Here is a 57225-nt window from a genome sequence, read left to right as displayed (position 1 = left end):
GCGAACTTGCATTAGGCCAAAACGTGCTTGTAGGATTTATGACCTGGGAAGGTTATAACTACGAGGATGCGATTATTATGAGTGAACGCCTTGTAAAAGATGACGTTTATACTTCCATTCATATCGAAGAATTTGAATCAGAATCCCGTGATACCAAGCTTGGGCCGGAAGAAATCACAAGAGATATTCCGAACGTCGGGGAAGATGCACTGAAAAACCTTGACGAACATGGGATTATCCGTGTCGGTGCAGAAGTAACGGACAGTGATATTCTTGTCGGTAAAGTAACACCGAAAGGAATGACAGAGCTTTCCGCAGAAGAACGTCTGTTACATGCCATTTTCGGCGAGAAAGCACGTGAAGTAAGAGATACTTCCTTGCGTGTTCCTCACGGCGGCGATGGAATCGTCTTAGATGTAAAAATCTTTAACCGTGAAGATGGCGATGAGCTGCCGCCAGGTGTGAACCAACTTGTCCGTGTCTATATCGTTCAAAAACGTAAAATTCATGAAGGAGATAAAATGGCAGGTCGTCACGGTAACAAAGGGGTTATCTCCAAAATCTTACCGGAAGAGGATATGCCATTCATGCCGGACGGTACACCGATCGACATTATGTTGAACCCGTTAGGGGTGCCATCCCGTATGAATATCGGACAGGTGTTTGAATTGCATTTGGGAATGGCTGCAAGACAGCTTGGACTGCATGTAGCAAGTCCGGTATTTGATGGAGCGACAGAAGATGACGTTTGGGAAACACTTGAAGAGGCAGGCATGCCGCGGGATGCGAAGACAATCCTTTATGACGGGCGCACAGGAGAAGCCTTTGACAACCGTATATCTGTAGGTGTCTCGTATATGATCAAACTTGCGCATATGGTTGACGATAAATTGCACGCCCGTTCAACCGGACCATACTCTCTCGTTACGCAACAACCGCTCGGCGGTAAAGCACAGTTCGGCGGACAGCGTTTTGGTGAGATGGAGGTTTGGGCACTGGAAGCTTACGGTGCTGCATATACGCTTCAAGAAATCTTAACCGTGAAATCAGATGATACAGTTGGACGCGTGAAGACGTATGAATCTATCGTAAAAGGTGACAATGCTCCGGAAGCAGGTGTACCTGAATCATTTAAAGTACTCATCAAAGAGCTTCAAAGTCTTGGTATGGACGTGAAAATGCTCTCAAGTACAGAAGATGAAATCGATATGCGTGAGCTGGAAGAAGAAGAAGGTCAGACATCAACAAAGCTGAATGTTGAAGTGGAAGAAGAACCACTAAATCAATAATAAATATGTGCAGCGATGGTTCACTTTCCATGTGTCAGGGTAATCTGTGCCCGCAATACAACGGGCGCAGAGACGCCTTCTCCCTAGAATCATTCTGCACTTTCTATAAAACAAATCTTGATTCAGAGTCACATTTTCCGCTGAATGTAAGATGGGTTAAGCAGGAAATGAAGCGGCCGTTTTCTCCCGATACGTATTTTGTCTTATGAATCAGGAGAATTTACGGACATTCATGCTGTGATTAAAAGAAACTTCAATGAAAGAAATCCCAGACTTTCGTCAAAATTGGACGATAAGCCAGATTTTCTTAAACTTTCTTAACTTATAAAGGGAGGATTGCCCCTTGTTGGATGTAAATAATTTTGAGTACATGAAAATAGGGCTTGCTTCATCAGAAAAGATCCGTTCTTGGTCTCACGGTGAAGTAAAAAAACCAGAAACAATTAACTATCGTACTTTAAAACCGGAAAAAGACGGTTTGTTTTGCGAGCGTATCTTTGGACCAACAAAAGATTGGGAATGTCACTGCGGTAAGTATAAACGCGTCCGTTACAAAGGCGTTGTCTGTGACCGATGTGGTGTAGAAGTGACAAAAGCAAAAGTACGCCGCGAACGTATGGGGCATATTGAACTTGCTGCTCCTGTATCCCATATTTGGTACTTCAAAGGTATTCCAAGCCGCATGGGATTAGTATTAGATATGTCTCCTCGGGCGTTAGAGGAAGTCATCTATTTCGCAGCATATATCGTAACAGATCCGGGAAGCACACCGCTTGAAAAGAAACAATTGCTTTCCGAGAAAGAATACCGTTCTTATTATGATAAATACGGGAACACTTTTAAAGCACAAATGGGTGCAGAAGCTATTCGCAAATTATTGCAGGATCTTGACCTGGAAAAAGAAGTGGATGCATTGCGCGAAGAGTTGAAAACAGCTCATGGCCAGCGCCGTACCCGTGCGATTAAACGATTGGAAGTAATGGAAGCATTCCGTAATTCTGGAAACGAATCAAACTGGATGGTTTTAGATGTTCTTCCAGTCATCCCTCCAGAAATTCGGCCAATGGTTCAATTAGACGGCGGACGTTTCGCGACTTCCGATTTAAATGACCTTTACCGTCGTGTAATTAACCGTAATAACCGGTTAAAACGACTTCTTGATTTAGGCGCTCCGAGCATTATCGTTCAAAACGAAAAACGGATGCTCCAAGAAGCAGTAGATGCTTTGATTGATAATGGACGCCGCGGCCGTCCGGTAACAGGACCAGGTAATCGTCCATTAAAATCTCTTTCTCATATGCTGAAAGGGAAGCAAGGACGTTTCCGTCAGAACCTGCTAGGTAAACGTGTAGACTATTCCGGCCGTTCTGTTATCGTTGTTGGACCTCATTTGAAAATGTATCAGTGCGGTCTGCCGAGAGAAATGGCACTGGAACTGTTCAAACCATTTATTATGAAAGAATTAGTATCCAGAGGACTTGCACACAACATTAAATCAGCAAAAAGAAAAATTGAAAGAGTACACCCGGATGTATGGGATGTTCTGGAAGATGTTATTAAAGAACACCCGGTACTTCTTAACCGTGCACCGACTCTTCACAGATTGGGTATTCAAGCATTTGAACCTACGCTGGTTGATGGCCGTGCAATTCGTCTGCACCCGCTTGTATGTACAGCATACAACGCTGACTTTGACGGGGACCAAATGGCTGTACACGTTCCGCTTGGAGCAGAAGCACAGGCAGAAGCAAGAATCTTGATGTTGGCAGCACAAAACATTCTTAACCCGAAAGATGGCAAACCAGTTGTTACACCATCACAGGATATGGTACTTGGAAACTACTATCTTACACTGGAACGTGAAGATGCTATCGGAGAAGGTTCTTACTTCAAAGACACAAATGAAGCGTTAATTGCTTATCAAAACGGGTATGTGCATCTGCACACACGTGTGGCAGTGCAGGCATCCAGCTTAAACAATAAAACATTTACAGAAAAACAAAACAGCCAGTTGTTGTTAACAACAATCGGTAAGTTAATCTTTAATGAAATTCTTCCAGATTCTTTCCCTTATATGAACGAACCTACAAAAGGGAATTTAGAAGAAAAAACACCAGAAAATTACTTTGTTGAAGCTGGTACAGACATTAAAGAAGAGATAAAAGGCCGTGAAGTGGTTAAACCATTCAAAAAAGGCTTCTTGGGCGATATTATCGCTGAGGTGTTCAAACGGTTCAAAATCACGGAAACTTCTAAGATGCTTGACCGTATGAAAGATTTAGGATTCAATTACTCTACAAAGGCTGGTATGACAGTTGGTATCTCGGATATCGTTGTACTTGCTGAAAAACAAGGTATTTTAGACGATGCCCAAGGCAAAGTGGATAAAGTATTGAAACAATTCCGCCGTGGTCTGATTACAGAAGAAGAGCGTTATGACCGTGTGATTGCTACCTGGTCAGAAGCAAAAGATGTGATTCAAGATCGTCTGATGGGATCCTTGAGTAACCGAAATCCAATCTTTATGATGAGTGATTCTGGTGCCCGCGGTAACGCATCAAACTTTACCCAGCTAGCTGGTATGCGTGGTTTGATGGCCGACCCAGCTGGTAAGATCATTGAAATTCCAATCAAATCAAGCTTCCGTGAAGGCTTAACCGTAATGGAATACTTTATTTCTACGCACGGTGCACGTAAAGGTCTTGCCGATACTGCACTGAAAACAGCCGACTCAGGTTACTTGACCCGTCGTCTTGTGGATGTTGCACAAGATGTTATTATCCGTGAAGAAGATTGTGGCACAGACCGCGGCTTAAGCGTAACGGCTCTGGAAGATGGTTCTGAAGTGATTGAACCGCTGTTAGACCGCTTAATCGGAAGAACAGCATTCGAAAACGTGAAGCATCCGGAAACTGGTGAAGTACTTGTGAAGAAAAATGATCTTATTCATGAAGACCAGGCAAAAGCAATTGTTGAAGCCGGTATTGAAGAGGTTATTATCCGTTCTGCCTTTACTTGTAACACCAAACACGGCGTATGTCAGAAATGTTATGGCCGTAACTTAGCAACCGGTTCTAATGTGGAAGTAGGAGAAGCGGTAGGAATTATTGCCGCGCAATCCATCGGTGAGCCTGGTACACAGCTTACGATGCGTACTTTCCATACAGGCGGAGTTGCCGGAGATGACATTACACAAGGTCTGCCTCGTATCCAAGAGCTGTTTGAAGCCCGTAATCCGAAAGGGCAGGCTGTTATTACAGAGATTGCCGGTACTGTTCTTGAAATGAAAGAAGTGAAGGATAAACAAGAAGTTGTTATCCAGGGCAATGTTGAACAACGCAGCTATGCAGTTCCTTATAATGCACGTATGAAAGTGCAAGAAGGAGATCAAGTGGAAGCAGGACAGGAACTTACAGAAGGTTCCGTTGACCCGAAAGAACTACTTCGTGCCAAAGGTGTAGAAGGCGTTGAAAACTACTTGCTCAAAGAAGTGCAGCGTGTATATCGTATGCAAGGGGTAGAAATTGGAGATAAACACGTCGAAGTAATGGTTCGCCAAATGCTTCGCAAAATCCGTGTTGTATCCGCTGGAGATACAGAAGTATTGCCAGGATCCCTGCTTGAATTACACCAGTTCAGAGACGCGAACCATGAAGTATTTAAAGAAGGCGGAGATCCAGCAACAGGACGTCCAGTACTACTGGGTATTACCAAAGCATCTCTTGAAACGGATTCCTTCTTATCAGCTGCATCCTTCCAAGAAACAACCCGTGTCTTGACAGATGCTGCGATTAAAGGAAAACGAGACGAATTACTCGGCTTGAAAGAGAATGTTATTATCGGTAAACTTGTTCCAGCTGGTACAGGAATGCCGCAATACCGCACGTTAGAATCTGAGCTTGATGTACCTGAAACAGATGAAGAAGTAACTGATGAAGAGAGCACACAAAGAGTATAAATAACATGTTATTCGGAAGGGGTTCTTCTCCCCTTCTGGATACAATATGTTTTCACTTTGAGGTACTCTGAAAAAATACCATGAATATATTGACAAACTATTTAGAGGGTGGTACTATATTCAAGGTGCTTCTGATTATGCTTGCAAAAGTAATTTTCGGAGCAATCGATAATCGGAACTACGGTTTATTTTAAACGATATGAACAAAAGCAATCTGCGTATAAGATGAGGGGTTTTTCGCAAAAATTTTGTGAGAGATTTTTTTATCACTAAAAATGAACCACCTGGATGTGTGGTATTACAAATGGTTGTTATTTGATTATGAATTTATATTGAGAGGAGGAAAACACAATGCCAACTATTAATCAGCTGGTTCGTAAAGGTCGTGTGTCAAAGACTAAACAGTCTGACTCACCTGCATTGAACAAAGGCTACAATAGCTTTAAAAAGAAAATGACTGATGAGAATGCTCCGCAAAAACGCGGTGTATGTACTCGTGTAGGTACACTGACTCCTAAGAAGCCAAACTCTGCACTTCGTAAATATGCGCGTGTACGTTTGTCTAACAACATGGAGGTAACTGCATATATTCCCGGCATCGGGCATAACTTGCAGGAGCACAGTGTTGTTCTTATCCGCGGCGGCCGTGTAAAAGACTTGCCAGGGGTACGTTATCATATCGTACGCGGTGCACTTGATACTGCCGGCGTAGAAGGACGTAGACAGGGACGCTCTAAATACGGAACAAAAAAACCAAAACAAAAGAAATAAATGACATCAATTATCTGAAGGAAAGGAGGATGTACAATGCCTCGTAAAGGTCCAGTACCAAAGCGTGATGTGTTACCAGATCCGCTTTATAACTCAAAATTAGTTACGCGCCTGATCAACCAGATCATGATTGACGGGCAACGTGGTAAAGCACAAAAAATTCTTTATAATGCATTTGAATTAGTTTCTGAAAGAAGCGGTCAAAATGCAATGGAAGTTTTTGAACAGGCAATGAAAAATGTTATGCCTGTCCTTGAAGTTCGTGCCCGCCGTGTGGGTGGTTCAAACTATCAAGTACCAGTGGAGGTTCGTCCAGAACGTCGTCAAGCTTTAGGATTACGTTATATTGTTAATTACTCCCGCCTGCGCGGAGAAAAAACAATGGAAGAACGTCTTGCTAATGAAATTCTTGATGCTTCTAATAACACAGGAGCTGCTGTTAAAAGAAGAGAAGATATGCATAAAATGGCAGAAGCAAACAAAGCATTTGCCCACTATCGTTGGTAATTTAAATTTAAGCATTTGCTTACCTATAGGAAGGAGAAGAATACATGGCTAGAGAGTTCTCCTTGGAAAAGACACGTAATCTCGGTATTATGGCGCATATTGATGCAGGTAAGACAACCACTACCGAACGTATTCTTTTCTATACAGGACGTATTCATAAGATTGGTGAAACCCATGAAGGGGCATCCCAAATGGACTGGATGTCACAAGAGCAGGAGCGTGGAATTACAATCACTTCCGCTGCAACCACTGCTGCTTGGAGAGACCACCGCATTAACATCATTGATACACCGGGACACGTTGACTTCACAGTAGAAGTTGAACGTTCACTCCGCGTACTTGATGGTGCAGTAACTGTTCTGGATGCACAATCCGGGGTGGAACCACAAACGGAAACAGTATGGCGTCAAGCAACAACATACGGTGTTCCGCGTATCGTATTCATTAACAAAATGGATAAAGTAGGTGCGGATTTCTTGTATTCAACAAATACATTGAAAGAGCGCCTCGGTGCGAACGCACATCCTATCCAAATGCCTGTTGGGGCTGAGGATGAATTTAGCGGAATTATTGACTTAATCAAAATGGAAGCTCATAAATATTTAGATGATTTAGGTCAAAAATCCGAAACAACAGAAATTCCTGCTGAGTTGAAAGAGCAAGCAGAAGAATTGCGTGCAAGCTTAATTGAAGCTGTAGCTGAAACAGATGAAGAATTGATGATGAAGTATCTTGAAGGAGAAGAAATCACAAATGATGAACTCACAAGTGCTATTCGTCAAGCTACGTTGAATGTAGATTTTTACCCGGTTCTTTGCGGTTCCGCATTTAAAAACAAAGGTGTTCAGCTGATGCTGGATGCAGTTATTGACTATCTTCCTTCTCCAACGGATGTACCTCCGATTGAAGGTATTGTTCCTGAAACAGAAGAAGAAGTAACACGCCCGTCTACGGACGATGCGCCATTCTCTGCATTAGCCTTTAAAGTAATGTCGGATCCTTATGTTGGTAAACTGACATTCTTCCGTGTGTACTCTGGTACACTTAAATCTGGTTCTTACGTAAAGAACTCTGTGAAAGACAAACGGGAACGTATCGGACGTATCTTGCAAATGCACGCTAACTCCCGCGAAGAAATTTCAGTTGCTTATGCAGGTGAAATTGCAGCTGCGGTCGGTTTAAAAGATACTGCAACAGGTGATACTTTATGTGATGAAAAGAATCTTGTTATTCTTGAGTCCATGGACTTCCCTGAACCGGTTATTTCCGTTGCGATTGAACCGGAAACAAAAGCAGACCAGGATAAAATGGCTATTGCTCTGGCTAAACTTGCGGAAGAAGATCCAACTTTCCGTACAGAAACAAACGTAGAAACAGGGCAAACGCTTATTTCCGGTATGGGTGAGCTTCACCTGGATATCATCGTTGACCGTCTGAAACGTGAATTTAAAGTAGGCGCACAAGTAGGCGCTCCACAAGTTTCTTATAGAGAAACATTCCGTGCTGCTGCTGAAGTGGAAGGTAAATTCGTACGTCAATCTGGCGGACGCGGACAATTCGGTCACGTTTGGATTAAATTTGAACCAAATGAAGAAGGCGCCGGATTTGAATTTGAAAATAAAATCGTTGGTGGTGTCGTACCTCGTGAATATATCCCCGCTGTTCAACAAGGGGTTGAAGATGCGATGGAAAACGGTGTTATTGCTGGATACCCGCTCATCGATGTAAAAGCTACCCTATTTGATGGAAGCTATCACGATGTCGATTCCAACGAAATGGCATTTAAGGTTGCCGCTTCGATGGCACTTAAAGCTGCTAAAAACAAATGTAACCCGGTTCTGCTTGAGCCGATGATGAGAGTAGAAGTTGTTATCCCTGAAGAATACATGGGAGACATTATGGGTGATGTAACATCTCGTCGTGGACGTGTAGAAGGTATGGAAACGCGAGGAACTGCACAAGTAGTTAAAGCATTCGTACCGCTTGCGGAAATGTTCGGTTATGCAACAGTATTACGTTCAAACACGCAAGGTCGCGGAGTGTACACCATGCACTTTGACCACTATGAAGAAACACCAAAAAGCATTACTGAAGAAATTATCAAGAAAAATGGTGGCCAATAATTGATTTTTTCTTCAAAGTGACGTATAACATTTAGTAAAGGCTGGGTAATTCTTAATGAATTTCCCGGCATATATAAAAATTGCTATATATTTAAAGGAGGAACTATAAATGGCTAAAGAAAAATTCGACCGCTCGAAAAGTCACGTAAACATTGGAACAATTGGTCACGTTGACCATGGTAAAACAACTCTAACTGCTGCAATCACGACAGTACTTGCAAAAAGAGGCGACGGTACTGCAATGGCATATGACCAAATTGATGGTGCTCCAGAAGAGAAAGAACGCGGAATTACAATCGCAACTTCTCACGTAGAGTATGAAACAGAAACACGTCACTATGCACACGTTGACTGCCCAGGTCACGCTGACTATGTTAAAAATATGATCACTGGTGCTGCTCAAATGGACGGAGCTATCCTTGTTGTATCTGCTGCAGATGGCCCAATGCCGCAAACTCGTGAGCATATCCTGCTTTCCCGTAACGTTGGAGTACCTTCTATTGTTGTATTCCTTAACAAAACGGACATGGTAGACGATGAAGAGCTACTTGAATTAGTAGAAATGGAAGTTCGTGATCTATTAACTGAATATGACTTCCCTGGTGATGATATTCCAGTAATTAAAGGTTCTGCACTTAAAGCACTTGAAGGTGACGAAGAATACGAAGACAGAATCCTAGAATTAATGGCTGCAGTGGATGAATATGTTCCAACTCCAGACCGTGACACTGACAAACCATTCATGATGCCAGTAGAGGACGTATTCTCTATCACTGGCCGTGGTACAGTTGCTACAGGCCGTGTTGAGCGTGGACAAGTTCGCGTTGGAGATGACGTAGAAATCATCGGTATCAATGAAGAGTCTGCAAAAACTACTGTAACTGGTGTAGAAATGTTCCGTAAGCTTCTTGACTATGCTGAAGCTGGCGATAACATTGGTGCATTGTTGCGCGGTGTATCCCGTGATAATATCAACCGTGGTCAAGTATTGGCTAAACCAGGTTCAATCACACCACACACAAATTTTAAAGCGGAAGTTTATGTATTATCAAAAGATGAAGGCGGACGCCATACCCCTTTCTTCTCTAACTACCGTCCTCAGTTCTACTTCCGTACTACGGACGTAACTGGAGTAATCACGCTTCCAGAAGGAACTGAAATGGTAATGCCAGGAGACAACACAGAAATGGAAGTAGAACTTATCGCACCAATCGCGATTGAAGACGGAACTCGTTTCTCAATCCGTGAAGGTGGACGTACAGTTGGTTCTGGTGTTGTAACTACAATCAACAAATAATAAATGCTTTTCATAGTACAGGAAGTCAGCGTGACGACGTTGTCTTTCTGTCCCTAACCAAAAAAGAACCTTCGATAAATTATCAGCTGATTATCGAAGGTTCTTTTTATTGTTCTGTAACTGGTTAGAAGACTTTTGCTACAAAAAAGGAAGGATAAGTTTCATTTTAAATTATACTGATTTAGGGTGTTCTGTTGCGATGTGGCGAAAGCATCTATCTAAACCGTTCAAAACGATAGAATGAGTAGTAAAGATATCTTGATTATTTTCGATTCCTTGCGAAAGCATATTGCTGGTTATACTTGTAGCTATAAAAGCGCATTCATCTGTGTTGACTAACTGCTGATGAGAGAGTGCTTCATTCGGGCAGGCAAGTTCCATGGATACACATCGGTTCCATTGCTCATCCGTATTCGGAAGTAATCGCGCTTGCATTTCTCCGCCTAAGCTTTTTACTCCGACAGCTGCCAAAACGCCTTCAGGTGCACCGCCGATACCAATAAATAAATCTGCACTCCCTTGTCGGTGTATGCATGTTGAAATGGCAGGAATAATATCTCCCTCTTCAAACAATTCAGTTCGGACACCTAAAGCACGTGCCTCTTCTACCCAATGATTGTGCCTTTCTCTGTCCTGTGTAATCATTTTTAATTCTTCGAGCTTCTTTCCTTTTGCCTCTGCAATGATACGCAAGTTTTTCTCCAATGAGAAATCAATATTAATCTTACCGGCTGCTTCGGCTCCCGTTACAATCTTCTCCATATACATATCCGGAGCATGGAGCAGGGTACCTTTCTTTGCGATGGCAATGACCGCAATCGCATTATTTTTCCCTTTGGAAGTAGAGGTGGTCCCGTCAATTGGATCAACTGCCAAATCGACACCTTCCCCCAGCCCAGTACCCACTTTTTCGCCGATAAACAGCATAGGGGCTTCATCGATTTCTCCTTCCCCGATAACAATTTCCCCGTCCATGTGGATTTTATTTAGCTGGGCACGCATCGAATCTGTAGCTGCCTGATCAGCTTCTATTTTATTTCCGGTACCAATCCAAGGATATGTTGCAAGTGCTGCGGACTCTGTAACATGCAGAAATTCTTGAATGAACTGATTCATAACTGCCAACTCCTTTAGCAATTTTATCTATAAAATAAATAACGATTATGAAATACATCATTCTATCTGTGTTTTTAAAGTAACCTAATAAAATGAGTATTAAATTAATAGTAATACAGTTTTCGTTTTATATCAATATGTTTCATTATATTTCATTTATTATTTATTATTATTTTTAATTTTTGTTTTGTGGTTTGAGTGAATATCATAGGTTGCACTAAAGTAATCATGTTGTGGTTTCATCCCAATAAGCTGTAAAAAGATAAATGAAAAAACAGCTCCTCCAATAGATAGGATTTTGTTATGACTTAACTTTCGCACCTAAGAATAAGTATATATATCTTGTTATCTCAGGATGAACTTGATCTCCATTACCATGCTTGCTTTTGGTTAAATATCCGGCCATTTTGGAATTGGTGATTGTACGTCGGAAAGCAAAACGGTCCGCCGCAGCGGTAGCTTGACACCTCACCTTCTATTCTTTGCCAAGAGAGTTAACAAAGGAAAGATCAACTCTTGTTTCTCTGGAAATGAAGTTACTTTTTAAGGTGCGAAAGTTGAGTTATGATATAAGAGAAGTACATTGAAACATGTGTAATCGCACTGGAGATACAAATAGGGGCTGTGAACCTCTGCGTATGGAGAATGAATACCTTAGATATAAAGTGAAATGGTATTTAGCTTGTTTTTCATAGGCGGTTATATTGCGATAAAAGGAGGATCTTATATGGTGGAAGATAAAGTAGTTTTTATAACAGGTGCAGCAAGTGGTATCGGGTATGAAGTTGGCAATGCGTTTGCAAAAAACGGTGCAAAGGTAGCTTTGTCAGATGTGAATGCGGATAAAGTGATGGAAGCTTCGGAAGATTTAAGGAAGAAGGGTTATGACTGTATTGGGTTGAAATGTGATGTTACCAGTGAAGAGGGGCTCAAACAGGCATTGGATTACACGGAAGAAAAATATGGAAGAATAGATGTTTTAATTAATAATGCAGGGCTGCAGCATGTATCTGCTATAGAAGATTTTCCGACTGAAAAGTTCGAGTTGATGACCAAGGTCATGTTAGTTGCCCCATTTATGGCGACCAAGCTTATTTTCCCGCTGATGAAAAAGCAAGGTTTTGGAAGGATTATTAATATGGCTTCGATTAATGGACTGATTGGTTTTGCGGGCAAGGCAGCTTATAACAGCGCAAAGCATGGTGTGATCGGTCTAACTAAGGTGGCTGCTTTAGAAGGAGCAGCAGATGGAATTACAGTGAATGCGATTTGCCCTGGATATGTCGATACACCACTGGTGCGCGGCCAATTTGAGGATTTGGCAAAAAATCGTAACGTGCCGATTGAAAAAGTGCTGGAAGAAGTGTTATATCCATTAGTTCCGCAAAAAAGGCTTTTAGATGTTCAGGAGGTTGCTGATTACGTCATGTTTTTAGCCAGTGATAAGGCAAAAGGTATTACAGGACAGGCAGTTGTGTTAGATGGGGGATATACAGCTCAATAATATCACGGATACAGGGAGTATCACTTTATTTTATAGAAGTCGTGCTAAAAGAATAATATATCTGAACATATAATAATAGAAACGGAAAACAGCATTTTTGCTGGGGGAGCGTTTCGGGTTATGATATAGCAGCATACAAGGGGGAGTTGGATTGAAAGTTCTAACGAGATTTTTTGACAGGGTGGTACAGCGATATTTACCAGATGCTTTTTTATTTGCCATTATTTTAACCATCTTTGTTTACTTATTAGGTGTTTCTTTAACAGGGAGCGGTCCGATGGAAATGATAACCTATTGGGGCGATGGTTTTTGGGATCTGCTTGAATTTGGCATGCAAATGGCACTGGTGGTTGTCACGGGATATATTTTAGCAAGCACTCCAGTGGTGAAAGGTTTTTAGCAAAACTCAGCAGAGCAGCAAAAACACCGGGGCAAGCGGTGATGCTGGTAACATTGGTTGCTTTGCTTGCTTGTTTAATAAACTATGGCTTTGGACTTGTTGTCGGTGCACTGTTTGCTGTTCATGTGGCGAAGCGAGTTCCTGCAGTGGATTATCGAATATTAATTGCCAGTGCATACAGCGGTATGGTCATCTGGCATGGCGGTTTTTCCGGATCTGTTCCGTTGCTTATTGCCACCCCGGGCCATTTTTTAGAAGATGCTATCGGGTTAATTCCTGTAACGGAGACATTGTTCAGTTCATTTAATTTGTTTATTGTCATTACCTTATTGATTACACTGCCGCTTTTTAACCGATATCTATTAAAGGGGGCAGACCCTGTAGGTAAAATAGATCCTTCATTATGGAAGGAAGAAGCCAAAGAGGAAAAGGAAACGGAAATTCATCCACCAGCAACACCGGCAGAAAGGCTGGAGAACAGTCAGGCCTTGTCTCTTCTGATTGGTGTGATGGGGCTCCTTTTTATCGGCTATCATTTCGTTGCCAATGGATTTGACCTGAATATTAATATTGTTAATTTTATTTTTCTTTTCTTAGGAATTCTTTTTCATAGAACACCAAGACGTTTTCTGGAAACGGTAGGGAAAGGCGTGAAGAATGCTGGGGGAATTATTATACAGTTTCCATTCTACGCTGGAATAATGGGAATGATGGTATCATCTGGTTTATCAGATAAAATCTCTTTATGGTTTGTGAGTTTTGCAACAGATTATACACTGCCTATCTTTACATTTCTCAGTGCGGGCATTGTTAATGCGTTAGTGCCTTCCGGAGGCGGACAATGGGCTGTGCAAGGTCCAATCATGATACAGGCTGCTCTGGAAATAGGGGCAGATACAGCAAAAACAGCCATGGCAGTTGCTTGGGGAGATGCTTGGACAAACATGATTCAGCCATTCTGGGCGCTGCCCGTACTTGCAATTGCTGGATTAAAGATTCGGGATATTATGGGCTTTTGTGTTATGATTCTGCTGTTCACCTTTATTCCGATTGTTATCGGGTTTCTACTATTATAATAGAAGTGTTATATGTTAATGTGGAGCGGAACGGTATATCACCTGATTCCGCTTCTGCTTTTTATGAAAGGTATTTTTGAGCTAGAAAGAAGCGAATTTCTACTATTTGGTTACTATTCACAGCCACCAAATAAAAATAATATATTTTCAGAGCTCTTCACCAAAATTTATGGTAGACAAATTAAGTTTTAAGGGTAGCCACCGCTACGGCGGACCGTTTTGCTTTCCTAGGGGCACGCTCTTCAGCTAACTTTTGCCAAGGAGATCGCTTGGCAAAAGTGGATCTTCAGATGGTGCTGATCCCTCAGGAGTCAAAACGGTCCGCCTACGCTAACGGTGTGTTCTATCCTGTTTGATATAGCTGTGTTAAAAACGTTAAACCAGAAAAGAATCTATTTTTAGATCATAACCCCAGCACAGCTATTTTCTTTTCGCCAAAGCTATTCTTGATATGCATCATCTATGCTCCTTCAAACTGCTGAAGCAACCATTTGAAACACAGAATGACTTTGTTATCCGGCGTAAAATGATTCATTAATCACTTTATCAGATCATTTTGTATTGCATTCGCTGTAGAACGCTATATGAGCGAAGGAAAAACATGGAGACTCCTAGTCGGCTAAGACCGGTCACGTCCTGTGACCAACGGCCGACACTAGGACGTCCTGTCCGTCGTGGGAACAGGGCGAGCTGAAGATCCACTTGAAAAGCGGTCTTCTTTTCAAGTTAGCTGAAGCCGTCCCCATGGCAGACTAAGAACGCAACGTCCTGTTGCAACGTCTGCACTAGTACGTCCTGTACGTCGGAAAGCGGAATGTTTTTCCGTAGCGGTCATTATCCTCTAAATTTAGTTGATTTTGATGAGGAGCTCTGATGAAGCCAAATAAGTTGGCTGTGAATAGTAACACTATTTTATAAGGATATAAAAAAACTTTTAAAATATGCTTGCAATCAGACCGTATGCTATGTATAATATAAAAATGTGCAAACTTGTAGATAGCTATGTATAAGCTTGCTATGGTCAAAGATATTTGTTATACTAATGTAGTTGACCAGTTAATGCGACGATGCGGAAGGTTGTTGGCACACCCGGCCCCTTTGCCATGGCGGTGTGCTGAGGAATTTTCGCGGAGAATGTCTATTACGATATAGGCGAGAAGGAGGGAAAATGATGGCAAAAGAGAAAATCAGAATTCGTTTAAAAGCATACGATCACCGTATTTTAGATCAGTCTGCTGAAAAGATTGTGGATACTGCAAAACGTTCCGGAGCAAAAGTGTCTGGTCCAATTCCACTGCCGACTGAAAGATCTGTTTATACAGTTCTTCGTGCGGTTCACAAGTACAAAGATGCTCGTGAGCAGTTCGAAATGCGCACGCACAAGCGTTTGATCGATATTCTTGAGCCTACACCGAAGACGGTTGACGCATTGATGCGTTTAGATCTTCCATCTGGTGTAGACATTGAAATTAAATTATAATTCGTTTTAAATATAGGAGGTGTAACGGATGACGAAAGGAATCTTAGGTCGTAAAATCGGCATGACACAGCTTTTCTCAGAAAATGGAGAAGTTGTACCAGTAACAGTTGTTCAAGCTGAAGCGAATGTTGTGTTGCAAAAAAGAACTTTAGAAAATGATGGCTATGAAGCGTTGCAAATCGGTTTTGCTGATAAAAAGGAATCACGTACAAACAAAGCGGAAAAAGGTCATGCTGAGAAAGCAGGCACTGCCCCTAAGCGCTACGTTCGTGAAATCCGTGGCGCAGAAGTTGATGGCTATGAAGTAGGCCAGGAAATCAGCGTCGATATTTTTGGTGCCGGAGACAAAATTGATGTGACAGGAACCTCTAAAGGGAAAGGTTTCCAAGGTTCTATCAAGCGTCACAATCAACAGCGCGGACCTAAAACACACGGTTCTCATTTCCATCGTTCCACTGGTTCAATGGGGGAAATGAACTCTGGTCGTGTTTTCAAAGGCCGTCAATTGCCAGGGCAAATGGGTTCAGAACAAGTAACAGTCCAAAACTTGGAAGTAGTTAGTGTAGATGCTGATAAGAATTTGCTTCTAATTAAAGGAAATATTCCAGGTCCCAAAAAATCTTGCGTTAAAATCACAAGCACAATAAAAGGTAATTAATCATATAAACGAAGGGAGGAAATGTCATGCCTAAAGTAGCACTTTTAAAACAGGATGGAAGTAATGTTGGAGATATTGAATTAAATGACGCTGTTTTTGGTATTGAGCCAAACACACATGTGCTTCACGAAGCGGTTGTTATGCAACGCGCATCTTTACGTCAAGGTACACACGATGTAAAGAATCGTTCTGAAGTTCGTGGTGGAGGTCGTAAACCATGGCGCCAAAAAGGAACTGGCCGTGCCCGTCAAGGTTCCACTCGTTCACCACAATGGGTTGGAGGCGGAACTGTATTCGGACCGACTCCACGCAGCTACAGCTATAAACTACCGAAGAAAGTTCGTCGTCTAGCGTTGAAGTCTGCATTGTCTTCTAAAGTAAATGAAGAAAGCTTGTTTGTTTTAGACGCTATCACAATCGACGCGCCAAAAACGAAAGAAGTTATTAATATCCTTAACGGATTGAAAGTTGAAGAAAAAGCACTTATTGTTCTTTCAGAGAATGATGAAACAGTTGCGCGTTCTGCCAACAACTTACAAAACGTAAAGGTATTAACTGTAGAAGAATTAAATGTACTTGACTTGCTTACGCATGACAAGCTGATCATCACAAAGGATGCAGCTGAAAAAGCAGGGGAGGTGTTCGCACGATGAAAGACCTGCGCGATGTAATCAAACGCCCTGTCATTACAGAAAATACCGCTGATTTAATGGCAGAGAAAAAATACACTTTTGAAGTCGTTGAAAAAGCGAACAAAAGTGAAATCAAAGATGCTGTAGAAACCATCTTTGGTGTAAAAGTAGTAAGTGTAAACACGATGAACCTTAAAGGTAAATTTAAACGGATGGGCCGTTACGGCGGATATCGCCCGGACCGCAAAAAAGCGATTGTTCAACTATCAGAGGATAGCAAAGAATTAGATTTCTTTGAGGCTTAATCGTTCGTATAAATAGAATCCAAAATAAAAGGAGGGACAACGATGGCGATTAAAAAGTATAGACCAACTACAAATGGTAGACGTAATATGTCTGGTTCAGACTTTGCAGAGATTACAACGACTACCCCTGAAAAATCCCTTTTATCTCCTCTTTCTAAACGCGGAGGACGCAATAACCAAGGGAAAATGACAGTTCGTCATCAAGGCGGCGGCCATAAACGCCAATATCGTATGATTGACTTTAAACGCGATAAAGACGGTGTACCAGGACGCATTGCTACAATCGAATACGATCCCAACCGTTCAGCAAACATTGCATTAATTCATTATGTGGATGGGGAGAAACGTTACATCCTTGCTCCGAAAAATGTCAAAGTAGGGCAAATGATTGAATCTGGTGAGAACGCAGATATTAAAACAGGTAATGCTTTACCGCTGGGAAATATTCCGGTAGGTACTATCATCCACAATATCGAGTTAAAACCAGGACGTGGAGGACAATTAGCTCGTTCTGCTGGAGCGGACGCTCAAATCCTTGGACGTGAAGAAAAATATACATTGGTTCGCCTTGCTTCTGGAGAAGTTCGTTTAATCTTAACAAGCTGCCGTGCTACTATCGGTCAAGTAGGTAACATTGAACATGAACTGATCCGTGTAGGTAAAGCCGGCCGTACCCGCTGGCAAGGTAAACGCCCAACTGTCCGCGGTTCTGTTATGAACCCTAACGATCACCCGCATGGTGGTGGTGAAGGACGCGCACCAATTGGACGCAAATCACCGCTTTCACCTTGGGGCAAACCAACAATTGGTTACAAAACACGTCAACGTAACAAAACAACTGATAAGTATATCGTTCGTAGACGTAAACGTAAAAAATAAACGGAAAAACGGACGGGCTGAATCACCCGTCTCTAATCCCCGGAAGGAGGCTTATCCATGGGTCGCAGTTTGAAAAAAGGACCTTTTGCAGATGACCATCTAATGAAGAAAATCGAAGCGCTCAACACGGAAGATAAGAAGCAAGTAATTAAATCATGGTCTCGCCGCTCTACCATCTTCCCGCAATTTGTTGGTCATACCGTTGCAGTATATGATGGACGCAAGCATGTACCAGTATATATCACAGAAGATATGGTCGGTCATAAATTGGGTGAATTCGCACCAACTCGCACATTTAAAGGACACGCTGGTGACGATAAAAAAACAAGACGTTAATGAGAGGAGGTACCAGGCATGCAGGCTAAAGCCGTTGCGAAAACAGTTCGTATTGCTCCTCGTAAAGTTCGTTTAGTTATAGATCTAATTCGAGGAAAACAAGTTGGCGAAGCAATCGCTATTTTAAAACATACACAGCGTGGAGCTTCTCCAGTCGTAGAAAAAGTTTTAAATTCTGCTATTGCAAATGCAGAGCACAATTATGAAATGGAAGCAGATAATCTAGTAGTATCCGAAGCTTTTGTTGACGAAGGCGCTACTTTGAAACGTTTCCAAGCGCGTGCACAAGGACGTGCAAGCAGAATCAATAAACGTACCAGCCACATTACCGTTGTGGTAACTGAAAAGAAGGAGGGATAGTCAGTGGGTCAAAAAGTAAATCCAACAGGTCTTCGCATAGGTGTCATTAAAGACTGGGAATCTAAATGGTATGCTGGAAAAGACTATGCAGACTTACTACACGAAGATATTAAAATCAGAGAATATCTTGATGAGCGTCTAAAAACGGCTTCTGTTTCTTCTATTGAAATTGAACGCGCAGCAAACCGCGTAAACATCACAATCCATACCGGAAAACCGGGAATGGTCATTGGTAAAGGCGGTTCAGAAGTAGAAGCATTACGTAAATCTTTAAATAACTTAACTGGCAAACGAGTGCATATCAACATCGTTGAAATTAAAAAAGTAGATCTTGATGCAACACTCGTAGCTGATAATATTGCTCGTCAGTTAGAAAATCGTATTTCATTCCGTCGTGCTCAAAAGCAATCTATCCAACGTGCGATGCGTGCAGGAGCAAAAGGAATTAAAACACAAGTATCTGGACGTCTGGGCGGTGCAGACATCGCTCGTGCAGAATATTACAGTGAAGGAACAGTACCACTTCATACTTTACGTGCTGACATTGATTACGGTACAGCAGAAGCTGATACAACGTATGGTAAATTAGGTGTTAAAGTATGGATCTATCGTGGAGAAGTCCTTCCAACAATAACCGATAAATAAGGGAGGGGGCTCATTACTATGTTAATGCCTAAACGTGTTAAATATCGTAAACAACATCGCGGTAAAATGAGAGGCCAAGCAAAAGGCGGTACGTCTGTTTCTTTTGGAGAATATGGTTTACAAGCGACTGAGGCTTCTTGGATTACAAGCCGCCAAATCGAGGCAGCGCGTATTGCAATGACTCGTTACATGAAGCGTGGCGGTAAAGTTTGGATCAAAATCTTTCCAGATAAACCTTATACTGCAAAGCCTTTGGAAGTTCGAATGGGTTCCGGTAAAGGTGCTCCAGAAGGATGGGTAGCAGTTGTAAAACCAGGTAAGATTATGTTTGAAATTGCAGGTGTATCCGAAGAGGTAGCTCGTGAAGCACTTCGTCTTGCATCTCATAAATTACCTATTAAAACGAAATTTGTAAAACGTGAAGAAATTGGTGGTGAAAGCAATGAAGGCTAATGAAATCAGAGATTTAACCACTGCCGAAATTGAAAAAAATGTAAAAACGTTAAAAGAAGAGCTATTTAATTTACGTTTCCAATTAGCTACCGGCCAATTGGAAAACACTGCACGCATCCGTGAAGTACGTAAATCCATCGCTCGCCTTAAAACCGTTGTTCGCGAGCGCGAACTAAGCGCAAATAACTAAAGAGGAGGTAAACCTCAATGTCTGAACGTAATGATCGTAAAGTTTATACTGGTCGTGTTGTATCCGACAAAATGGACAAAACGATTACAGTTTTAGTTGAAACTTACAAATTCCATAAACTTTATGGAAAACGTGTGAAGTATTCAAAGAAATTCAAAACACATGATGAAAACAACGTTGCAAAAACTGGCGATGTCGTAAGCATCATGGAAACCCGTCCACTATCTGCTACCAAACGTTTCCGTTTAGTAGAAGTAGTAGAAGAAGCGGTAATTATTTAATAAAGTTCGCTCGGAAGGTATCCGAAGGGAGGTCACAGTGTTATGATTCAACAAGAAACCCGTTTGAAGGTTGCAGATAACTCTGGTGCTCGTGAAGTATTAACCATTAAAGTACTAGGCGGTTCCGGTCGTAAAACTGCCAACATTGGTGATGTGGTCGTTTGTACGGTGAAACAAGCAACACCAGGGGGCGTTGTCAAAAAAGGTGAAGTCGTAAAAGCAGTAATTGTACGATCTAAATCTGGTGCCCGTCGTAAAGATGGTTCATATATCCGTTTTGATGAAAATGCTGCCGTAATTGTTCGTGATGACAAAAGTCCAAGAGGAACTCGTATCTTCGGACCTGTTGCACGTGAATTGCGTGAAGCTCAATTCATGAAAATCGTATCTCTGGCTCCAGAAGTTCTATAAGAAGAAATTTCCTCATCAAGGAGGTGCGTAAAGCATGCATGTAAAAAAAGGTGATAAAGTCAAAGTGTTATCCGGTAAAGACCGCGGTAAAGAAGGTACTGTACTAGAAGCATTTCCGAAAAAAGAGCGTGTATTAATCGAAGGCGTGAACATGATTCAAAAACATGCGAAACCGTCTCAAGATAATCCGCAAGGCGGAATTTTGAATATCGAAGCTCCAATTCATGTTTCTAATGTACTGCCGGTTGATCCGAAGTCCGGAGAACCAACTCGTGTTGGCTATGAAATAAAAGAAGGTAAAAAAATCCGTATTGCTAAAAAATCCGGTGAAGCATTAGATAAATAAGTTTTTCTGTGAAAGGAGGGCTAACACATGAACGAATTAAAACTAAAATATAATGATGAAATCATTTCATCTTTAATGAATAAATTCACTTATGATTCTGTAATGGAAGTACCTAAAATAGAGAAGATCGTGATCAACATGGGTGTTGGTGACGCTGTTCAAAACTCTAAGGCGCTAGACAGTGCTGTTGAAGAATTAGCATTAATTTCTGGTCAAAAACCATTGATTACCCGTGCTAAGAAATCTGTCGCTGGTTTCCGTCTCCGTGAAGGGATGCCGATCGGTGCAAAAGTTACACTGCGCGGCGAACGCATGTATGACTTTCTGCAAAAACTAATCGCAGTATCACTGCCACGTGTACGTGACTTCCGCGGTATTTCTAAAAAAGCATTTGATGGTCGTGGAAACTACACATTAGGTGTAAAAGAACAATTGATTTTCCCAGAAATTAATTATGATAAAGTAAATAAAGTACGTGGTATGGATATTGTTATTGTAACAACTTCTAACACAGACGAAGAAGCCCGTGAACTTTTAGCTGGCATGGGCATGCCTTTCCAAAAGTAAGCTAAAAGCTAATACAAGGAGGGAAAATTTTGGCTAAAAAATCTATGATAGCGAAACAAAAGCGCCCGCAAAAATATAAAGTAAGAGAATATACACGTTGCGAACGCTGTGGTCGCCCACATTCCGTCATTCGTAAATTTAAACTTTGCCGTATTTGTTTCCGTGAACTTGCCTATAAAGGTCAAATTCCTGGTGTCAAAAAAGCAAGTTGGTAATCCCCGATTCGGGAAGGAGGTAATTAGTAATGGTTATGACAGATCCAATTGCAGATATGCTTACTCGCATCCGTAATGCGAACATGGTTAAACATGAACAGTTAGAGCTTCCTGCTTCTAAAATTAAAAAAGAGATCGCTGATATCCTGAAGCGTGAAGGTTACGTGAAGGATTATGAGTTGGTTGAAGACAATAAACAAGGGATATTGCGCATCTTCTTAAAATACAGTGCAAAAGAAGATAGAGTAATCACAGGTCTTAAACGTATCAGTAAACCAGGTTTACGCGTATATGCTAAAGCAAATGAAGTACCACGTGTATTGAATGGACTTGGCATTGCTATCGTATCCACTTCTAACGGAATGCTTTCTGATAAAGAAGCTCGTTCCCAAGCGGTTGGCGGCGAAGTACTAGCGTACGTTTGGTAAGAACTAATTTTTAAAAGAGGAGGTGCAAGGAATGTCTCGTGTCGGACTGAAGCCTATTGAAATTCCAGAAGGTGTAGAATTGAATTTCAACGGAAATACACTGACTGTAAAAGGACCAAAGGGTGAATTAACAAGAGATTTTCATCCGGATATTAAAATGAATATTGAGGGTAATATTATTACATTCGAGCGCCCGAGTGATCATAAAGAACACCGAGCACTGCATGGTACTACCCGCAGTTTAATTAATAATATGGTAGTTGGAGTAAGTAACGGTTTTGAAAAATCACTGGAAATCAACGGTGTTGGTTACCGTGTTCAAAAGCAGGGAGAAAAAACAATTGTTAACGCTGGTTATTCACACCCTGTAGAGGTTGATCCAATTGATGGTATTGAAATTGAAGTACCTACCAACGCACAAATTATTGTAAAAGGTATTGATAAAGAATTAGTAGGAGCAGTTGCTGCTAATATCCGCGCAATCCGCCCGCCGGAGCCTTACAAAGGTAAAGGAATTAAATATGCGGATGAATATGTACGTCGTAAAGAAGGTAAAACTGCTAAGTAAGTTTAGTCAGCCGAGAAAGGAGTGACCCAGATGATTACAAAGCCTGACAGAAATGTTATTCGTAAAAAACGCCATAACCGTGTGCGTAAAACATTATCAGGAAATGCAGAGTGTCCACGTTTAAACGTGTTCCGCTCTAACAAAAACATTTATGTTCAATTAATAGATGACGTAAACGGCTTAACCCTCGCAAGTGCTTCTACAGTTGATAAAGAACTTGGAATTGACGGCAATAACGTTGATGCCGCAAAAGAAGTAGGGACAGCTGTTGCAAAACGTGCAATTGACAAAGGATATAAATCCGTTGTATTTGATCGTGGTGGTTATTTATATCATGGACGTATCAAAGCTTTAGCAGAGGCAGCTCGTGAGGAAGGCCTTGAATTTTAAAAGTTAAAGGAGGTAAGCATCTATAATGAATACGAATATTGATCCGAGCAAATTAGATCTTGAAGAACGTGTTGTTACGGTCAACCGTGTTGCAAAAGTTGTAAGAGGTGGACGCCGTTTCCGCTTTGCAGCATTAGTTGTTGTAGGTGACAAAAACGGTCATGTTGGCTTCGGTACTGGTAAAGCTCAAGAAGTACCAGAAGCAATTAAAAAAGCAGTAGATGACGCGAAGAAAAACTTAATTACTGTACCAATCGTAGGCACAACCATTCCACACCAAATTCATGGACAATATGGTTCTGGCAATGTATTGATGAAGCCGGCTTCTGAAGGTACCGGAGTTATCTCTGGCGGCCCTGTACGTGCGATTCTAGAGCTTGCTGGTGTAGGTGATATCCTGACAAAATCATTAGGATCCAACACACCAATCAATGTCATCCGTGCTACATTGAACGGTTTAACAAATTTAAAAACAGCTGAGGACGTAGCGAAATTACGTGGAAAGTCTGTTGAAGAACTGTTAGGATAAGGAGGGAATCACGATGTCTAAAAAATTGGAAATAACCCTCACTCGCAGTGTTATCGGTGGCACTGACGTTCAACGCAAAACTGTTGAAGCGTTAGGGTTGAAGAAAATTCGTCAATCGGTTGTACGTGAAGATACTCCAGCCATTCGCGGTATGGTTAACAAAGTGTCCCACTTATTGACAGTTAAAGAAGTATAATAAATCTATTGTAAAGAGGAGGTGCTCGCATGAAACTTCATGAATTAAAAGCAGAAGAAGGAACCCGTAGAGAAAGAAACCGTGTAGGTCGCGGCATGTCTTCAGGTAACGGAAAAACTTCTGGTCGTGGGCATAAAGGTCAAAAAGCTCGTTCTGGCGGCGGTGTAAGACTTGGTTTTGAAGGTGGTCAAATGCCTTTATTCCAACGTTTACCGAAACGTGGATTTACCAACATTAACCGTAAAGAGTATACAATTGTGAACCTTGATGCACTGAATCGCTTTGACGAAGGAACTGAAGTTACTCCAGAGCTGTTATTAGAAACTGGTGTCGTAAGCAAATTGAATGCTGGAATTAAGGTTCTTGGAAAAGGTCAAGTAGAAAAGAAACTGACTGTAAAAGCTCATAAGTTCTCTGCATCGGCGAAAGAAGCAATTGAGGCAGCGGGCGGTCAATCTGAGGTGATCTAACTTGTTTCAGACACTCTCCAATTTTTTTCGTGTAACAGATATAAGAAATAAAATTATATTTACACTGTTGATGCTTGTTGTATTCCGTATTGGTACGTTTATTCCTGTACCATTTACGGATAGATCTGCCCTCGATTTTATGATGGAACAGCAAAATATGTTTGGTTTCATTAATACTTTCGGCGGCGGGGCACTTGAAAACTTCTCTATTTTTGCAATGGGAATCATGCCTTATATCACCGCATCAATCATCATGCAGTTGTTACAAATGGATGTTGTTCCAAAGTTTGCTGAATGGAAAAAGCAGGGAGAAATGGGACGGAAAAAAATTGCTCAAGTAACACGTTATGCAGCGGTCGGCATAGCTTTTATCCAAGCAATTGCGATGTCTGTCGGCTTTAATGCGATGGCAGGCGGTTTACTAATTCAAGATCCTGGCGTTATGAAATTCTTAATGATTGCAGTTGTATTAACCGGCGGAACAGCCTTTCTTATGTGGTTAGGAGAGCAAATTACTGCGCACGGAGTAGGTAATGGTATTTCCATCATTATCTTTGCCGGTATTGTTGCTGCTATCCCGAATGGTGCCGCTCAAATATTCAATCAGTATTTCTCCAATCCGGGAAGTGAATTGTTTATCAATATCGTTATTGTTACGTTAATTGTTTTAGTCATTATCGCTGTAACAGTCGGAATTATTTTCGTAAACGAAGCATTACGTAAGATTCCGGTACAGTATGCGAAAAAGCTGGTAAATCGTAATCCAGTAGGCGGACAGTCGACGCATCTGCCAATCAAGGTCAATGCAGCGGGAGTTATTCCGGTCATTTTTGCCATTGCCTTTATGGTTGCACCTACTACGATTGCCGGATTTTTTGAGGGGAACAGTGTAGCTAACACAGTGACGTACATTTTTGATTATACACAGCCTGTAGGCATGATAATCTATGTGGCACTGATTATTGCTTTCTCCTATTTCTATACATTTGTTCAGGTGAATCCGGAACAAATGTCAGAGAACTTACAAAGACAAGGCGGCTATATCCCTGGTATACGCCCTGGGCATAATACAGAGGAATATTTAACAAGGGTTATTCGTAGATTGACTTTTGTCGGCGCCTTATTCTTAGCGACTGTTTCTGTATTTCCGATTATTCTGGGCGGTCTGGCTAATCTGCCACAGACAGTTCAAATCGGCGGTACGAGCTTGATCATCGTTGTCGGAGTTGCATTAACAACTATGAAACAATTAGAAGGTCAGCTTGTGAAACGGCATTATAAAGGGTTTATTAAATAAATTTCCTGTCTACAAAAGCGAGGGGAAACAATGAATTTAATTTTAATGGGGCTACCTGGTGCCGGGAAAGGTACCCAGGCCGAAAAAATCGAAGAAGAATATAATATCCCTCACATTTCAACCGGGGATATGTTCCGGTCAGCTATTAAAGAGGGTACAGACCTTGGAAAAAAAGCGAAGGAATATATGGATCAAGGAAGCCTTGTTCCAGATGAAGTAACGATTGGTATTGTCAAGGAGCGCTTAGCAAAGGATGATTGTGCAGAAGGATTTCTATTAGATGGATTCCCTCGTACAATTGCTCAGGCAGAAGCGCTGCAAGATTTGACTGCTGATTTGAATAGAACCATCGATTATTGTATACATGTGGACGTACCAGAAGAAAAATTGGTAGAGCGTTTAACTGGACGGAGAATTTGCCCGACTTGCGGAACAACTTATCACGTCATTTACAACCCTCCAGAAGAGGAAGGCATTTGCGATAAGGATGGCTCCCAGTTAATTCAGCGAGATGATGATCAACCTGAAACGGTAAAGAAACGGTTAGCCGTTAACGTAGAGCAAACACAACCACTACTTGATTTTTATCAGGATAAAGGATATCTTGTGAAGGTAGACGGTGATCGCGATATCGAAGACGTCTTTTCCGACATTGCATCCATCTTGGATAAATAAGTCAAGCCTGTTAACGAACAGAATAAGTGCAAAACTCAGGTCTGCACGTTATAATAGGTGGGATAATGTGTAATGCTTTTATCAAACACGATAAAATTGGTTTATCAACCTTTTGATATAAACGAACAATTGCCTAAGTGATGGTGAGAGCAGATATACGTTAACAAATTGATTTTTTACTGAGGTCCATTTGTACGTATGATGCAGGATAGTGATTCAGGTCAGTACAATTGATGTCTCGGTTGTGAACGGTCGGTTGTTTTATGCTGGCCCATGGAGGAAGCAGTGCTCTTAAATCATCTTTAGATGATAATAGTGCGCTAGGTGTACGATGAATGTTTCCCTTATGATGAACGTGAGCAGCAATAGCAAAAACGGCTTGTCACAAAAGGGAAATGAAGCTTATCCTAAATTTAGATAAGGTTGTAACTGATTTGAAGAAGGGAGATCACACACAATGGCGAAAGATGATGTTATTGAAGTAGAAGGTACAGTGACAGATACATTGCCGAATGCGATGTTTAAAGTGGAGCTTGAAAATGGCCACACCGTGTTGGCGCATGTATCTGGTAAAATCCGTATGCACTTTATCCGCATTTTGCCAGGCGATAAAGTAACGGTTGAACTTTCTCCGTATGATTTAACCAAAGGACGAATTACGTACCGTTATAAATAAACGAGCTCCGATCTAAAAGGAGGTAATGATGATGAAGGTAAGAGCATCTGTAAAACCAATTTGCGAGAAATGCAAAGTCATCAAACGCAAAGGTAAACTAATGGTGATTTGTGATAATCCAAAACACAAACAAAAACAAGGCTAAAAAATAGGAGGTGCTAGCATTCTATGGCACGTATTGCAGGTATTGATATTCCACGTGATAAACGTGTAGTAATTTCCCTGACTTATGTCTACGGTGTTGGAAAAACTACTGCACAAGAAATCCTTAAAGAAGCAGGCGTTTCTGAAAGTACTCGTGTTCGTGATTTAACGGAAGACGAATTAACAAAAATCCGTCAAGTGATTGATAATAATCATACTACGGAAGGTGACCTTCGTCGTGAAGTATCTTTAAATATCAAACGTTTGATTGAAATCGGCTCTTACAGAGGGATTCGTCACCGTCGCGGATTACCGGTTCGCGGACAAAAAACGAAGAATAACTCTCGTACACGTAAAGGCCCACGTAAAACAATGGCTAACAAGAAAAAGTAATGTAAGGAGGTAAGCTTACAAATGGCACGTAAAACAAATACGCGTAAACGTCGTGTGAAAAAGAATATAGAATCTGGTATTGCCCATATCCGTTCTACGTTTAACAATACGATTGTTACTGTTACGGATACACAAGGTAATGCGGTTGGATGGAGCTCAGCTGGTGCTCTTGGTTTTAAAGGATCTAAAAAATCAACTCCGTTTGCTGCACAAATGGCTGCTGAAACAGCTGCTCGTTCTGCAATCGAAAACGGCATGAAAACATTAGAAGTTACTGTTAAAGGACCTGGCGCTGGACGTGAAGCTGCAATCCGCTCTTTACAGGCTGCTGGATTAGAAGTTACGGCAATTGTTGACGTAACTCCAGTTCCTCATAATGGTTGCCGCCCGCCAAAACGTCGTCGTGTTTAATTTAACCGTATAGAATTTGTCATCCTGTCAATAATGGTTGATAAAACATACGGTTATCTACATGTTGTAGATAAACAGATTCCAAAGACAGTTCGTACGAAAGATTTTAAGGTAGCGCAGAAACGCAACTGCCTATTTGAGGAATTTCGGTTAGACTTTGTTTGTCTAGCCGGGGTTTCGACGTTTTAAAGGAGGGTTTGTTAAATGATCGAGATAGAAAAGCCAAAAATTGAAACGATTGAAATTAGCGAGGACGCTACGTTTGGGAAATTTGTAGTTGAGCCGCTAGAACGTGGATATGGTGCCACACTTGGAAACTCCTTGCGTCGTATCTTACTATCCTCACTTCCCGGTGCTGCAGTAACATCCGTTCATATTGATGGCGCACTGCACGAATTTTCAACCATTGACGGCGTTGTAGAGGATGTAACTACTATCATTCTTAACTTGAAAAAACTTGCACTTAAAATCTACTCTGATGATTTAAAAACATTGGAAATTGATGTTCAAGGCGAAGGAGCAGTGACTGCTGCTGACTTAACTTATGACAGTGATGTAGAAGTGATGAACCCGGATCTTCATATTGCAACGTTAAACAGTAAAGCCAGCCTGCATATGAAGTTAACTGCTGAAAGAGGCCGCGGTTATCGTCCGGCTGAAGAAAACAAGTTTGATGATCAACCAATTGGTGTTATTCCGATTGATTCCATCTTCACTCCGGTATCACGTGTGACGTATCAAGTTGAGAACACACGTGTCGGTCAAATTGCCAATTATGATAAACTGACATTGGATGTTTTGACAGATGGTAGTATTCGCCCGGAAGAAGCTGTTTCCTTGGGTGCAAAAATTATCAGCGAGCATTTAAGTATTTTTGTCAGCTTAACAGATGAAGCACAGAGTGTTGAAATTATGGTTGAAAAAGAAGAAGATCAAAAAGAAAAAGTAATGGAAATGACCATTGAAGAACTAGATCTTTCTGTTCGTTCTTACAACTGCTTGAAGCGTGCTGGTATCAACACGGTTCAGGAACTTGCAAATAAATCAGAAGAAGATATGATGAAGGTTCGTAATTTAGGACGTAAATCATTAGAAGAAGTAAAAGTGAAATTAGAAGATCTCGGATTAGGTCTTCGCGATGATGACTGATTCAACCAGTCACCTGTAGAGTTTCGAAAAAGGGAGGGATAGTCCGTGGCTAGAAAATTAGGACGTAGAACAGATGACCGCATGGCTCTTCTTCGCAATCTTGCAACTGATGTGATTGTTCATGAGCGCATTGAAACAACAGAAGCAAAAGCGAAAGAGTTAAGATCAATTGTAGATAAAATGATTACGCTTGGTAAACGTGGTGATTTACATGCACGCCGTCAAGCAGCTTCATTTTTATACAACAAAGAAGCGGATGAAGATAATAACGTAATTCAAAAACTATTTGATGATGTTGCTGCGCGCTATGAAGATAGACAAGGTGGATATACACGTGTTCTTAAACTTGGTGAACGCCAAGGCGATGGCGCTAAAATGGCAATCATTGAGCTGGTTTAATTTACTACAAACGGCAAGGGGCAGGACTCAATCTCTCTCAGAGGTTATCCAAGCCCTTTTTTTGTATTGAAAAATGATTATGATTTTCTTGTAAGGAGTCCAGAGAAGAAGTTGTGCTGATGAATGTCGCTCCAACGGCTTTTGATGGGGGAGTAATCGCAACCCCAGAAATACACTACGCTTTCCGTGGGCTTGTCCTCACTCCTTTAAAGAAGACTTGCTGATTGGCAAGCCGACAGGCGCAGACAGAAGCTTAGTCACACTTATGCCTGTGGTAGAAAAAAAGAAGTTCGCTTTTTTCCTGCGGGGTTTTCACACTACGCATAGGTGAGACATCGCAGTGCGTCAGCACAAGAGGGCTCACCAGCCGCCCGCGGAAAGCGGAGTATATTTTCGGAGCGGATGATTCTCACAGAATATGTTCGATATTTATTTTTTATTTTATAGTCTAGCCTAGACTTTCTTTCATGAAAGAAAGTCGATAAAATAGCCATAATAGAAAAAGCAAATTACATAATAAACAACAGGAGAAGGAGGTGTCTGGATGGATAGAAAAAAGCTAGTAGAGTTTAAGAATGTTTCCTTTCAATATGAGGAAGAAGGAGCGCTTGTGTTAAATCAGGTTTCCTTTGAGATTTATGAAGGCGAATGGGTTGCTATTATCGGGCATAACGGCTCAGGAAAATCAACCATTGCCAAGCTGCTTAATGGATTATTAATGCCAAAAGACGGAGAAATCATTGTCAGTGGGCAAAAAGTGGATGATGATACTGTCTGGGATATACGTAAAGATGTAGGGATGGTCTTTCAGAATCCAGATAATCAATTTGTCGGGGCTACGGTGCAAGACGATGTTGCCTTTGGAATGGAAAACAGAGGAGTCCCCCGAGAAGAGATGAGAAAGAGAATCCAGCGCACCTTATCTGCTGTTCGTATGCAGGATTATCTCATTGCTGAACCGCATCGTTTATCTGGGGGCCAAAAGCAGCGTGTAGCTATTGCCAGTGTCTTAGCGATAGCTCCCAAGGTATTGATTCTAGACGAGGCTACTGCGATGCTGGATCCGACAGGAAGACAAGAAATTATGCATACGGTGAATGATATTCAGGAGTCAGAAGGATTGTCCCTGGTTACTATCACACATGACCTGCAAGAAATTGTTCAGGCGGACCGGGTGATTGTGATGAATCAAGGTCACATTTGGGAAGAAACAACGCCGAGAGAGTTATTTCTGCAGCGGGAAGAATTACGTGAGATCGGTTTGGATGTACCTTTTGTCGGGCAATTAACCGATGAGCTGTTGAAACAGGGAGTTCCGTTAAAAGAAGCAGCGCTAAACCACGAAGAGTTGTTGGAGGAATTATGGAAATTCAATTCAAAGACGTAAGTTATATTTATCAAGAGAATAGCCCTTTTGCCCATAAAGCACTTGAAGATATTTCCTTTACGATGGATTCTGGTTCGTTTGTTGCCGTTATCGGTCATACAGGATCTGGGAAGTCGACCCTTATTCAGCATCTCAATGGTTTAAGTAAACCGAGCAGGGGAGAAATAATGATCGGTGACTTCCAATTGACTGCTGAAGGGAAGCCTAAGGATATCCGTGAGCTGCGAAGAAAAGTCGGTGTTGTCTTCCAATATCCGGAGCACCAGTTATTTGAAGAAACGGTAGCTAAAGATATCGCTTTTGGTCCAAAGAATTTTGGCGTGGAACAGGAGGAAATCAATCGCCGGATAGAAGATATTCTCCCGGCTGTCGGTTTGTCGGAAGAATTATTAGCACGTTCTCCATTTGATTTAAGCGGGGGGCAGAAGCGGCGTGTAGCTATTGCCGGCGTTTTAGCGATGAGTCCGGAAGTCCTCGTATTGGATGAGCCCACTGCAGGTCTTGATCCACGAGGACAACGTGAAATGATGGATATGTTTTATAAGCTGCATAAAGAACGCGGCCTGACAACGGTATTAGTTACCCATAGCATGGAGGATGCGCTGACTTATGCAGATAAAATCATTATTCTAAATAAGGGACAAAAATATATGGAAGGCCCGCCGCTTGAGGTATTTAGACAAGCAGATAAACTGCGGGAAGTACAGTTAGGTATTCCTGAGGTGATTCAGTTTCTGAACCAGTATAATGAGCGTTTTGGTACTTCTTTCAGCTATCAGCATCAGTCTTTACGAGAGTTAGCATATGAAATAAAGGAACAGCTGGAGGTGGGTTCGGATGAATAATGCCTTAATCATCGGTCAGTATGTTCCCGGGAATTCCTTTATTCATCGGTTGGATCCAAGAACGAAAATCACCGTCGTGTTTTTCTTTGTGATTGTCGTGTTTTTCGCAAATAATGTAGCGTCCTACAGCTTATTAACGGCATTTTCATTGCTTTGTGTATTGAATTCTAGAGTGCCGTTGAAGTTTATATTAAAAGGATTGCTGCCGGTCTGGTTTTTAATTATTTTTACATTTATTCTGCATTTGATTATTACGAATGAAGGCGAGCTCTGGCTGGATTGGGGTTTTATCCATATTTACAGCGGCGGGGTTATACAAGGTTTTGCGATTTCCCTGCGATTTTTCCTGCTGATACTGACCACTTCATTATTAACGCTGACCACGACACCAATTGAAATTACCGATGCGATGGAGGAAATGCTTCATCCATTGAAGAAAGTCAAATTCCCCGTTCATGAACTGGCTTTGATGATGTCTATTTCGCTGCGTTTTATTCCCACGCTGATGCAGGAAACGGATAAAATATCACGAGCCCAGGCAGCGCGTGGTGTGGACTTTCGTACAGGGCCTGTCAAAGACCGGGTGATGGCTGTCATTCCGCTGCTGGTTCCTTTGTTTGTCAGTGCTTTTAAACGTGCGGAAGACTTAGCGATGGCAATGGAAGCCCGCGGATACCAAGGCGGAGAAGGAAGAACTAAGCTTCGTGAATTACATGTAGGCACCAAAGATATTCTGGTTCTGATCGGCTTTGTTCTCATGTTAGCGGCATTGTTTATATTAAGACAGTAATGGAAGGAAGAAAGGATTGTACACATGGAAAGGATAAAATGCACGATTGCTTATGACGGTTCGGGTTTTGCAGGATTTCAGGTACAGCCTGCCCACCGGACTGTTCAAGGGGTGCTTGAAAAAGCCTTGATCAAAATGCATAAAGGCGAACCCATTCGTATTCAGGCTTCAGGGCGGACAGATACAGGAGTGCATGCACTTGGACAAGTCATTCATTTCGATACGCCTTTAACCATTCCTGAACGTAATTGGAAGCAGGCCATCAACACGCTCTTGCCGGATGATGTCCGAATAATGCATGTGGAGAAAGTTCATGATAATTTTCATGCCCGTTACAGCGTGAAGCAGAAAGAGTATCATTATATGGTCTTAAACCGGGAAGATCCTGATGTATTTCGGCGAGACTATGTATTGCATTTCCCTAAAAGCCTGGATATAGAGGCCATACAAGCTGCCTGTAAGCATTTAGAGGGGACGCATGACTTCACCACCTTTTCTTCTGCAAAATCGTCTGTGAAAGGCTCTAAAGTGCGCACATTATACCATGCATCCTGCAGGAAGAAAGAAAATGAGATTGAATTTGTTTTTCGCGGGAGCGGCTTTCTGTATAATATGGTGCGAATCATGGTCAGCGCGCTTTTGGATGTAGGGATTGGGAAACGGAAACCAGAAGATATACCCAGGCTGCTAGCTGCAAAAGAAAGAGGGGAGCTGGGAAAGACAATCTCCCCGGCTGGGTTATATTTATGGGAAGTAAGTTACGATGAACAAGAAGAGAACGAATCATCTATATCAATTGAATAGCAAGCAGGGGTGCCTTCGCACCGGATCAGCTGAGAAAAAGTAATAGAGACAAGAAAGATGAACCATCCGGTATAAAATTGTTTTCAATTACTTTCATTCCTAGCTTGACTTTTGGTCTGGAAAGTTATAAGATGATATATGGCATTTTATTTCTAAACCATGATTAGCCCCGGAAACTAATTGTGATAAGAATAAAAATATGATTACGAAGCATAAAGAATCATTGATATATGGAGGGAAAAAATCATGCGCACAACTTTCATGGCAAATGAAGCAAACATTGAACGCAAATGGTTAGTTGTGGATGCGGAAGGACAACGTTTAGGCCGTTTAGCAAGCGAAGTAGCTGCTATCTTACGTGGCAAACATAAACCTACGTACACACCACACGCTGACACTGGTGATCATGTGATTATCATCAATGCAGACAAAATTGAACTATCTGGTAACAAAATGACAGACAAAATGTATTACAATCATTCCCACTACCCAGGTGGATTGAGATCCCGTAACGCATATGAAATGCGTACAAAATATCCTGAAGAAATGCTGGAAGAGGCAGTTAAAGGAATGCTTCCAAAAGGACCTTTAGGACGTAAAATGAAAAAGAAATTGCATGTATATAGAGGCGCTGAACACAACCATCAGGCTCAAAAACCAGAAGTTTACGAACTTCGCGGATAATTAAAGGGAGGTAAATGAATTGGCACAAGTACAATACTACGGCACAGGTCGCCGTAAAAAGTCAACTGCCCGCGTACGTCTCGTACCAGGGACAGGAAATGTAACAATCAATGGCCGCGATGCCAGAGACTATTTTCCATATGAAACACAAATACTCATCTTGAACCAGCCGCTTGTTACTACAGAGACACAAGGAACGTATGATGTTCTTGTTAATGTAGACGGCGGTGGTTTCACTGGTCAAGCTGGTGCAATCCGTCACGGTGTTGCACGCGCATTATTGCAAGCTGATCCAGAGTATCGTGCTTCTTTAAAACCAGAAGGATATCTGACAAGAGATTCCAGAGAGAAAGAACGTTATAAATACGGTCTTAAGAAAGCTCGTCGTGCACCACAATTCTCAAAACGTTAATATTTCAAATGTACAAAACCCTGCAACCACTTTGGCTGCAGGGTTTTACTTTTGATTATGGTTAAATGAATGGCAATAAATTTGGTAAAAAGTAACGAGCCACGCCCCTTCTATTTAAAGTGCGTGTTCAAAAAGCCCGATAAATAGGACCAAGAAGTTCAAGGCGACTAGCAAATTCCAAACGGAGCGTATGCTTTATAATACGTGGATAACGGTTTTGGTGGGGCGAGTAATCGCAGCCCCATTGGAATTTGCTAGTCAACTAAAGAATTCGCCGCGTCATTTTTATTGGACTTTTTGAACATCCTCTTAAAGAGAAAACATGCGTTATTTGTCTAATTATGCATGACCTCTTCCCATTTCCTTTACTACTTAATCCAATCCATTATTCCGAATCACATCTTGATACCAATAAAAACTATCCTTCCTTATCCGGCGCAATTCCTTCAAATCAAAATCATCTCGATCGATATAAACCAGCCCATAGCGTTTCGCAAAGCCCTGACGGGAGCTCAGCAAGTCCGTGAAAGACCATGGAGAATAACCGAACAATTCTACGCCATCTGCAATGGCATCATTACCAGCGGCGATATGATCTTTTAAGTAATCAATACGGTAATCATCATGTATTTTACCGTCTTCGGTTAACTGGTCGCCGGTTCCTAAACCATTCTCGGTAATAATCATCGGCAGACGGTACTTTTCATAATAGTCATTAAGCAGAAGCCTTAAGCCTGTCGGGTCTACTTGAATGCCGTAATCGGTGACGACAAGGTTTTCGTTTTTCTCCATTTTAAAGTAGCCATATAAATCAAAATCAATATCGTTTACCTTCGTACCGACGGGATGTGCTTCATCTGCCGGAAGATAACTGGCTACTAACGTACGGTAATAGTTTACAGCGAGATAATCCGGTTTGGAAGCTTTTAAAATCGCTTCGTCCTCCGGCTTGGTTTCCGGATAAATGCCACATTTCTTTAGGTACGCTTGATAATATCCCGGATATTCGCCAAAACAATACATTTCCAAAGCGTAATTGGTTTTAAAATTATCATTCATTCTGGCTGCCCATACATCTTCTGGCCGATTCGAATGAGGGTATGTCATGGTAGAAGATACGGCCGGTCCAATTTGTGCATCTGGAAGGATATCACGGCAGGCATTTGTCGCAAGCGCATGCGCTAAAAACATATGATAATCCATTTGTGCTCTCACTTTTTCAGCCTGTTCAGCTGGCACATCATACATATTCATTCGAATATTTACACGCGCCATCAGGTTTTGTTCGTTATGCACTTGCCAATACGTCACGCGATCACCGAAAGCTTCAAAGCAGGTTTTCGCATACCTTTCAAAAGCGTACGCACAATCCCGGCTTTCCCAGCCATTGTACTTATCGACCAGGGCAAATGGGAGGTCAAAGTGATACAGGGTAACTAATGGGGTAATATCATTCTCTAATAAGAAATCAATCACCTTGTTATAAAAATCGATTCCCTGTTGATTCACCTCGCCATCACCATCTGGAATAATTCTTGCCCAGGAAATAGAGAAACGATAAGCTTTTAAACCGAGTTCCTTCATTAAAAGAATATCTTCTTTATAGTGATGATAGAAATCACTGGCAACGGTAGTATCAGCTTGTACATCTGATTTTAGAAAAGCATTGTAATCCGCTACCGTTTTTCCCTTGCCATCTTCGTTCCATGCTCCTTCGATTTGGAAGGCGGAGGAGGAAGCTCCCCACAAGAAATCATTACTGAAATAATTTGTCATTATCGTCACTCCTGTATTTTTTAATTAAGTAGTCCTTTCGACTATGGAAGCCCCTGGATACTGCGCAGAATTGGTAATAATTATTGGGGTAGTGAGATCATAGCCTTTTGTTTTGATTTCATCTATATTAAATGAAACGATTTTCGTGCCTTTGCTTATCTCATCACCAGCGCTCACATGGGCTTCAAATCCTTCCCCATTTAATTCTGCAGTATCAAGGCCAATATGAATGAGCAATTCAACGCCATTTTCCAGCTCCAGTCCAATGGCATGTAATGTCGGATAAAGCACAGAGACCTTCCCATTGGCTGGTGCCGCTACTTCACCGACTGCTGGCTGAACAGCTATGCCCTCTCCTAATGTTCCGGATGAAAAGACTTCATCTTGGACGTCAGATAATGGCATCAGCTTCCCTTGAATAGGTGAAGGAAGACTTATGTCGGCATCTGTTCCTGCATTCGCAGTATCCTGGCTATTGTCTCCAATGCCTTCATCTGTAGCATCTTCTTCTTCAGGAATATCTTTAAAACCGAATATCATTGTCATCGCCGCAGCTCCGAAGAAGGCAATCGCAATACCAATCACATAACATAAGAACGCTAATGTGCCGGCTTCGATATAGACGGGAATGGTTAAAAATCCCTGGTTGGCAAAGGCGGTACCATAGGATCCGCCCCAGCCCATCAGACCGCCGCCGACTGCACCGCTGATAACAGCATAAATCATAGGTTTTCGCAGCCGGAGGTTCACCCCGTAAATGGCTGGTTCCGTGATTCCGAAAAGAGCTGTAATGGTTGCAGTTGCAGATACTGTTTTTAATTTCTTATTTTTCGTTTTTAAAAAGACACCTGCCGCAGCTCCTGCCTGGGAAAAGTTAGCCGCTCCTGCAAATGCTAACAGATTTTGCTGGCCTGTTTGGGCAACATCATTAATCCCGATAGGCAGGATGGCTTTGTGCGCACCAAAGATAACAAGTACACACCATATTCCGCCGATGAAAGCACCTAATAATGTCGGGCTGATATCCATAATAATATAATAGAGCCAGTTAATAAAGTTACCTAAATGAATGCCAATCGGCCCAAAAATAATCAAGGTTGCCGGAACCATGACTAATAAAGTCATCGTAGGCACCATAATAATTTTTAAAACCTCAGGTATTACCCGTTCGAAAAAGCGCTGTACATATGCCATGATAAATACAGCAATAATAATCGGGATAACCGTCGATGTATAATCCGCTACTGTGACGCCAATTCCTAAGAAGGTAACAGGCTCATCTCCGGTCATTAAGGCAACCAGATCCGGATAGCACAGGGTTGCTGCCAATACCATTGCAATTAATTCATTTGCCTTAAACACTTTCGCCGCTACGTATCCAATCATAATGGGGAAGAAATAAAATACAGCATTGGAAGTAGCTTCTAATATTAGATACGTATTGTATTCTGTGATATCCACATCCCAAAAGCGGGTAGCAATCATCACAGCAAGTGCCAGGATTCCTTTCAGCATACCGGATGCGGCAATTGCCGGAATGATTGGAACAAATATAGAAGTAAATGTATTGATGATTCGGCTTCCGATAGACTCTTTCTCTGCTTTTGTTTTCTCTTCTTTCGTGTTCAAGTCACCCAAAAGCTGTTGAATGTGATCATGTACTTCTTTCACTTTATTTCCGAGGACAACTTGAAATTGTCCGCCACTCTCTACAACAGATATGACTTCATCCATCTTTTCTAGATTCGCTTTATTCGCTTGTTTTGTGTCATATAACGTAAAACGCAAACGTGTATAGCAGTGGGTCAGTTCTGAAACGTTTTCTTTACCTCCTACATTTTTTAAGATGGTTGTTGCAACTTGTTGGTAGTTCATTCTTTTTTCCTCCTTCAATTCACTTGCCAACGAATCAGAAGAACATATAATAACACAAAAAAATCAAACGCACACAAATATCCTCCCAGGAAGATATACATTCCCAGCGGTTATGAAAGTGTACATTTGATCTTGCCTGCATTATCAGTAACACGTCAAATGTATTCTGTTATGAATCTTTAAAATAGGGTATCACGCTTTTATTTTTGTAGCAAGTGTTTGAAATGATACATGGAAAAAATAGTATAGGACCAAGCAAGCTAATATTGCAATATATTTCTTTAAAAAGGCTGAAGGGGGGTTGATTCAATAGTTACCTGAAAGTAACCTGCGCAACTAAAAGTGCGTGCTTCACAGGGATGGGGAAGTTTGTTACTATAAAGATAAATGAGTGAAGGAGGAATGAAAAATGACAAAACAAATCGCAGTAATTGTTACAGACATGGTTGAAGAAATAGAATTAACAGACCCTGTCAAAGCTTATAAGGATGCAGGCCATTCAGTAGAAATCATTAGCGATGAAGCAGGAAAAGTAATCAAAGGAAAAAATGGCGAGGAACTCAAAGCTGATAAAGGAATTGAAGAAGTGAATGCAAGCGACTATGATGCCTTATTAGTTCCTGGTGGATTTTCTCCAGACTTACTCCGTATTAATCCAAAAAACGGCGACTTCGCAAAAGCATTTGTCGAAGCAGGTAAGCCTGTATTTGCAATTTGTCATGGTCCTCAATTCTTAGTGGAAACAGATCTATTAAAAGGCAGAGAATTAACAAGCTTTGTTTCTGTTAGAAAAGACTTAGAGAATGCAGGAGCAACTGTAAAAGATGAAGAAGTAGTGGTTGACCAGAATCTGGTTACCAGCCGTACGCCAGATGATTTGCCAGCCTTTAACAGAGAAGCATTAAAGCTGCTGAATAATTAATGAAAAAACGACGGTCAGATTGATAATCTGGCCGTTTTATACTTTTTCATATCATTCTAACTGATAATCCCTTCCTTTTTTAATTGCTCTATACGGTTCTTTCCCCAATCATACATCATCTCAATGATAGGTAATAAGGTGTATCCAAGCTCTGTCATGGAATATTCTACCTTGGGCGGACTTTCCGGATATACTTGGCGTTGAATCACACCATCTTCTATTAATTCTTTTAACTGATTGGAGAGCGTCTTATGCGAAATATTTTTAAAAAGCCGTTGCATATCGTTAAAACGGTGAGGGCCTTCTACGCCTAAATGCCATAAAATAACGACCTTCCATTTACCGCTGAAGATAGAAAGTGTCATTTCCTTCTCACAATGGTAGTCCCTATTTTGCAATTTCTCTTGAATTTCTTCCCGCAATGTATTGCACACCATTATCAACGCTCCTTCTATTCTTGCCTGTTTTAATACGTTAAGAATAATCCTGAATCAATTCCGCTTTCCTGTCCAGTAATATGACTCTGAATCAAAGTATGCCGGGTTTCTTTGTTTGTCCACTTTATGGAGGTGGGGGGACAGAAAGTAGCTTACATTATTACATGCACGTTGTCTCAAATAGTTGTTCTTGACTTTCAAGTTTTTACGAATTATTATCAAACAACGTGATATCTTCATTTTAAAGGTTTTATATATATGCACATGCTTCATGCTCCAGATAATATAAATATTTAAATGTGCTAGAATCCTAGTCCGCTGATTGGACTAGGATTTTTGGTGAAGAAAAACAGGAGGTTATGTATAACGCATTCTGTTTATGGATGGTATACGTACTTGTTTTAAGAAGAAAATGAAGAAGGAGCATTATTTGAGGATAGTTTGGGTATATACAAACAGGGCAGATTATATGAAAACAATGCAGACAAAATGCCTTCATGATAAAACAAATGTCCTTATTAAATCGGAAGTCTAGGAGGAATCTTATGGCAAACAATAATAACTCTGAACAATCACAGCAATTGAACAATACACAAAAGGAAGCGGAGAGGCAGTTTCTCCTCCCGTCACAAGTTATGCGATCGTTTGCTGAAAAAGGAGGAGAGCACCTTGATAAAAATATTCCCTCTCAATTGATTCTTTCTTTAACAGCCGGATCATTCATGACTTTTGGGGCTGTTTTTTCCGTGTTACTTGCTATCGGTGTTGATCCTCAAGCATTGACATACCTGCTGGAGGGATTTGGATTTACTGCGGGTTATCTGATGGTATTTATGTCCGGATCTGTTCTATTTACTGAAGTGAACGTGCTGCTGCCGACATATTATTTACAAAAATCGTATTGGATGAAAAATAAATTTCTCAAATTTTGGGCTGCCACCTATATCGGTAATATTGCCGGTGCCTTATTTGTTGCTTTATTAATAGTAGGTTCAAGTTCCATGGTACCAGATTTCACGACAGAGCTTGAAGGTCTTCTGGGACAAAAAATGCAATTTGCTGAACGAGGCTGGGTCGGATGGTTTCAAGTTGTATTGTCGGGTATTATCGCCAATTGGCTCATCGGCATGGCTGCCTTTCTAACAACAGCCGCCAGGGATGTAACCGGAAAAATTTTGGGAACCGCACTGCCTGTCATTCTCTTTGTTGCAGGGAACTTTCAACACAGCGCTGCCAATATGGGCTATTTCAGCCTAGGTTTGTTTACTTCTGATAACTATGCATGGTATGAATATTTTTTCCTTAACCTGATTCCGGCAAGTATCGGCAATATAATTGGCGGAGCTATCTTTATCGCGTTGGTCTTTTCCTATGCATTCCGAAAAGAGCTTCGCAGTTAAGGTTGGTTTGTGTGCTGTAACGTAGGACTATGATGCATTGTAAATTAATAATAAAGACCTTTGGAAAAGATTAAAAAGCAATCCACTACCACTAAAATAGCGGATTGCTTTTTTAATATCTACGCATGTTTCTTTCTCATTCTCCCCGGTAACTTCAACGCCAGAGCAACAACAAATATACAAAAAGCAAAACAGATAATCGCAACAAGATGCAAATGTGCTGTGTCAATATGGCGATTAAAGGTTAAACCGAGCAGACTGGAGGATAAAATCGATCCCAGGTAACGGCTGGTTTGAAATAAACCGGAAGCGGAGCCGGTATCTTCAGGATCTACATGCTCATAAAGCGCCGTCTGCGTGGATATATTATTAAATCCATTACTCATGCCAAGAACAGCCATAATCATGATAAACCAGATTAACGGTGATCCCTCATTGTACGTTAACAGCAGCCCGGTACCAGCTAGAAGTAAGAATGCACCAATAACCATCGGTAGCTTCGAACCATAGTTATCAATCAGACGTCCGGCTAATGGCGCCACAATGACACCAAAGCCTGCCAGCGACAACATGATGAGTCCGGTGTGCTGTTCACTGTAGTTAAGAACTTGCTGCAGATACGTTGGGAATCCAAAAAAGAAACAATAATGAATCAGGTTGATACTCATGAATTGTAAGTAGATAAACGAAACATACCGATTCTTCGTTAGCCCCTTCACATCGATGAAAGGCTCCTCCTGCCTGCGCTCGAAAAAGTAAAAACCGACAGCAGCTGCTAAAAAGAGCAGTAATGCCCACCAGCGAATGTTTGAGTCAAGCGAGAGCAGGAACAGTATTAAACCTACAATAGCAATAATAAAAAGAGCAATCCCCCTGAAATCAATTCGTTTGGCCTCGAATTTTCCTTGTCCCGTATTTGGTAAAATGAAAATAGCCAGCAAAAAGGACACAATAATAAACGGGAAATTAACGAGGAAAATGGACTGCCAATCCCAAGACGCCACTAAAAAGCCGCCGATAGACGGTCCAAAAGCGGCAGAGGTGGAAGCAAAGACAGATAAAACAGCAATTGCTTTTCCCTGACCTGCAGTAATATGCGTACGCACCATGCTCATACCGCTGGGAAATAAAGTCGAGCTGCCAATCGCCTGCAAAGCCCGGCATCCCAGGAGGAATGGATAATTTGGTGAAAAGGGAGCCAATATCGATGCAGCTGCAACAATCGTCAGTCCTGCTATAAACAATTTTTTCGGACCAAACATGTCACTTAACTTTCCCATGACAGGCTGTCCAGCAGCGCTCGCAAGATAAAAAATCGAAATCAGCCAAGAAGCATCCGCAAAGGTTAATGCAAATTCATTCTGCATCCTAGTTAATGCTACGGAAATCATGGATGAATTTAATGGGTTGAGCAATGTGCCAAGCCCGATGGTTAAAATAAGCAGCCAGGGCTTATGGATTTTTTCTTTCATTGTTTTCATCACCTTATATATGTAAAATTAAAGTCATTTTTTCTGCTGCAGAAAAGAGCAGCTGGACAACTATGTCGAATGACTGTGTGCTGCATTTGGTTGATTACGTGTTTATCTGCTTATTTTAGTCCTTTTTTGCGTTGATTGCAAAATGAGGGAAAAGATTCATGTGCAAAGACGGCTATTCTATGATAAGAGGTAGCTATTTACATCCGTATAAGCGGGGCAAAGAGCGGAAGCGGAGAAGGGAGGACACATGTAAGGCAGCCTGAACGTAAATGAAAAACAGGACACGGGCATTCTAAATTCTTATCCCGACATCCTGTTTTTCCGTTGTAGATACTTTAAAATACTCCCTGCACTAAAACCATATAAAATATTGTCCCGCCAGCAATCGACAGCAGCATGCTCCGCTTCCAATAATGCAAGACAATAATGAGTCCGACTGCAAGAAGCTCTGGCAGGAAGCCGTCCAAAGATGTGATCGTTACATCTTTTAATGAATAAACCACCAAGAGCCCGAATACCGCTGGCGGTAAGACGTATCCTAAGTATTTCACATATACGGGTGTAGGCTTATCAGGTTTAAAAATCATAAATGGCAAAAATCTGGTTAACAAGGTACCTATCGTGATAACGGCGATCATAATGACTTGCTGTGTTAGGCTCATCATGAGGAGATCACCTCATTTTTAGTAATAAATTTTTTAATAAGCGTTAGAAAAATCAAAATGATAAGCATCGCTGGAATAATAAAGTTTTCCGTGCCAAATAGGATTAAACATAAAACAGAAGCGGCTATTCCCACAAGGGAGCTGATGTGATTTCGCTCTTTCATCCATTGGTCTAAAAAGATAACCACAAACAGTGCGGTCATAACAAACTCCAAGCCATCTGTGTTAAACGTAATCATCGAGCCGAATAGACTTCCGATAGTCGCACCGCTGACCCAGTAGATTTGATTAAGCAAAGTAACATAAAACATAAACCAGCCTGTATTGATTTCAGAAGGGATGCGGGCAGTATGATTAATCACAAATGACTCGTCGCACATACCATAGATGAGATAAGCTTTTTTCTTACCTGTTCCTTTAAATTTATCTAACATGGAGATACCGTAGAACAAGTGTCTGGCGTTTATCATTAATGTTAATAAAAACGCACTGAATGGATTAAAGGCGCCTAACAACAAACTTCCGGCTACAAATTCCATCGAACCGGCAAAGATAAGCACACTCATTAAAATAGCATAGATGGGCGGAAACCCTAAGGAATGCATGTAAACGCCGTAAGCAATGCCTAAAAAAGCAAAACCGGCCAGTATCGGCAGGGTTTTGGGAAATGCATGCTTTAATGTTAACAGGTGATCGTCTAAAGACATTTTTGATTCACTCGCTTTCAAACAATAGAAATTATTTCATTTATTGTGCATAATGGATTAATACAAGAAGGTGCAGTACATTGCGGCCGACATTTCTATAAATATGAGGTTGATTTCCATCAAAAATAACGGCTTCTCCTTCATCTGCCGTTTCGACAGTTCCGTTAATATCCATTTCTAATTGGCCTTCTGTGACAAATACATGCTCTTCTACACCAGGATTGTGCGGCAACGATGCATGTTCGTTTTCAGGATCCAAATCGACCATAAAAACTTCAAATTGCTTTTCCGGTGAAAATGGGACAACTGTATGTACCCTATAATGGTTTTCCTCTTCTGTCACCAGATTTCTATCTTGCTTTTTAATCACTCTGACCGGATTTGTCTGCTGATTAATGAGTGACGAGAAAGATACTTTTAAACCATTGGCGATTTTCCAGAGGGTTGTTACTGTCGGGACAGATTCTCCTCTTTCTATCTGTGCAAGCATGGCTTTGCTGACTTCTGTTATTTTCGCCGTTTTATCTAAACTCAAGCCCCGTTCTTTACGAATCGTCTGCAGATTTTTACTAATATAATCTGTGACTTCACTCATCTGCTATCTCCCTTCTTCAACCATTGTAATTTAATTTAGAAAATTCATATGAAACAATATAACACATTTTCGTATGTTATAACATACGAATTGAAAATTCTGTTTTCGTTGTATATGAACAATCATAAAATAGATTCGAGAATTTTCGACAATATTTCCCCGGAAATAATTTTTCATGATATATTTTTTATTACATAGCTAACTCGGAAAAAAATCAGCACAAGGATTTTGGCATCAAAAATGTTGCTGTTTATGGGGAATGCACAAGGATTTTGATGGTCAGTATTCAGAAGCTTTGTTAGTTTACATACAGGAGGTGCCGTTTCATGGAAATCGGCAAGCATATTCAATACTACAGAAAAAGAGATGGATTGACACAAGAAGACTTAGCGGAAAAATTGTTGGTAAGTCGTAATTCTGTGTCGAATTGGGAAAGGGGGAAGAATTATCCAGATATTGAAATGTTATGGAAAATGAGTATTCTTTTTAATGTAACCATTGATTATTTGGTGAAAGGAGATTTGGAAAAAATGAAAAAAGAGCTCGAAGTCGGATATTTTAATCAGTGGAGTATGGTTATGATAATAGCTTTCAGCCTGCTAGCATTATTCATCCTGCCAAGCTTCCATTATTTTAATTCATATGGCTTTCTTGTTCTCGTTCCTCTTGGATTGGTTGGGATTTACGCTGGGTATCGAACAGAGGTGTATAAAAGAAAGATAAAGCAAAATAACAACTTAAAAACATATGAGCAAATTCTTAATTATATAGAGAGCGACGGGCAAAATCAGGATACGGAATATCATTATCACCGTCCTAAAAATATAGTGACACTCTCCATCTACTGCATTATCTATTTTGTATTGCTTTTTGTATTAATTATGCTATTTTTGTAAGTTTATTTTACTGGTTTGTAGCTGCTGGACCGGGAATTGGATACAACGATCTCAAGCGTATAAAAGAAAGATTATAATTTAGCAGCTGGAAGAAAAAGATCGTGCAGTTTACGATGTTTTGCTGTTCAAAATATTGTTGAAATGATGTTGGGTACGCTTCATGTTCGGAATGCACCTTATATCTTCTGCTCTTCCGTTTGCCGAATAAGTGGAAAACAAGCAGAAGCAGTATTAAAATATATGTAACGATTATTATCCAAATCAAGGGAGGCTGCGAATGATGATTAAAGTTGTTAATACATTACGTATCCAAAAAGGAAAAGTAAATGAAGTTGCAGAATTATTTAAAAGTGCAAAATCGGTGCATACATTTAATGGGTTTGTGTTCATGGAGGTGCTGATCAAAGAAGGGACAGAAGAATACGATGAATTGCAAGTGTGCACTACATGGGAAGACCACGCTTCTTTTGAAGTTTGGAGAGAAAGCAGAGAGACAAGAAAAGCTCATGAGTCACAAGATAAGAAAGGAAAAGAAGACAGTCCGATTCTAGGGTCGGAAATATCTACATTTGAAGTCTTTGTACAGCATCGTCCGGCATAGTTCTTTCATATGTTCGTGTTTTATTCTTCTTAGTATCTAAAACCACTATATCAAAATATATAAAAATCCCGCTTTCTATAATCAGAAGGCGGGATTTTTATATGGCCACAAACATTATCCTTCCTTGATATGAAAAGAGCCTGCTTTGCTTAAGAAAAATTTAAGAAATGCTTTAGAAATGGATAATAGAAAGCGTGTAATATCTATCCTATCGAAAGAAGTCGAAATATACGTCGAGGAAGGAAATGGATGTGAATGACTAATCATCAAGCAAAGCAACAAAATGTAGCATTTATTTTAGGATTAGGTGCTTTAGCGCTTATCAGACCAATAATGAAAATAACCGGGTTCATTCATATTTTTGGAAATGAAGCGGTTGGAAGTATTGCAATGACCGTATTGATCTCTGTAGTCTGGATTCTTATTGTTATCAAGAAAGGAATGCCAAATCCTATTTCCGTTCTTGTTTTAGCAGGGACCAGCTATGCAGCTTTTGCAATTATACTAAGCGGTATTTTATCACCCATTCTGGATGGAGGGCTGCAGGGGCCATTGACAAACCCAATAGCATTTATCAGTGTTTTTCTTACGAATATGGTATGGGGATTTGTGCTGGGTATGATTACCTCCATCATCCCATATAAAAAGCGATAAACTCATAGCTGTATTTGCGAAAGGATTTTTCTGAGTAACAGAAAAGCGTCTTTGATAGATGAAAGCATTTTCTTCCGTATAGTTCCTTATTTGTACAGTACAACTGCAGTGATTCGGTTATAATGGGAGAGAAAGAAGGTGGTTCGAATGTCGATCAGAAAACGGTTAATCTTATCCAATATAGCGATGATTCTGGTTCCGGCTGCTTTGTTATTGCTAGCAGAGATGGTTTTAGGGTATGTCTTATTTGTCGCTTTGAATGGCAACCCGCAAGGCGATGATTTAAGAGTCTTTGTCCAATTTCGTTTTATTGCGATTGCCCTTATTTTAATATTAACCAATGGATTACTAACCTATTTTATGTCCAAAAGCATCATCAACCCCATTTCTCAATTATCTACAGCAGCAAAGAAAATCAGTGAGGGCAATCTGGAATACAGCGTCCAGTCGGATAAAAAAGATGAGTTAGGCGAACTTGCCAATACATTTGAGACGATGCGTCTGAAATTAAAGGAAGCAGATAGTAAACAAAAACGTTATGAACAGAATCGGCAAGAGTTGATTGCCAGCATTTCTCATGATTTAAAAACGCCACTTACTTCTATCAAAGGCTATTTGAAAGGAATTCAAGATGGGGTGGCAAACACACCGGAGAAATTGGACAGATATATGGACACGATTTATAGAACAGCAAATGACATGGACGGGCTTATTGATGAATTATTTCTGTATTCGAAGCTCGATTTAAATAGAGAAACCTTCCATTTTGAAAAAATTGATGTATACACCTTTTTTGCTGATTTTATTGACGAGTTAGCGTTTAATTTGGAGAAGGAACATGGAAAAGCTGTTTTTTCAGCAAACCCCGAGGACACTTATATCGTAGAAGCAGATCGAGAAAAATTAAGACGCGTCGTAATAAACATTGTGCAAAACAGCTTAAAATATATAGATAAAAAACAGAAGGAAATTCAAGTGAATGTAACGTCTGAGGCGGACAGGATTGTTGTGGAAATGAAGGATAATGGAAGTGGAATAAAGGAAGAAGATCTTCCGTATATTTTTGAAAGCTTTTATCGGACAGATGTTTCAAGAAACTCTGCTACTGGAGGAAGCGGTCTTGGCTTATCCATCGTGAAGAAAATCATTCATGAGCACGGCGGAAAAATTTGGGCTGAAAGCCAGCCAGGTCAAGGGACAAGTATTTATTTTACATTGAAGAAGGTGATGTGAATGCAAAGCATACTGATTATTGAAGATGAAAAGGATATTGCTGAATTGGAAAGAGATTATTTAGAGATAAGCGGATTTCCCAGTGATATTGCTGCAACGGGAGAAGAGGGATTAAAATTGGCAGCAGCGAATTCCTATAGTCTCATTCTATTAGATCTCATGCTTCCGGGCATAGACGGCTTTGATTTGTGTGAAAAACTACGGGAGATGCTGGACGTGCCGATATTGATGGTGACAGCCAGAAAAGAAGATATTGATAAAATCCGCGGTTTTGGCAGGGGAGCAGATGACTATATTGTGAAGCCATTCAACCCGAATGAGCTGGTAGCCAGAGTGAAAGCACATATTACCAGATATGCCCGCTTAACAAAGCAAGATAAGAAACCGAATGAAATCCATCATAAAAATCTGACGATTGATCAGGCTTCACGGCGGGTTTTTATCGATAATGAAGAGAGAATATTTACCGCAAAAGAATATGATTTATTGTATTTTCTAGCGTCGCACCCGAATATTGTTTTTACGAAAGAACATTTATTTGAACAGATATGGGGCTATGATGCGATGGGAGATAATACAACAGTGACGGTCCATATCCGGAAAATTCGGGAGAAGATAGAAGCAGATGCTTCCCTTCCGCAATTTATAGAAACAGTCTGGGGTGTAGGGTATCGGTTTCAAGGGTAATGAGTGTATTATGTTTTGTTAACAGCTTTAAATATTTGGTTCAGTAACAATTTACGGGGAACAAAATTCGACAAATTTGAATTTAAAAAGGAAAATCCAAACCATTTGTCGTATTGGTAAAGTAACCAACAAATACCTACGAAAGGATGGTTTGGATGCGTAACCATTATATCATGACGAACGAAGAGAATGAAGTGCCATTTGTTATTGTTCATCAGGAAGAAATTCCGCTTGGCTTTTCGAATGCAGGATTATATCGTCATCTCCAGCTAACCAGTCATGGAGCTCATTGCACCGATTGTGGTTTTTGGACGACGAAGGTACATGAATATCATCCCAAACAGGTTATTGCCGGTTCGCACAATGACACACCAATTATTGATCATTTCCATCATCGTCGGTTTGTATGTGATAGTTGCCATCGTACGTTTATGGAGCCTTTGTCTTGGCTGAAGCCCTATCAACGTATAACGGAAATCGGTTGTAGAACACTTCTGTACAGGTCAGCTGATTGTACTTTTAAAGCTGTCGGAGAAGCTTTTAGTCGTAATGGGCAAAATGTGCGAATCCATGTGCTGGAGAATTATTCGGAACAACCAGACCTTGCCGAACGTTCCACACCGCTGCTAATTGGAATAGACGAGATGAGTTTGGCGAAAGGAAAAGGCAACTATAGTCTTGTCATGTATGATCTCTCCGTTCCATGGCGTCCACAATTGTTGCTGATGCATGAAAGCCGGCGCAAAGATGAAGTCATGAAGGTCCTTTAAGAATTAAACCAGCCAGAACGTGTCATGGCGGTTGCCATTGATATGTGGAGGGGTTATAAAACCGCTGTTCAAACCGTACTCCCCGAAGCTATTGTGGTGATTGATGCATTTCATGTTATTCAAGCATCCACCAAAGCTTTGGGCGATGTTCGAAAAGGCATTCAAAAATCGATGAGCAAGGAACAACGGGATGCCCTGAAACGAGATAAAGACCTGTTTACGGAAGCCTTTGACGATTTGACAAAAGAACAACAAAAACAGCTGGAACAATGGGAAAAGACATCTCCTGAATTAGAACAAGCCATGCACATGCATCAGAAACTTCGATCCTTGTATCGTGGTAACGATTTGGAAGGAGCACTCGAACTTCTGGTTGAATGGGAAAAGAAAATCCTTGATGCTTCTTTGAAACCTTTCCAAGAATTGTTGAAAACCGTATGGAATTGGTTGCCGAAATCCTTAACCGATTTATTTATCGTATATCGAATGCCAAAACGGAGGGAAAAACAACCAAGTTCGTACGATGAATCAACAAGGATATGGTTATTCCATCATCTCACTTCAAGCACGAATGCATCTAAAGGAGGAGAAAACGGCTTTTCTCAAATGGAGACATTATCAAGATCATTACGAGCGATGTTTGAAACAACATGAATCTCAAAAAATTGGTTAAATGATTTTTTCGACAAAAATGGAACGAGCGAATCATCAGGTATTATTTTTGTCGAATTTTGTCGGTAATCCCGTGATTTGTTACTGAACCAAATATTTTATATCAATATTGGCAATGAACTTGAACTTTGCTGCAGATAAAATAAAAAAGTAAAAAGGTTATAAACTATTGCTGCAACAAGTTTTATTGCTATTTGTCTTATATCGCAGTTTTCATTCATTGTAAAACAAAACTGGCTGATCCCCAAATTTCACCATACTCCATCAAGTCTTAGTATATCAAAAAAATAGTTAATGCTTTACTAAATTTATTTTATTCCTCTTGGTATAAGGTGTCGATGTATTGTATACTTATTCAGTAAACATATTTAGAATGGAGACATAATTCTGAAAACGATGCGAAAGATATGTTGAAGTCTGCAAATATTTATGAAAAGGGGTGATGATGGAAGAGGATATTGCTTAAACTTATATGAAAACCTTGAAAATGGATTCCCCAAGACCCCCCTCTCCCAATAATCTGTTTTCTGCACTAATTGGATACATCTTCTAATAAAATAAACCTGGGAATTATATCCACATTTTATACACAGAGACAAGCTATTTGTCTGTACGCAGCACATTTAGTGCAGAAAGAAATATCTAACTTTAATTCCTTAATCAAAAAGTCTTTTCCCAATCAATAAGTACAACTCATGCAACTGCATATACGTGATATGACCACTACAATTCCCACCTGTGATGATTTTCTTGATAATTCGAATTGAAAATACGGAGTAAATTCAGTCTGATAATTTAAGTTATTTACGATAATGTAGTAAGAAGTAATGATAAAAAGATTTTCTTACATTTTAATTTAAAAAGGAAAGGAGCAATGAGTCATATAAAACATAAATTATTAGAAAATATTTGTTTTATATGATACAATAATAATGAATATAAGTGAATACAAACTAATAATGATTGATGATGAAAATGGTCAGAATGTTGTCAGGAATTTTCTACAGAAACTTTATGAAAAATCAAAAACATCTCTGGATGCGAAATTGCACTTAATGTTCCTTAATAGTGCATTCAACCTGTTGAGTGTACGGAAGCTGGAAACCCTAATTAATACGCGAACCGAACTTACCATTACTTTTAACGGCGAGCAAAGGACAAAGTATTATCATTTAGTAAAACCATTAAGACTTATTCCAATCTATGAATTACGCTATGCTATGAGTGGAAATAAACATTTACGTTTTTTGTTTTTCCCTTTTCAATACAAAAGACAATACTACTATGTTTTTGTGAAATGTTTCGTAAAAACGCGTGTGCCTTTTGTTGATGAAACAGATAAGATGAGAAACTTAACGTTTGCGATGTATAAAAAGGTAAAGGAAAAACCTGCATACTATTTAGAAGGGATTTGAGAATAATGAAAAAGAATAAAAATCTTTTAGATATGACTACCTCATTATTAAAAGAAGGACATCCCGATTTAAGAGAATCTTTAGAAGGCTTGTCTCCTGTATATGCAAAAATCATATTTGCTCGTCGTTTACAATGTGGTTATACGCAAGAAGAGCTTGCTAATAAAGCAAATATAGGATTAAAAACAATTTCCCGGGCAGAGGGAGGATTTGATAACCTTTCTACAGTAACATATGATAAAATTTTTCAAGCTTTGGATTTAAGTGTGAAAGATGTTGCGAAGGCTATGATTCAGTTACAATCAAATGATGATGAGCTGGCTGCGACGTCTGAATGAATGTAATGAATATAGGCAGAGATGATTTGCATGCAATACGTATGTTCAATCCGTACAAAGGAATTCATCCTGGTATCAAACAAGACGAACCGCCTGTTTCAGGAGGTTCGTCTTTACCTATGTTTATAAAAAGTTTTATGATTAGAAGTTTTTATATAAAGCGGCTTTACATACCTTAGTTATTCATTAGGAGTCTATCTATACTTCCAAATCTTTAACAGTTTCTCCTTCCACTAATACTGGTTGGTAATAATGCTCATTTAATAAGTCTTTTCTTCCTTGTAAAAATTTAATAATCTTATCAGCAGCATCATGCCCCATTTGTTCTTGCGGATGTGTCAATGTTGTTAATTTGATATTTGCGTTTTTGGCAATATAAGAATTGTCTTGACCTACAATAGACAGTTCTTCTGGAACAGAAATACCAAGTTGTCTGCATAAATTTGCTGCCACAAGACCAACTTCATCATTATAGCAAACAATTCCAGTCAAAAGGTCTCTATTTTCAATAAGAAATTCTTCTAAATTAGAATATAAATCCGGTTTTGTTTCTGTTGTGAAAGAAAAAAGGTGCTCAGGAAGAAACCTTAATTTAGATTCTCCAAGTGCTTTAATATAGCCTTTCATTCGAAATTTTCCTTGTAAATCATCCATTTTTGCAATAAGTCCGATTTGTTGGTGACCTTTTGAAATCAGTTCATTTGTTGCGATATATCCGGATTGTACGTCATCCAGGCAGAGAAAAGGAACATCTAGTTCTTCGTAATACGCATTGATCATAATGAAGGGGATGCCATGTTCTTTAAAAGATAGATAATAGGCAATATTAGGGTTGTATAAGTTACTTTTCGTAGGTTCGACAATTAAACCATCCACCCCGTAAGATAACATCATTTCTAGAGCTTTTTTTTCCTGTTCCACATCATTATTAGTGCTAGCTAACAGCAAAGAGTAATTATCTTCATTTAATCTTGCTTCAATTCCGCGAATTATTGACGGAAAAATATAATCCGAAATATAAGTTGTGATAACGCCAATAGTCTTATTTTTTTGATCACCTCCGGATATGGATTTATACTCATTACTGACATAAGTACCTGATCCTTTTTCACTTCTTAGGAAACCCCCATTTGACAGTTCTAAAATAGCTTTTCGAACAGTATGTCGACTTACATTGTATTTTGTTTGTAAAGCAGATTCTGTAGGGATTTTATCTAATACTTTATATTCTCCTGAAAGTATTTTACTTTTTATATCATCCATGATGAATTGATACTGATATTTTGGTTTCACACTACTCACTTCCTTGTTGTTTCAACTTCCTATTGAATGGAGTTTCGTTTCATCGAAATACTTGTCTGTACATATTCTGACATAGTTTTCGAACAATTAAAAGGTTTTAAATTTGTATTTCCTTTAAACTTGTACTCTGTGTTTCTATGTTTATATTTCCCAATTTGAAGTTTAAGTGTAAATAATTAACAGAAAATTGATCACACAAAATATGTATGCACTAATAATAAAATATATTGACATATGTACGTACAGAAATTACAATGTTTTGTAAGCGGTTTAAAAAGATGTGAATAAAGAAGGCGCATTCTTTATGGTGGTTTTTAAATTCTTTTTAGAGAGGGGATTGACGTGAAAACAAACCAAACAAATATAAAAGAAACAATTACAAATGGAGAAACAGTACTTGGTATCGAGTTTGGGTCTACACGTATAAAGGCGGTATTGATAGATAATTATTCTGAAACAATTGCATCTGGCAGTTATGAGTGGGAAAACCAATTAGAAAATGGAATTTGGACGTACAACTTAGTAGATATTATTACAGGTTTGCAAACAGCTTATAGCGAGATGAAACAAGAAATTGAATGGAATTATGGCGTCACGCTCCGAACAATTGGTTCTATAGGCTTTTCCGCAATGATGCATGGATATATGGTATTTGATAAAACAGGAGAGTTGCTTACTCCGTTTCGCACTTGGCGTAATACAACAACGGGTGACGCTGCTAAAGAACTGACAGAATTGTTTCAGTTTAATATTCCTGACAGATGGAGCATTGCGCATCTCTATCAAGCCGTACTAAATGAAGAAAAACATTTATCTCGTATTGATTACATGACAACATTAGCCGGTTTTATTCATTGGTTGCTTACCGGAGAAAGAAAACTTGGTATTGGTGATGCTTCGGGAATGTTTCCAATCGATGAATCGATCAAGGACTATGACAAATTAATGATGAAGCAGTTTGATGAAAAAATGGCGGATAAAGGCTATCCTTGGAAGATTGCAGATATTCTTCCCGAAGTTTGTAACGCTGGAGAAGACGCAGGAACATTAACGGAAGTGGGAGCTAAAATCTTGGATAGGTCACAAAATCTGCAATCAGGAATTCTGATATGTCCTCCAGAAGGAGATGCGGGAACAGGGATGGTCGCTACAAACAGTGTGAAAGAACGTACAGGAAATGTTTCAGTCGGAACTTCCGTTTTTTCCATGATTGTATTAGAAGAAAAACTTTCGGCCGTTTATCCCGAGATTGATTTAGTTACAACCCCAAATGGCAGTCCTGTTGCGATGGTACATGCAAATAATTGTTCAAGTGACTTAGATGCTTGGCTTGATTTGTTCCGAGAATTCTCAGAATCAGTCGGACAGAAAGTGGAAACCGAAAAATTATTTGAAGTCATGTTAAACAAATCTATGGAAGCGGATCGAGATGGCGGCGGATTACTCAGCTTTGGCTATTTTTCAGGCGAAAGTATAACGGGATTAGATCAAGGTCGTCCATTATTTGTTCGATCACCAGAAAGTAACTTTAACTTAGCGAATTTTATGCGGACGCATTTATTTAGTGCTTTTGGTGCTTTAAAAATAGGTATGGATATTTTGACAAAAGAAGAAGGCGTTCTCATAGATGATGTCTTAGCACATGGTGGCTTATTTAAAACACCTGTAGTAGGGCAGAAAATAGTTGCTGCTGCAATGAATGTTCCAGTTTCTGTGATGGAAACAGCTGGAGAAGGTGGAGCATGGGGAATTGCTATTCTTGCTTCGTACATGCGGAATAAAGAGTCCGATGAGAGTTTAGAAGCATTTCTGGATAATAAAGTTTTTGAAGGCATAGACGGAAAAAAAATATTTCCTGACGAACTTGATGTGAAGGGATTTGAGGAATTCATTGCACGATATAAACAAGGCCTGGTGATTGAACAGACGGCTGTAGAGAATTTACCCGTATAGAGGGTGAAAGCAAGGAGAGTTTACTATGTTAGAACAGTTAAAAGAAGATGTGTTTCAGGCTAATCTAGACTTACCTAAACATGGATTGGTGAAATATACATGGGGAAATGCGAGTGCTTATGATTCGGAAAGCGGATTGTTTGTAATCAAACCCAGCGGTGTTGATTATTCAACAATGAAGGCGAGTGATATGGTTGTGGTTGATTTAGATGGGAACGTTGTAGAAGGAGAGCTAAATCCATCTTCGGATACTGCGACTCATGCGGTTCTTTACAAACATTATCCAGAGATGGGTGGTATCGTTCATACACATTCTACTTGGGCAACTATTTGGGCTCAAGCTGGGCTTGATGTACCGGCAATGGGCACCACACACGCAGATACATTTTATGGGTCCGTACCATGTGCACGTTTCTTAACACAGGAAGAAATTGATCGAGGATACGAAACAGAAACTGGAAATGTCATTATAGAAACATTTGAAAAACGTGGGTTAGATATTTTTGCTATTCCAGGTATTCTGCTTCAAGGGCATGCTCCATTTACTTGGGGGGAAGATGTTCAATCTGCTGTGATGAATAGTGTCGTATTAGAGGAAGTGGCGAAGGTGAATTTATTTTCCCGTGAATTAAATCGTTTTGCAGAGGAATTGCCACAGAGAATTCTAGATAAACACTACCTGCGAAAACATGGTGAAAATGCGTACTATGGCCAAAAACAATAACATGAAACAGACGAAAAGAGGTTTATTATGGAAAATATAAAAAGAAATGAATTCTGGTTTGTTGTAGGAACACAACAACTTTATGGAGAAGAAGCGCTGGCAGAAGTAAAAGCAAATGCTCAACAGATAACGGATGAGCTGAATGAAAGTGGTATCTTACCCTATCCGATTGTTCTACAAGAACTGGCAGTAAACGCGGACCAAATTACAAATATCATGAAGGAAGTGAACTATCGGGATGAAGTTTCTGGCGTGATTACATGGATGCATACTTTTTCTCCCGCTAAAATGTGGATTCGCGGCACAAAAATATTACAAAAATCGTTACTTCATCTGGCGACACAATTTCACGAAAGTATTCCATGGAAAAAAGTTGATATGGACTTTATGAATCTAAACCAATCTGCTCATGGGGATCGCGAGTATGGTTTTATCAATGCGCGTTTAAATAAACAGAATAAAGTTATCGTTGGTTATTGGCGACGGACATCATTTAAACAGCAAATTGCAGAATGGATGGATGCTGCGGTTGCTTATAATGGAAGTTTTCATATTAAGGTGGCCCGCTTCGGTGATAATATGCGACATGTTGCGGTGACGGATGGAGATAAGATTGAAGCGCAAATTCAATTTGGTTGGACAGTAGACTATTTTGGAATTGGAGACCTTGTGCAATACGTGAATGCTGTGAAGGAAGAAGAAATTAACGCTTTATTTGCGGAATACGAAGAACTTTATGCGTTTGATTATGGTACTTATAGTAAAGAAAAATGGGAGGCCAGCGTTAAAGTTCAAGCAAGCTATGAAATTGCAATCAAGCGGTTTCTGGATGAAGGCGGTTACAGTGCTTTTACTTCTAATTTTGAGGATCTATATGGTATGAAGCAGCTTCCTGGTCTCGCTGTTCAGAGATTGATGGCTCAAGGGTACGGTTTTGCTGGTGAAGGAGACTGGAAAACAGCAGCGCTTGATCGTTTGCTAAAAGTGATGAGTCATAATCAATCTACAGGCTTTATGGAAGATTATATTTATGAATTAGCGGAAGGCCAAGAGTCAATCCTTGAATCCCATATGCTTGAAGTTGATCCGACATTAGCAAGTAATAAACCGAAAATCGTTGTATCACCGTTAGGAATTGGTGATCGTGAAGACCCTGCCCGTTTGGTATTTGACGGAAAAGCAGGAGATGGCGTCGTTGTCTCGATGGCTGATTTTGGTACGCATTTTAAATTGCTGATTAATGAGGTAGCAGCCTTTGAACCAACGCATCCGGCGCCAAATCTTCCAGTGGCTCGTTTACTTTGGGAAGTGAAGCCTAACTTCCAGGATGGTGTGAAGTCATGGATTGAAAATGGGGGAGGACACCATACGGTGGTTTCACTGAATTTAACAACGGATCAGATTGTAAGTTATGCGAAGATGGTTGGTTTGGAGTATGTTGTGATTAAGTAATATTTATTTCTCCAAAGGGATTTTCCCTTTGGAGAATGATTCTTTTAAAACGGAACTAACACGGAAAAGACTAGAAAATAAGCTAATTGTATTATAACTCAACTTTCGCACACTGAAATAGACATGTAACCCTTGATATAGTTAGGTAAACCTGCCACCCATTGTTGTACTTGACTTTTTATTAATTTTTGAATTGCTTTATTGGTATGTTGAATGGCATCATC

64 protein-coding genes and 2 pseudogenes (1 of these 66 only partly in view) are annotated in these 57225 nt (G+C 40.3%); 57 read left to right on the top strand and 9 right to left on the bottom strand.

Annotated elements, in window-relative coordinates; all coding sequences use genetic code 11:
• The 6 genes from rpoB to tuf form a co-directional block, all read left to right on the top strand.
• On the top strand, window positions 1-1289 hold the 3' end of the coding sequence (gene rpoB / locus ACFQ19_RS15305) for a DNA-directed RNA polymerase subunit beta (protein ID WP_379593468.1). It extends 2260 nt beyond the left edge of the window; 1289 of the gene's 3549 nt are visible here — the last part of the coding sequence; its start codon lies off the left edge, out of view; the stop codon is at window positions 1287-1289.
• 343 nt (window positions 1290-1632) lie between these two features.
• A complete protein-coding gene (rpoC, locus tag ACFQ19_RS15300) occupies window positions 1633-5247 on the top strand; it encodes a DNA-directed RNA polymerase subunit beta' (protein WP_379593467.1) in 3615 nt (1204 codons plus the stop codon).
• A 351-nt stretch (window positions 5248-5598) separates the two neighbouring features.
• Complete coding sequence (gene rpsL, locus ACFQ19_RS15295) at window positions 5599-6018, top strand: 30S ribosomal protein S12 (RefSeq protein WP_379593466.1); 420 nt, start codon at window positions 5599-5601, stop codon at window positions 6016-6018.
• Between the two features lie 36 nt (window positions 6019-6054).
• A complete protein-coding gene (rpsG, locus tag ACFQ19_RS15290; RefSeq protein WP_379593465.1) occupies window positions 6055-6525 on the top strand; it encodes a 30S ribosomal protein S7 in 471 nt (156 codons plus the stop codon).
• A 44-nt stretch (window positions 6526-6569) separates the two neighbouring features.
• On the top strand, window positions 6570-8648 hold the full coding sequence (gene fusA / locus ACFQ19_RS15285; RefSeq protein WP_379593464.1) for an elongation factor G: 2079 nt from the start codon (window positions 6570-6572) through the stop codon (window positions 8646-8648).
• Window positions 8649-8757: 109 nt separating this feature from the next.
• Window positions 8758-9945, top strand: coding sequence for an elongation factor Tu (gene tuf / locus ACFQ19_RS15280; RefSeq protein WP_379593463.1), 1188 nt, complete (start codon window positions 8758-8760; stop codon window positions 9943-9945).
• A 171-nt stretch (window positions 9946-10116) separates the two neighbouring features.
• Here tuf and glpX read toward each other — a convergent pair whose 3' ends face one another.
• On the bottom strand, window positions 10117-11061 hold the full coding sequence (gene glpX / locus ACFQ19_RS15275; RefSeq protein ID WP_379593462.1) for a class II fructose-bisphosphatase: 945 nt from the start codon (window positions 11059-11061) through the stop codon (window positions 10117-10119).
• 727 nt (window positions 11062-11788) lie between these two features.
• On the opposite strand from glpX, the gene ACFQ19_RS15270 reads away from it, so the two are divergent.
• The 37 genes and pseudogenes from ACFQ19_RS15270 (at window position 11789) to rpsI (ending at window position 34446) form a co-directional block, all read left to right on the top strand.
• Window positions 11789-12565 carry a 3-hydroxybutyrate dehydrogenase gene (locus tag ACFQ19_RS15270; protein WP_379593461.1) on the top strand — a complete coding sequence of 259 codons (777 nt, stop codon included), beginning with the start codon at window positions 11789-11791 and terminating at the stop codon, window positions 12563-12565.
• A 151-nt stretch (window positions 12566-12716) separates the two neighbouring features.
• Window positions 12717-14041 (top strand): annotated as a pseudogene (locus ACFQ19_RS15265) (short-chain fatty acid transporter).
• Between the two features lie 1171 nt (window positions 14042-15212).
• A complete protein-coding gene (gene rpsJ / locus ACFQ19_RS15260; RefSeq protein WP_040985097.1) occupies window positions 15213-15521 on the top strand; it encodes a 30S ribosomal protein S10 in 309 nt (102 codons plus the stop codon).
• 28 nt (window positions 15522-15549) lie between these two features.
• Window positions 15550-16179: a 50S ribosomal protein L3 gene (rplC, locus tag ACFQ19_RS15255; RefSeq protein ID WP_379593460.1), complete on the top strand. Its 630-nt coding sequence runs from the start codon at window positions 15550-15552 to the stop codon at window positions 16177-16179.
• A 26-nt stretch (window positions 16180-16205) separates the two neighbouring features.
• Entirely contained in the window at window positions 16206-16832 is a 627-nt protein-coding gene (gene rplD / locus ACFQ19_RS15250; RefSeq protein WP_379593459.1) for a 50S ribosomal protein L4, read from the top strand.
• Window positions 16829-17116, top strand: a complete 288-nt coding sequence (gene rplW, locus ACFQ19_RS15245) for a 50S ribosomal protein L23 (protein ID WP_379593458.1) — start codon at window positions 16829-16831, stop codon at window positions 17114-17116. The genes rplD and rplW overlap by 4 nt, the downstream gene beginning before the upstream one ends.
• A 42-nt stretch (window positions 17117-17158) precedes the next feature.
• Window positions 17159-17995: a 50S ribosomal protein L2 gene (gene rplB / locus ACFQ19_RS15240; RefSeq protein WP_379593457.1), complete on the top strand. Its 837-nt coding sequence runs from the start codon at window positions 17159-17161 to the stop codon at window positions 17993-17995.
• 57 nt (window positions 17996-18052) lie between these two features.
• The gene (gene rpsS / locus ACFQ19_RS15235) at window positions 18053-18331 is read left to right on the top strand and encodes a 30S ribosomal protein S19 (protein WP_379593456.1); all 279 of its coding nucleotides are present in this window, start codon (window positions 18053-18055) and stop codon (window positions 18329-18331) included.
• An 18-nt stretch (window positions 18332-18349) separates the two neighbouring features.
• Window positions 18350-18691 carry a 50S ribosomal protein L22 gene (rplV, locus tag ACFQ19_RS15230; RefSeq protein WP_379593455.1) on the top strand — a complete coding sequence of 114 codons (342 nt, stop codon included), beginning with the start codon at window positions 18350-18352 and terminating at the stop codon, window positions 18689-18691.
• Window positions 18692-18694: 3 nt separating this feature from the next.
• The gene (gene rpsC / locus ACFQ19_RS15225; protein WP_379593454.1) at window positions 18695-19336 is read left to right on the top strand and encodes a 30S ribosomal protein S3; all 642 of its coding nucleotides are present in this window, start codon (window positions 18695-18697) and stop codon (window positions 19334-19336) included.
• A gap of 18 nt (window positions 19337-19354) precedes the next feature.
• Entirely contained in the window at window positions 19355-19789 is a 435-nt protein-coding gene (gene rplP, locus ACFQ19_RS15220; protein ID WP_379593453.1) for a 50S ribosomal protein L16, read from the top strand.
• Window positions 19779-19979 (top strand): 50S ribosomal protein L29, encoded by a 201-nt coding sequence (rpmC, locus tag ACFQ19_RS15215; RefSeq protein WP_379593452.1) that lies wholly within the window; start codon window positions 19779-19781, stop codon window positions 19977-19979. Before rplP ends, rpmC begins: the two co-directional genes overlap by 11 nt.
• Window positions 19980-19996: 17 nt before the next feature.
• Window positions 19997-20260 (top strand): 30S ribosomal protein S17, encoded by a 264-nt coding sequence (gene rpsQ / locus ACFQ19_RS15210; RefSeq protein WP_379593451.1) that lies wholly within the window; start codon window positions 19997-19999, stop codon window positions 20258-20260.
• Window positions 20261-20302: 42 nt separating this feature from the next.
• Window positions 20303-20671, top strand: coding sequence for a 50S ribosomal protein L14 (gene rplN, locus ACFQ19_RS15205; protein ID WP_080876127.1), 369 nt, complete (start codon window positions 20303-20305; stop codon window positions 20669-20671).
• Between the two features lie 34 nt (window positions 20672-20705).
• The gene (gene rplX / locus ACFQ19_RS15200; RefSeq protein ID WP_379593450.1) at window positions 20706-21017 is read left to right on the top strand and encodes a 50S ribosomal protein L24; all 312 of its coding nucleotides are present in this window, start codon (window positions 20706-20708) and stop codon (window positions 21015-21017) included.
• A 27-nt stretch (window positions 21018-21044) separates the two neighbouring features.
• The gene (gene rplE, locus ACFQ19_RS15195; RefSeq protein ID WP_379593449.1) at window positions 21045-21584 is read left to right on the top strand and encodes a 50S ribosomal protein L5; all 540 of its coding nucleotides are present in this window, start codon (window positions 21045-21047) and stop codon (window positions 21582-21584) included.
• A gap of 29 nt (window positions 21585-21613) precedes the next feature.
• The gene (locus ACFQ19_RS15190) at window positions 21614-21799 is read left to right on the top strand and encodes a type Z 30S ribosomal protein S14 (protein WP_092494501.1); all 186 of its coding nucleotides are present in this window, start codon (window positions 21614-21616) and stop codon (window positions 21797-21799) included.
• Window positions 21800-21828: 29 nt separating this feature from the next.
• Complete coding sequence (gene rpsH / locus ACFQ19_RS15185; RefSeq protein WP_379593448.1) at window positions 21829-22227, top strand: 30S ribosomal protein S8; 399 nt, start codon at window positions 21829-21831, stop codon at window positions 22225-22227.
• A 31-nt stretch (window positions 22228-22258) separates the two neighbouring features.
• A complete protein-coding gene (rplF, locus tag ACFQ19_RS15180) occupies window positions 22259-22795 on the top strand; it encodes a 50S ribosomal protein L6 (protein ID WP_379593447.1) in 537 nt (178 codons plus the stop codon).
• Between the two features lie 30 nt (window positions 22796-22825).
• Window positions 22826-23185, top strand: coding sequence for a 50S ribosomal protein L18 (gene rplR / locus ACFQ19_RS15175; RefSeq protein ID WP_379593446.1), 360 nt, complete (start codon window positions 22826-22828; stop codon window positions 23183-23185).
• A gap of 25 nt (window positions 23186-23210) precedes the next feature.
• Complete coding sequence (gene rpsE, locus ACFQ19_RS15170; RefSeq protein ID WP_379593445.1) at window positions 23211-23714, top strand: 30S ribosomal protein S5; 504 nt, start codon at window positions 23211-23213, stop codon at window positions 23712-23714.
• Between the two features lie 13 nt (window positions 23715-23727).
• Window positions 23728-23910: a 50S ribosomal protein L30 gene (gene rpmD, locus ACFQ19_RS15165; RefSeq protein WP_379593444.1), complete on the top strand. Its 183-nt coding sequence runs from the start codon at window positions 23728-23730 to the stop codon at window positions 23908-23910.
• Window positions 23911-23939: 29 nt separating this feature from the next.
• On the top strand, window positions 23940-24380 hold the full coding sequence (gene rplO, locus ACFQ19_RS15160; protein WP_379593442.1) for a 50S ribosomal protein L15: 441 nt from the start codon (window positions 23940-23942) through the stop codon (window positions 24378-24380).
• Window position 24381: 1 nt separating this feature from the next.
• Window positions 24382-25677, top strand: a complete 1296-nt coding sequence (gene secY, locus ACFQ19_RS15155; protein ID WP_379593441.1) for a preprotein translocase subunit SecY — start codon at window positions 24382-24384, stop codon at window positions 25675-25677.
• A 30-nt stretch (window positions 25678-25707) separates the two neighbouring features.
• A complete protein-coding gene (locus ACFQ19_RS15150; protein ID WP_379593440.1) occupies window positions 25708-26352 on the top strand; it encodes an adenylate kinase in 645 nt (214 codons plus the stop codon).
• A 457-nt stretch (window positions 26353-26809) separates the two neighbouring features.
• Window positions 26810-27028 carry a translation initiation factor IF-1 gene (gene infA / locus ACFQ19_RS15145; RefSeq protein WP_040985051.1) on the top strand — a complete coding sequence of 73 codons (219 nt, stop codon included), beginning with the start codon at window positions 26810-26812 and terminating at the stop codon, window positions 27026-27028.
• A gap of 31 nt (window positions 27029-27059) precedes the next feature.
• On the top strand, window positions 27060-27173 hold the full coding sequence (rpmJ, locus tag ACFQ19_RS15140; RefSeq protein WP_176449720.1) for a 50S ribosomal protein L36: 114 nt from the start codon (window positions 27060-27062) through the stop codon (window positions 27171-27173).
• 23 nt (window positions 27174-27196) lie between these two features.
• A complete protein-coding gene (rpsM, locus tag ACFQ19_RS15135; RefSeq protein ID WP_379593439.1) occupies window positions 27197-27565 on the top strand; it encodes a 30S ribosomal protein S13 in 369 nt (122 codons plus the stop codon).
• 21 nt (window positions 27566-27586) lie between these two features.
• On the top strand, window positions 27587-27976 hold the full coding sequence (gene rpsK, locus ACFQ19_RS15130) for a 30S ribosomal protein S11 (RefSeq protein ID WP_379593438.1): 390 nt from the start codon (window positions 27587-27589) through the stop codon (window positions 27974-27976).
• A gap of 204 nt (window positions 27977-28180) precedes the next feature.
• The gene (locus ACFQ19_RS15125) at window positions 28181-29125 is read left to right on the top strand and encodes a DNA-directed RNA polymerase subunit alpha (RefSeq protein ID WP_379593437.1); all 945 of its coding nucleotides are present in this window, start codon (window positions 28181-28183) and stop codon (window positions 29123-29125) included.
• 45 nt (window positions 29126-29170) lie between these two features.
• Window positions 29171-29524, top strand: coding sequence for a 50S ribosomal protein L17 (gene rplQ / locus ACFQ19_RS15120; protein ID WP_379593436.1), 354 nt, complete (start codon window positions 29171-29173; stop codon window positions 29522-29524).
• Between the two features lie 544 nt (window positions 29525-30068).
• Window positions 30069-30911, top strand: a complete 843-nt coding sequence (locus ACFQ19_RS15115; RefSeq protein WP_379593435.1) for an energy-coupling factor ABC transporter ATP-binding protein — start codon at window positions 30069-30071, stop codon at window positions 30909-30911.
• Window positions 30887-31756 (top strand): energy-coupling factor ABC transporter ATP-binding protein, encoded by an 870-nt coding sequence (locus tag ACFQ19_RS15110; RefSeq protein WP_379593434.1) that lies wholly within the window; start codon window positions 30887-30889, stop codon window positions 31754-31756. The genes ACFQ19_RS15115 and ACFQ19_RS15110 overlap by 25 nt, the downstream gene beginning before the upstream one ends.
• Entirely contained in the window at window positions 31749-32546 is a 798-nt protein-coding gene (locus ACFQ19_RS15105) for an energy-coupling factor transporter transmembrane component T family protein (RefSeq protein WP_379593433.1), read from the top strand. Before ACFQ19_RS15110 ends, ACFQ19_RS15105 begins: the two co-directional genes overlap by 8 nt.
• 24 nt (window positions 32547-32570) lie before the next feature.
• Window positions 32571-33350, top strand: coding sequence for a tRNA pseudouridine(38-40) synthase TruA (gene truA, locus ACFQ19_RS15100; protein ID WP_379593432.1), 780 nt, complete (start codon window positions 32571-32573; stop codon window positions 33348-33350).
• A 246-nt stretch (window positions 33351-33596) separates the two neighbouring features.
• Window positions 33597-34034, top strand: coding sequence for a 50S ribosomal protein L13 (gene rplM / locus ACFQ19_RS15095; protein WP_379593431.1), 438 nt, complete (start codon window positions 33597-33599; stop codon window positions 34032-34034).
• A 19-nt stretch (window positions 34035-34053) separates the two neighbouring features.
• Window positions 34054-34446, top strand: coding sequence for a 30S ribosomal protein S9 (gene rpsI, locus ACFQ19_RS15090; protein ID WP_379593430.1), 393 nt, complete (start codon window positions 34054-34056; stop codon window positions 34444-34446).
• Between the two features lie 372 nt (window positions 34447-34818).
• Here rpsI and ACFQ19_RS15085 read toward each other — a convergent pair whose 3' ends face one another.
• Window positions 34819-36222, bottom strand: a complete 1404-nt coding sequence (locus ACFQ19_RS15085; RefSeq protein WP_379593429.1) for a glycoside hydrolase family 1 protein — start codon at window positions 36220-36222, stop codon at window positions 34819-34821.
• A gap of 24 nt (window positions 36223-36246) precedes the next feature.
• Complete coding sequence (locus ACFQ19_RS15080) at window positions 36247-38097, bottom strand: beta-glucoside-specific PTS transporter subunit IIABC (RefSeq protein WP_379593427.1); 1851 nt, start codon at window positions 38095-38097, stop codon at window positions 36247-36249.
• A 409-nt stretch (window positions 38098-38506) separates the two neighbouring features.
• On the opposite strand from ACFQ19_RS15080, the gene ACFQ19_RS15075 reads away from it, so the two are divergent.
• The gene (locus ACFQ19_RS15075; RefSeq protein WP_379593426.1) at window positions 38507-39019 is read left to right on the top strand and encodes a type 1 glutamine amidotransferase domain-containing protein; all 513 of its coding nucleotides are present in this window, start codon (window positions 38507-38509) and stop codon (window positions 39017-39019) included.
• A 56-nt stretch (window positions 39020-39075) separates the two neighbouring features.
• Here the strand turns inward: ACFQ19_RS15075 and ACFQ19_RS15070 are convergent, their stop codons facing one another.
• On the bottom strand, window positions 39076-39453 hold the full coding sequence (locus ACFQ19_RS15070) for a winged helix-turn-helix transcriptional regulator (protein ID WP_379593495.1): 378 nt from the start codon (window positions 39451-39453) through the stop codon (window positions 39076-39078).
• A 548-nt stretch (window positions 39454-40001) separates the two neighbouring features.
• Here ACFQ19_RS15070 and ACFQ19_RS15065 point away from each other — a divergent pair.
• Window positions 40002-40856: a formate/nitrite transporter family protein gene (locus ACFQ19_RS15065; protein ID WP_379593425.1), complete on the top strand. Its 855-nt coding sequence runs from the start codon at window positions 40002-40004 to the stop codon at window positions 40854-40856.
• 119 nt (window positions 40857-40975) lie between these two features.
• Here the strand turns inward: ACFQ19_RS15065 and ACFQ19_RS15060 are convergent, their stop codons facing one another.
• The 4 genes from ACFQ19_RS15060 to ACFQ19_RS15045 all read right to left on the bottom strand — a co-directional run bounded on the left by ACFQ19_RS15060 (window position 40976) and on the right by ACFQ19_RS15045 (window position 44304).
• Entirely contained in the window at window positions 40976-42328 is a 1353-nt protein-coding gene (locus ACFQ19_RS15060; RefSeq protein WP_379593424.1) for an MFS transporter, read from the bottom strand.
• Between the two features lie 344 nt (window positions 42329-42672).
• Complete coding sequence (locus tag ACFQ19_RS15055; RefSeq protein ID WP_379593494.1) at window positions 42673-42999, bottom strand: branched-chain amino acid transporter permease; 327 nt, start codon at window positions 42997-42999, stop codon at window positions 42673-42675.
• Window positions 42999-43709, bottom strand: a complete 711-nt coding sequence (locus tag ACFQ19_RS15050) for an AzlC family ABC transporter permease (protein WP_379593422.1) — start codon at window positions 43707-43709, stop codon at window positions 42999-43001. Before ACFQ19_RS15050 ends, ACFQ19_RS15055 begins: the two co-directional genes overlap by 1 nt.
• 40 nt (window positions 43710-43749) lie before the next feature.
• Window positions 43750-44304 carry a helix-turn-helix domain-containing protein gene (locus ACFQ19_RS15045; RefSeq protein ID WP_379593421.1) on the bottom strand — a complete coding sequence of 185 codons (555 nt, stop codon included), beginning with the start codon at window positions 44302-44304 and terminating at the stop codon, window positions 43750-43752.
• Window positions 44305-44630: 326 nt separating this feature from the next.
• On the opposite strand from ACFQ19_RS15045, the gene ACFQ19_RS15040 reads away from it, so the two are divergent.
• The 9 genes and pseudogenes from ACFQ19_RS15040 to ACFQ19_RS15000 all read left to right on the top strand — a co-directional run bounded on the left by ACFQ19_RS15040 (window position 44631) and on the right by ACFQ19_RS15000 (window position 51570).
• Window positions 44631-45200: a helix-turn-helix domain-containing protein gene (locus ACFQ19_RS15040; protein ID WP_379593420.1), complete on the top strand. Its 570-nt coding sequence runs from the start codon at window positions 44631-44633 to the stop codon at window positions 45198-45200.
• 277 nt (window positions 45201-45477) lie between these two features.
• Window positions 45478-45801, top strand: coding sequence for an antibiotic biosynthesis monooxygenase (locus tag ACFQ19_RS15035; protein ID WP_379593419.1), 324 nt, complete (start codon window positions 45478-45480; stop codon window positions 45799-45801).
• A 255-nt stretch (window positions 45802-46056) separates the two neighbouring features.
• Window positions 46057-46455 carry a hypothetical protein gene (locus ACFQ19_RS15030; RefSeq protein WP_379593418.1) on the top strand — a complete coding sequence of 133 codons (399 nt, stop codon included), beginning with the start codon at window positions 46057-46059 and terminating at the stop codon, window positions 46453-46455.
• A gap of 147 nt (window positions 46456-46602) precedes the next feature.
• Window positions 46603-47688: a sensor histidine kinase gene (locus ACFQ19_RS15025; protein ID WP_379593417.1), complete on the top strand. Its 1086-nt coding sequence runs from the start codon at window positions 46603-46605 to the stop codon at window positions 47686-47688.
• Window positions 47689-48375: a response regulator transcription factor gene (locus tag ACFQ19_RS15020; RefSeq protein ID WP_379593416.1), complete on the top strand. Its 687-nt coding sequence runs from the start codon at window positions 47689-47691 to the stop codon at window positions 48373-48375.
• A gap of 155 nt (window positions 48376-48530) precedes the next feature.
• The gene (locus tag ACFQ19_RS15015; RefSeq protein ID WP_379593415.1) at window positions 48531-49145 is read left to right on the top strand and encodes a hypothetical protein; all 615 of its coding nucleotides are present in this window, start codon (window positions 48531-48533) and stop codon (window positions 49143-49145) included.
• A gap of 18 nt (window positions 49146-49163) precedes the next feature.
• A pseudogene (locus ACFQ19_RS15010) lies at window positions 49164-49799 on the top strand (transposase); the annotation flags it as partial.
• Between the two features lie 950 nt (window positions 49800-50749).
• Entirely contained in the window at window positions 50750-51232 is a 483-nt protein-coding gene (locus ACFQ19_RS15005; protein ID WP_379593414.1) for a hypothetical protein, read from the top strand.
• 5 nt (window positions 51233-51237) lie between these two features.
• Window positions 51238-51570 carry a helix-turn-helix domain-containing protein gene (locus ACFQ19_RS15000; RefSeq protein WP_379593413.1) on the top strand — a complete coding sequence of 111 codons (333 nt, stop codon included), beginning with the start codon at window positions 51238-51240 and terminating at the stop codon, window positions 51568-51570.
• A 198-nt stretch (window positions 51571-51768) separates the two neighbouring features.
• On the opposite strand, the gene ACFQ19_RS14995 is transcribed toward ACFQ19_RS15000, so the two are convergent.
• Complete coding sequence (locus tag ACFQ19_RS14995; protein WP_379593412.1) at window positions 51769-52863, bottom strand: GntR family transcriptional regulator; 1095 nt, start codon at window positions 52861-52863, stop codon at window positions 51769-51771.
• Window positions 52864-53214: 351 nt separating this feature from the next.
• Between ACFQ19_RS14995 and ACFQ19_RS14990 the strand changes: the two genes are divergently transcribed.
• The 3 genes from ACFQ19_RS14990 to araA are packed head-to-tail and all read left to right on the top strand — an operon-like array spanning window position 53215 to window position 57001.
• Window positions 53215-54825 carry a xylulokinase gene (locus ACFQ19_RS14990; protein ID WP_379593411.1) on the top strand — a complete coding sequence of 537 codons (1611 nt, stop codon included), beginning with the start codon at window positions 53215-53217 and terminating at the stop codon, window positions 54823-54825.
• A gap of 25 nt (window positions 54826-54850) precedes the next feature.
• Window positions 54851-55549: an L-ribulose-5-phosphate 4-epimerase gene (locus ACFQ19_RS14985; protein ID WP_379593410.1), complete on the top strand. Its 699-nt coding sequence runs from the start codon at window positions 54851-54853 to the stop codon at window positions 55547-55549.
• A 27-nt stretch (window positions 55550-55576) separates the two neighbouring features.
• Window positions 55577-57001: an L-arabinose isomerase gene (gene araA / locus ACFQ19_RS14980; RefSeq protein ID WP_379593409.1), complete on the top strand. Its 1425-nt coding sequence runs from the start codon at window positions 55577-55579 to the stop codon at window positions 56999-57001.
• Window positions 57002-57225: the final 224 nt, after the last annotated feature.

This window comes from Oceanobacillus locisalsi (assembly GCF_042675985.1).
GTDB lineage: Bacteria > Bacillota > Bacilli > Bacillales > Amphibacillaceae > Oceanobacillus > Oceanobacillus locisalsi.
The sequence above is the reverse complement of the archived record's forward strand: the minus strand, read 5'-3'. Positions and strand labels throughout refer to the sequence as shown.

What these genes read in the sequence shown, in the direction of transcription:
- rpsS (WP_379593456.1), top strand. Translation starts at nt 18,053, where the DNA reads ATGGGTCGCAGTTTGAAAAAAGGACCTTTTGCAGATGACCATCTAATG.
- rplO (WP_379593442.1), top strand. Translation starts at nt 23,940, where the DNA reads ATGAAACTTCATGAATTAAAAGCAGAAGAAGGAACCCGTAGAGAAAGA.
- rpsQ (WP_379593451.1), top strand. Translation starts at nt 19,997, where the DNA reads ATGTCTGAACGTAATGATCGTAAAGTTTATACTGGTCGTGTTGTATCC.
- rplE (WP_379593449.1), top strand. Translation starts at nt 21,045, where the DNA reads ATGAACGAATTAAAACTAAAATATAATGATGAAATCATTTCATCTTTA.
- fusA (WP_379593464.1), top strand. Translation starts at nt 6,570, where the DNA reads ATGGCTAGAGAGTTCTCCTTGGAAAAGACACGTAATCTCGGTATTATG.
- ACFQ19_RS15150 (WP_379593440.1), top strand. Translation starts at nt 25,708, where the DNA reads ATGAATTTAATTTTAATGGGGCTACCTGGTGCCGGGAAAGGTACCCAG.
- rplW (WP_379593458.1), top strand. Translation starts at nt 16,829, where the DNA reads ATGAAAGACCTGCGCGATGTAATCAAACGCCCTGTCATTACAGAAAAT.
- rplN (WP_080876127.1), top strand. Translation starts at nt 20,303, where the DNA reads ATGATTCAACAAGAAACCCGTTTGAAGGTTGCAGATAACTCTGGTGCT.
- ACFQ19_RS15055 (WP_379593494.1), bottom strand. Translation starts at nt 42,999, where the DNA reads ATGAGCCTAACACAGCAAGTCATTATGATCGCCGTTATCACGATAGGT.
- rplM (WP_379593431.1), top strand. Translation starts at nt 33,597, where the DNA reads ATGCGCACAACTTTCATGGCAAATGAAGCAAACATTGAACGCAAATGG.
- ACFQ19_RS15105 (WP_379593433.1), top strand. Translation starts at nt 31,749, where the DNA reads ATGAATAATGCCTTAATCATCGGTCAGTATGTTCCCGGGAATTCCTTT.
- rpmC (WP_379593452.1), top strand. Translation starts at nt 19,779, where the DNA reads ATGAAGGCTAATGAAATCAGAGATTTAACCACTGCCGAAATTGAAAAA.
- ACFQ19_RS15060 (WP_379593424.1), bottom strand. Translation starts at nt 42,328, where the DNA reads ATGAAAGAAAAAATCCATAAGCCCTGGCTGCTTATTTTAACCATCGGG.
- ACFQ19_RS15025 (WP_379593417.1), top strand. Translation starts at nt 46,603, where the DNA reads ATGTCGATCAGAAAACGGTTAATCTTATCCAATATAGCGATGATTCTG.
- rplR (WP_379593446.1), top strand. Translation starts at nt 22,826, where the DNA reads ATGATTACAAAGCCTGACAGAAATGTTATTCGTAAAAAACGCCATAAC.
- rpsH (WP_379593448.1), top strand. Translation starts at nt 21,829, where the DNA reads ATGGTTATGACAGATCCAATTGCAGATATGCTTACTCGCATCCGTAAT.
- rpsM (WP_379593439.1), top strand. Translation starts at nt 27,197, where the DNA reads ATGGCACGTATTGCAGGTATTGATATTCCACGTGATAAACGTGTAGTA.
- rplD (WP_379593459.1), top strand. Translation starts at nt 16,206, where the DNA reads ATGCCTAAAGTAGCACTTTTAAAACAGGATGGAAGTAATGTTGGAGAT.
- ACFQ19_RS14985 (WP_379593410.1), top strand. Translation starts at nt 54,851, where the DNA reads ATGTTAGAACAGTTAAAAGAAGATGTGTTTCAGGCTAATCTAGACTTA.
- ACFQ19_RS15030 (WP_379593418.1), top strand. Translation starts at nt 46,057, where the DNA reads ATGACTAATCATCAAGCAAAGCAACAAAATGTAGCATTTATTTTAGGA.
- rpsE (WP_379593445.1), top strand. Translation starts at nt 23,211, where the DNA reads ATGAATACGAATATTGATCCGAGCAAATTAGATCTTGAAGAACGTGTT.
- rpmD (WP_379593444.1), top strand. Translation starts at nt 23,728, where the DNA reads ATGTCTAAAAAATTGGAAATAACCCTCACTCGCAGTGTTATCGGTGGC.
- rplX (WP_379593450.1), top strand. Translation starts at nt 20,706, where the DNA reads ATGCATGTAAAAAAAGGTGATAAAGTCAAAGTGTTATCCGGTAAAGAC.
- rplP (WP_379593453.1), top strand. Translation starts at nt 19,355, where the DNA reads ATGTTAATGCCTAAACGTGTTAAATATCGTAAACAACATCGCGGTAAA.
- rpsJ (WP_040985097.1), top strand. Translation starts at nt 15,213, where the DNA reads ATGGCAAAAGAGAAAATCAGAATTCGTTTAAAAGCATACGATCACCGT.
- ACFQ19_RS15115 (WP_379593435.1), top strand. Translation starts at nt 30,069, where the DNA reads ATGGATAGAAAAAAGCTAGTAGAGTTTAAGAATGTTTCCTTTCAATAT.
- ACFQ19_RS15085 (WP_379593429.1), bottom strand. Translation starts at nt 36,222, where the DNA reads ATGACAAATTATTTCAGTAATGATTTCTTGTGGGGAGCTTCCTCCTCC.
- ACFQ19_RS15000 (WP_379593413.1), top strand. Translation starts at nt 51,238, where the DNA reads ATGAAAAAGAATAAAAATCTTTTAGATATGACTACCTCATTATTAAAA.
- ACFQ19_RS15050 (WP_379593422.1), bottom strand. Translation starts at nt 43,709, where the DNA reads ATGTCTTTAGACGATCACCTGTTAACATTAAAGCATGCATTTCCCAAA.
- rpsG (WP_379593465.1), top strand. Translation starts at nt 6,055, where the DNA reads ATGCCTCGTAAAGGTCCAGTACCAAAGCGTGATGTGTTACCAGATCCG.
- rpsK (WP_379593438.1), top strand. Translation starts at nt 27,587, where the DNA reads ATGGCACGTAAAACAAATACGCGTAAACGTCGTGTGAAAAAGAATATA.
- rpsL (WP_379593466.1), top strand. Translation starts at nt 5,599, where the DNA reads ATGCCAACTATTAATCAGCTGGTTCGTAAAGGTCGTGTGTCAAAGACT.
- tuf (WP_379593463.1), top strand. Translation starts at nt 8,758, where the DNA reads ATGGCTAAAGAAAAATTCGACCGCTCGAAAAGTCACGTAAACATTGGA.
- ACFQ19_RS15075 (WP_379593426.1), top strand. Translation starts at nt 38,507, where the DNA reads ATGACAAAACAAATCGCAGTAATTGTTACAGACATGGTTGAAGAAATA.
- rplB (WP_379593457.1), top strand. Translation starts at nt 17,159, where the DNA reads ATGGCGATTAAAAAGTATAGACCAACTACAAATGGTAGACGTAATATG.
- ACFQ19_RS15080 (WP_379593427.1), bottom strand. Translation starts at nt 38,097, where the DNA reads ATGAACTACCAACAAGTTGCAACAACCATCTTAAAAAATGTAGGAGGT.
- ACFQ19_RS15040 (WP_379593420.1), top strand. Translation starts at nt 44,631, where the DNA reads ATGGAAATCGGCAAGCATATTCAATACTACAGAAAAAGAGATGGATTG.
- ACFQ19_RS15020 (WP_379593416.1), top strand. Translation starts at nt 47,689, where the DNA reads ATGCAAAGCATACTGATTATTGAAGATGAAAAGGATATTGCTGAATTG.
- truA (WP_379593432.1), top strand. Translation starts at nt 32,571, where the DNA reads ATGGAAAGGATAAAATGCACGATTGCTTATGACGGTTCGGGTTTTGCA.
- ACFQ19_RS15005 (WP_379593414.1), top strand. Translation starts at nt 50,750, where the DNA reads ATGAATATAAGTGAATACAAACTAATAATGATTGATGATGAAAATGGT.
- infA (WP_040985051.1), top strand. Translation starts at nt 26,810, where the DNA reads ATGGCGAAAGATGATGTTATTGAAGTAGAAGGTACAGTGACAGATACA.
- rplC (WP_379593460.1), top strand. Translation starts at nt 15,550, where the DNA reads ATGACGAAAGGAATCTTAGGTCGTAAAATCGGCATGACACAGCTTTTC.
- rpmJ (WP_176449720.1), top strand. Translation starts at nt 27,060, where the DNA reads ATGAAGGTAAGAGCATCTGTAAAACCAATTTGCGAGAAATGCAAAGTC.
- ACFQ19_RS15065 (WP_379593425.1), top strand. Translation starts at nt 40,002, where the DNA reads ATGGCAAACAATAATAACTCTGAACAATCACAGCAATTGAACAATACA.
- ACFQ19_RS15110 (WP_379593434.1), top strand. Translation starts at nt 30,887, where the DNA reads ATGGAAATTCAATTCAAAGACGTAAGTTATATTTATCAAGAGAATAGC.
- rplF (WP_379593447.1), top strand. Translation starts at nt 22,259, where the DNA reads ATGTCTCGTGTCGGACTGAAGCCTATTGAAATTCCAGAAGGTGTAGAA.
- ACFQ19_RS15270 (WP_379593461.1), top strand. Translation starts at nt 11,789, where the DNA reads ATGGTGGAAGATAAAGTAGTTTTTATAACAGGTGCAGCAAGTGGTATC.
- ACFQ19_RS15015 (WP_379593415.1), top strand. Translation starts at nt 48,531, where the DNA reads ATGCGTAACCATTATATCATGACGAACGAAGAGAATGAAGTGCCATTT.
- ACFQ19_RS15125 (WP_379593437.1), top strand. Translation starts at nt 28,181, where the DNA reads ATGATCGAGATAGAAAAGCCAAAAATTGAAACGATTGAAATTAGCGAG.
- araA (WP_379593409.1), top strand. Translation starts at nt 55,577, where the DNA reads ATGGAAAATATAAAAAGAAATGAATTCTGGTTTGTTGTAGGAACACAA.
- ACFQ19_RS15045 (WP_379593421.1), bottom strand. Translation starts at nt 44,304, where the DNA reads ATGAGTGAAGTCACAGATTATATTAGTAAAAATCTGCAGACGATTCGT.
- rplV (WP_379593455.1), top strand. Translation starts at nt 18,350, where the DNA reads ATGCAGGCTAAAGCCGTTGCGAAAACAGTTCGTATTGCTCCTCGTAAA.
- ACFQ19_RS15035 (WP_379593419.1), top strand. Translation starts at nt 45,478, where the DNA reads ATGATGATTAAAGTTGTTAATACATTACGTATCCAAAAAGGAAAAGTA.
- glpX (WP_379593462.1), bottom strand. Translation starts at nt 11,061, where the DNA reads ATGAATCAGTTCATTCAAGAATTTCTGCATGTTACAGAGTCCGCAGCA.